The 57,671-nt window shown below is 63.9% G+C and carries 44 protein-coding genes and 1 other RNA gene (1 of these 45 running past the window's edge); 27 read left to right on the top strand and 18 right to left on the bottom strand.

The window, feature by feature from the left end; all coding sequences use genetic code 11:
- From VIN30_RS11055 to aspS, 5 genes are all read left to right on the top strand, one after another.
- On the top strand, window positions 1–1,854 hold the 3' portion of the coding sequence (locus tag VIN30_RS11055; RefSeq protein ID WP_338211552.1) for an acyltransferase family protein. The gene continues 87 nt to the left of window position 1, outside the view; 1,854 of the gene's 1,941 nt are visible here — the last part of the coding sequence; its start codon lies beyond the left edge, outside the window; the stop codon is at window positions 1,852–1,854.
- A gap of 37 nt (window positions 1,855–1,891) precedes the next feature.
- Window positions 1,892–2,980, top strand: a complete 1,089-nt coding sequence (locus tag VIN30_RS11050) for a coiled-coil domain-containing protein (RefSeq protein ID WP_338211550.1) — start codon at window positions 1,892–1,894, stop codon at window positions 2,978–2,980.
- A gap of 139 nt (window positions 2,981–3,119) precedes the next feature.
- A complete protein-coding gene (locus VIN30_RS11045) occupies window positions 3,120–3,725 on the top strand; it encodes a HEAT repeat domain-containing protein (protein WP_338211548.1) in 606 nt (201 codons plus the stop codon).
- Window positions 3,726–3,745: 20 nt separating this feature from the next.
- A complete protein-coding gene (acnA, locus tag VIN30_RS11040) occupies window positions 3,746–6,403 on the top strand; it encodes an aconitate hydratase AcnA (protein WP_338211547.1) in 2,658 nt (885 codons plus the stop codon).
- A 181-nt stretch (window positions 6,404–6,584) separates the two neighbouring features.
- Window positions 6,585–8,366: an aspartate--tRNA ligase gene (gene aspS, locus VIN30_RS11035; RefSeq protein ID WP_338211546.1), complete on the top strand. Its 1,782-nt coding sequence runs from the start codon at window positions 6,585–6,587 to the stop codon at window positions 8,364–8,366.
- Window positions 8,367–8,426: 60 nt separating this feature from the next.
- Here aspS and VIN30_RS11030 read toward each other — a convergent pair whose 3' ends face one another.
- A complete protein-coding gene (locus VIN30_RS11030) occupies window positions 8,427–9,791 on the bottom strand; it encodes a CapA family protein (protein WP_338211545.1) in 1,365 nt (454 codons plus the stop codon).
- 214 nt (window positions 9,792–10,005) lie between these two features.
- Here VIN30_RS11030 and cimA point away from each other — a divergent pair, with 214 nt between their 5' ends.
- Window positions 10,006–11,607, top strand: coding sequence for a citramalate synthase (gene cimA / locus VIN30_RS11025; RefSeq protein WP_338211544.1), 1,602 nt, complete (start codon window positions 10,006–10,008; stop codon window positions 11,605–11,607).
- Window positions 11,608–11,613: 6 nt separating this feature from the next.
- Here cimA and VIN30_RS11020 read toward each other — a convergent pair whose 3' ends face one another.
- On the bottom strand, window positions 11,614–13,278 hold the full coding sequence (locus VIN30_RS11020) for a hypothetical protein (protein WP_338211543.1): 1,665 nt from the start codon (window positions 13,276–13,278) through the stop codon (window positions 11,614–11,616).
- A gap of 245 nt (window positions 13,279–13,523) precedes the next feature.
- Here VIN30_RS11020 and ffs point away from each other — a divergent pair.
- The 5 genes from ffs (at window position 13,524) to recR (ending at window position 17,932) form a co-directional block, all read left to right on the top strand.
- Window positions 13,524–13,617: signal recognition particle sRNA small type (ffs, locus tag VIN30_RS11015), an RNA gene on the top strand.
- A 65-nt stretch (window positions 13,618–13,682) separates the two neighbouring features.
- Window positions 13,683–14,540 carry a VTT domain-containing protein gene (locus tag VIN30_RS11010; protein ID WP_338211542.1) on the top strand — a complete coding sequence of 286 codons (858 nt, stop codon included), beginning with the start codon at window positions 13,683–13,685 and terminating at the stop codon, window positions 14,538–14,540.
- A gap of 3 nt (window positions 14,541–14,543) precedes the next feature.
- Complete coding sequence (gene dnaX, locus VIN30_RS11005; RefSeq protein ID WP_338211541.1) at window positions 14,544–16,946, top strand: DNA polymerase III subunit gamma/tau; 2,403 nt, start codon at window positions 14,544–14,546, stop codon at window positions 16,944–16,946.
- 57 nt (window positions 16,947–17,003) lie between these two features.
- A complete protein-coding gene (locus VIN30_RS11000; RefSeq protein ID WP_326426423.1) occupies window positions 17,004–17,312 on the top strand; it encodes a YbaB/EbfC family nucleoid-associated protein in 309 nt (102 codons plus the stop codon).
- A gap of 23 nt (window positions 17,313–17,335) precedes the next feature.
- Window positions 17,336–17,932 carry a recombination mediator RecR gene (recR, locus tag VIN30_RS10995; RefSeq protein ID WP_326426421.1) on the top strand — a complete coding sequence of 199 codons (597 nt, stop codon included), beginning with the start codon at window positions 17,336–17,338 and terminating at the stop codon, window positions 17,930–17,932.
- Window positions 17,933–18,026: 94 nt separating this feature from the next.
- On the opposite strand, the gene nrdD is transcribed toward recR, so the two are convergent.
- The gene (gene nrdD, locus VIN30_RS11575; RefSeq protein ID WP_326426420.1) at window positions 18,027–18,347 is read right to left on the bottom strand and encodes an anaerobic ribonucleoside-triphosphate reductase; all 321 of its coding nucleotides are present in this window, start codon (window positions 18,345–18,347) and stop codon (window positions 18,027–18,029) included.
- 388 nt (window positions 18,348–18,735) lie between these two features.
- Window positions 18,736–19,692: a helix-turn-helix transcriptional regulator gene (locus VIN30_RS10985; RefSeq protein WP_326426419.1), complete on the bottom strand. Its 957-nt coding sequence runs from the start codon at window positions 19,690–19,692 to the stop codon at window positions 18,736–18,738.
- A 363-nt stretch (window positions 19,693–20,055) separates the two neighbouring features.
- Between VIN30_RS10985 and VIN30_RS10980 the strand changes: the two genes are divergently transcribed.
- Window positions 20,056–21,645 carry a YfcC family protein gene (locus VIN30_RS10980; RefSeq protein ID WP_338211539.1) on the top strand — a complete coding sequence of 530 codons (1,590 nt, stop codon included), beginning with the start codon at window positions 20,056–20,058 and terminating at the stop codon, window positions 21,643–21,645.
- 736 nt (window positions 21,646–22,381) lie between these two features.
- On the opposite strand, the gene VIN30_RS10975 is transcribed toward VIN30_RS10980, so the two are convergent.
- The 4 genes from VIN30_RS10975 to VIN30_RS10960 form a co-directional block, all read right to left on the bottom strand.
- Window positions 22,382–23,191 (bottom strand): hypothetical protein, encoded by an 810-nt coding sequence (locus tag VIN30_RS10975; protein WP_338211537.1) that lies wholly within the window; start codon window positions 23,189–23,191, stop codon window positions 22,382–22,384.
- Between the two features lie 196 nt (window positions 23,192–23,387).
- Window positions 23,388–24,503 (bottom strand): helix-turn-helix transcriptional regulator, encoded by a 1,116-nt coding sequence (locus VIN30_RS10970; protein WP_338211535.1) that lies wholly within the window; start codon window positions 24,501–24,503, stop codon window positions 23,388–23,390.
- 148 nt (window positions 24,504–24,651) lie between these two features.
- Window positions 24,652–25,536 (bottom strand): type I methionyl aminopeptidase, encoded by an 885-nt coding sequence (gene map / locus VIN30_RS10965; protein WP_338211534.1) that lies wholly within the window; start codon window positions 25,534–25,536, stop codon window positions 24,652–24,654.
- A 249-nt stretch (window positions 25,537–25,785) separates the two neighbouring features.
- The gene (locus VIN30_RS10960) at window positions 25,786–27,408 is read right to left on the bottom strand and encodes an FAD-dependent oxidoreductase (RefSeq protein ID WP_338211533.1); all 1,623 of its coding nucleotides are present in this window, start codon (window positions 27,406–27,408) and stop codon (window positions 25,786–25,788) included.
- 211 nt (window positions 27,409–27,619) lie between these two features.
- On the opposite strand from VIN30_RS10960, the gene VIN30_RS10955 reads away from it, so the two are divergent.
- From VIN30_RS10955 to VIN30_RS10945, 3 genes are all read left to right on the top strand, one after another.
- Window positions 27,620–29,065, top strand: coding sequence for a helix-turn-helix transcriptional regulator (locus VIN30_RS10955; protein WP_338211532.1), 1,446 nt, complete (start codon window positions 27,620–27,622; stop codon window positions 29,063–29,065).
- A gap of 174 nt (window positions 29,066–29,239) precedes the next feature.
- A complete protein-coding gene (locus VIN30_RS10950) occupies window positions 29,240–30,568 on the top strand; it encodes an MFS transporter (RefSeq protein WP_338211530.1) in 1,329 nt (442 codons plus the stop codon).
- 202 nt (window positions 30,569–30,770) lie between these two features.
- Window positions 30,771–31,652 (top strand): DUF4013 domain-containing protein, encoded by an 882-nt coding sequence (locus VIN30_RS10945; RefSeq protein ID WP_326426403.1) that lies wholly within the window; start codon window positions 30,771–30,773, stop codon window positions 31,650–31,652.
- Window positions 31,653–31,742: 90 nt separating this feature from the next.
- On the opposite strand, the gene VIN30_RS10940 is transcribed toward VIN30_RS10945, so the two are convergent.
- Together VIN30_RS10940 and VIN30_RS10935 are read right to left on the bottom strand one after the other, a co-directional pair.
- Entirely contained in the window at window positions 31,743–33,065 is a 1,323-nt protein-coding gene (locus VIN30_RS10940) for a hypothetical protein (RefSeq protein ID WP_338211528.1), read from the bottom strand.
- Between the two features lie 103 nt (window positions 33,066–33,168).
- Complete coding sequence (locus VIN30_RS10935; protein WP_338211527.1) at window positions 33,169–33,585, bottom strand: hypothetical protein; 417 nt, start codon at window positions 33,583–33,585, stop codon at window positions 33,169–33,171.
- Between the two features lie 141 nt (window positions 33,586–33,726).
- On the opposite strand from VIN30_RS10935, the gene VIN30_RS10930 reads away from it, so the two are divergent.
- From VIN30_RS10930 to VIN30_RS10910, 5 genes are all read left to right on the top strand, one after another.
- Window positions 33,727–34,905 (top strand): putative ABC transporter permease, encoded by a 1,179-nt coding sequence (locus tag VIN30_RS10930; protein WP_326426398.1) that lies wholly within the window; start codon window positions 33,727–33,729, stop codon window positions 34,903–34,905.
- 9 nt (window positions 34,906–34,914) lie between these two features.
- Window positions 34,915–35,667, top strand: a complete 753-nt coding sequence (locus VIN30_RS10925) for a DnaJ domain-containing protein (protein ID WP_338211526.1) — start codon at window positions 34,915–34,917, stop codon at window positions 35,665–35,667.
- 96 nt (window positions 35,668–35,763) lie between these two features.
- On the top strand, window positions 35,764–36,771 hold the full coding sequence (locus tag VIN30_RS10920) for an acyl-CoA dehydratase activase-related protein (RefSeq protein ID WP_326426394.1): 1,008 nt from the start codon (window positions 35,764–35,766) through the stop codon (window positions 36,769–36,771).
- Window positions 36,764–37,963 (top strand): hypothetical protein, encoded by a 1,200-nt coding sequence (locus VIN30_RS10915; RefSeq protein ID WP_338211525.1) that lies wholly within the window; start codon window positions 36,764–36,766, stop codon window positions 37,961–37,963. Before VIN30_RS10920 ends, VIN30_RS10915 begins: the two co-directional genes overlap by 8 nt.
- Window positions 37,960–38,955 carry an acyl-CoA dehydratase activase gene (locus VIN30_RS10910; protein WP_338211523.1) on the top strand — a complete coding sequence of 332 codons (996 nt, stop codon included), beginning with the start codon at window positions 37,960–37,962 and terminating at the stop codon, window positions 38,953–38,955. Before VIN30_RS10915 ends, VIN30_RS10910 begins: the two co-directional genes overlap by 4 nt.
- Window positions 38,956–39,405: 450 nt before the next feature.
- Here the strand turns inward: VIN30_RS10910 and VIN30_RS10905 are convergent, their stop codons facing one another.
- The 4 genes from VIN30_RS10905 to VIN30_RS10890 all read right to left on the bottom strand — a co-directional run bounded on the left by VIN30_RS10905 (window position 39,406) and on the right by VIN30_RS10890 (window position 44,064).
- Window positions 39,406–40,260 carry a dimethyl sulfoxide reductase anchor subunit family protein gene (locus VIN30_RS10905; protein ID WP_338211520.1) on the bottom strand — a complete coding sequence of 285 codons (855 nt, stop codon included), beginning with the start codon at window positions 40,258–40,260 and terminating at the stop codon, window positions 39,406–39,408.
- Window positions 40,257–40,886: a 4Fe-4S dicluster domain-containing protein gene (locus VIN30_RS10900; RefSeq protein ID WP_326426386.1), complete on the bottom strand. Its 630-nt coding sequence runs from the start codon at window positions 40,884–40,886 to the stop codon at window positions 40,257–40,259. The genes VIN30_RS10905 and VIN30_RS10900 overlap by 4 nt, the downstream gene beginning before the upstream one ends.
- Before the next feature lie 114 nt (window positions 40,887–41,000).
- Complete coding sequence (locus tag VIN30_RS10895; RefSeq protein ID WP_326426384.1) at window positions 41,001–41,633, bottom strand: DMSO/selenate family reductase complex B subunit; 633 nt, start codon at window positions 41,631–41,633, stop codon at window positions 41,001–41,003.
- A gap of 13 nt (window positions 41,634–41,646) precedes the next feature.
- Entirely contained in the window at window positions 41,647–44,064 is a 2,418-nt protein-coding gene (locus VIN30_RS10890) for a DMSO/selenate family reductase complex A subunit (protein WP_326426382.1), read from the bottom strand.
- A 202-nt stretch (window positions 44,065–44,266) separates the two neighbouring features.
- On the opposite strand from VIN30_RS10890, the gene VIN30_RS10885 reads away from it, so the two are divergent.
- The 5 genes from VIN30_RS10885 to htpG all read left to right on the top strand — a co-directional run bounded on the left by VIN30_RS10885 (window position 44,267) and on the right by htpG (window position 51,413).
- A complete protein-coding gene (locus tag VIN30_RS10885; protein WP_326426380.1) occupies window positions 44,267–45,889 on the top strand; it encodes a helix-turn-helix transcriptional regulator in 1,623 nt (540 codons plus the stop codon).
- Window positions 45,890–46,108: 219 nt separating this feature from the next.
- Window positions 46,109–48,049 carry an MDR family MFS transporter gene (locus tag VIN30_RS10880; RefSeq protein WP_326426378.1) on the top strand — a complete coding sequence of 647 codons (1,941 nt, stop codon included), beginning with the start codon at window positions 46,109–46,111 and terminating at the stop codon, window positions 48,047–48,049.
- Window positions 48,050–48,278: 229 nt separating this feature from the next.
- Window positions 48,279–48,578 (top strand): hypothetical protein, encoded by a 300-nt coding sequence (locus VIN30_RS10875; RefSeq protein ID WP_338211516.1) that lies wholly within the window; start codon window positions 48,279–48,281, stop codon window positions 48,576–48,578.
- The gene (locus tag VIN30_RS10870) at window positions 48,562–49,008 is read left to right on the top strand and encodes a type II toxin-antitoxin system VapC family toxin (RefSeq protein WP_338211515.1); all 447 of its coding nucleotides are present in this window, start codon (window positions 48,562–48,564) and stop codon (window positions 49,006–49,008) included. Before VIN30_RS10875 ends, VIN30_RS10870 begins: the two co-directional genes overlap by 17 nt.
- 416 nt (window positions 49,009–49,424) lie before the next feature.
- Window positions 49,425–51,413, top strand: a complete 1,989-nt coding sequence (htpG, locus tag VIN30_RS10865) for a molecular chaperone HtpG (RefSeq protein WP_338211513.1) — start codon at window positions 49,425–49,427, stop codon at window positions 51,411–51,413.
- A 274-nt stretch (window positions 51,414–51,687) separates the two neighbouring features.
- Here the strand turns inward: htpG and VIN30_RS10860 are convergent, their stop codons facing one another.
- The 3 genes from VIN30_RS10860 to mihF all read right to left on the bottom strand — a co-directional run bounded on the left by VIN30_RS10860 (window position 51,688) and on the right by mihF (window position 53,736).
- Complete coding sequence (locus tag VIN30_RS10860; protein WP_338211512.1) at window positions 51,688–52,266, bottom strand: hypothetical protein; 579 nt, start codon at window positions 52,264–52,266, stop codon at window positions 51,688–51,690.
- Complete coding sequence (locus VIN30_RS10855; RefSeq protein ID WP_338211511.1) at window positions 52,263–53,183, bottom strand: TrmH family RNA methyltransferase; 921 nt, start codon at window positions 53,181–53,183, stop codon at window positions 52,263–52,265. Before VIN30_RS10855 ends, VIN30_RS10860 begins: the two co-directional genes overlap by 4 nt.
- Window positions 53,184–53,427: 244 nt before the next feature.
- The gene (gene mihF, locus VIN30_RS10850; RefSeq protein WP_326426365.1) at window positions 53,428–53,736 is read right to left on the bottom strand and encodes an integration host factor, actinobacterial type; all 309 of its coding nucleotides are present in this window, start codon (window positions 53,734–53,736) and stop codon (window positions 53,428–53,430) included.
- Between the two features lie 367 nt (window positions 53,737–54,103).
- Between mihF and mazG the strand changes: the two genes are divergently transcribed.
- Entirely contained in the window at window positions 54,104–54,991 is an 888-nt protein-coding gene (gene mazG, locus VIN30_RS10845; RefSeq protein ID WP_338211510.1) for a nucleoside triphosphate pyrophosphohydrolase, read from the top strand.
- Here mazG and VIN30_RS10840 read toward each other — a convergent pair.
- Window positions 54,988–56,667: an amidohydrolase gene (locus VIN30_RS10840; RefSeq protein WP_338211509.1), complete on the bottom strand. Its 1,680-nt coding sequence runs from the start codon at window positions 56,665–56,667 to the stop codon at window positions 54,988–54,990. The two genes, mazG and VIN30_RS10840, sit on opposite strands and share 4 nt — an antisense overlap.
- A 697-nt stretch (window positions 56,668–57,364) precedes the next feature.
- Between VIN30_RS10840 and VIN30_RS10835 the strand changes: the two genes are divergently transcribed.
- The coding region (locus VIN30_RS10835) for an arginine deiminase family protein (protein ID WP_338211508.1) at window positions 57,365–57,671 on the top strand (307 nt) is incomplete at its 3' end.

Here is a 57,671-nt window from a genome sequence, read left to right as displayed (position 1 = left end):
ATGGGCGTGACCATTTTCTTTGTGCTGTCGGGCTATCTGATCACGGGCATTCTCGTTAAGGAATGGAATCGGAGCGGCACGATCGATCTGCCCCACTTCTGGATGAACCGGGTGCGACGACTTGTGCCTGCAGTGGTGTTTCTTATATTGGTGGTCGCTGTCGTCACGGCGTTCTTGGCGCCTGATTTGTTGACGCGTCTGCGCCAGGACGTCGTAGCAGCCCTGTTCTTCTTCAGCAATTGGTGGTTCATTTTCCAAGATCTCAGCTACTTCGAGGCAATGGGTGCGCCATCGCCGGTAAACCATTTCTGGTCGTTGGCCATCGAGGAGCAGTTCTATTTGATTCTGCCGCCTCTGTTGTTGCTGCTCTTCCGCACTCGGGTAAAGCGGCGCACCATCCAGCGGGGGCTCGTGGTGCTCATTGCGGTGTCGGCCCTGTTGATGTTTCTGCTCTACGATCCTGCGGGCGATCCGTCGCGCGTGTACTACGGTACCGATACGCGCGTATTCTCGTTGCTGATTGGCGCGCTGTTTGCGTTCATATTCCCCGAAGCGCGCGTGTTGGGCCGCGGGCCGCGGGGCCTCACGCCGCGGCAGCGCCATCTGGTGGATTGGTGCGGTACGGCCGCTTTTGTAGCCATCATCGCCTTCATGGTGTTCGTGAACGGCTATTCGCCCTTCTTGTATGAGGGCGGCATTCTTCTGGTGTCGGTGCTGACGGCTGTTGTCATCGTGGCGCTGGTGTTCCCGCCCGCGTTGATGGCCCGCCTGCTGTCGTGGGCTCCTCTCGTGTGGGTCGGCAAGCGCTCTTACAGCATATATTTGTGGCATTATCCGCTGCTGCTGCTTATGAATCCGCGCAATTTCACCGGCGAAGTGCCCTGGTACGGTTACGTCGTCCAGGTGGCGGTGATTGTGGCCGTGGCATCGTTTTCCTATCAGTTTGTCGAGAATCCCATCCGCCATGGTGCCATCGGACGGTTCCTGAAGGCCTGGGCCACGCGCGAGGCGTCGTTAGGGCGGTTGGTGCAGCAGCGCCTGATGCCGCTGGGGGGCACTGCGGCCTTGGTGGTGGCCGCTGTGGCGGTGATGGTGGTTGTACCGCCGGTGGCCACGCAGCAGAGCTTGGCCCAAACCGGGGGCGAGGCGTATCAGCCCGCTGTGGTGGAGCGCTCGTGGGAGCGAGACTCAGTTGTGTGCATCGATCCGTCCCAAAACCCTGATGCCACGCCGCGCGAGCGGGCACGCTATGCCGATTTCCTGCTTATTGGCGACTCGGTGACGGCGGCCATGCGCGACGAGAACGACAACGGGGGCTATGGTACCTTCCATCGCTACTTCCCCCATGCCGTTCTGAATTCGGCGGTATCGCGGCAGCTTTCCAAAGCCGCTGAATTTTACGATGCCGAGGTGGCCGCCGGTTGGGACGGAGATATTGTTGTCTTTGAGCTGGGAAGCAACGGTGTGGCGACCGAGCCCCAAGTGAATGCTATGATTGAACTGGTTCCGCCGGAGAAAACGGTGTTCGTGGTGAACGTGCGCACGCCGTTTCCCCTGCAGGATATTAACAACGATCTGCTGGCGCGGGCTGCTGAGGCCCATGACAATGTGACGCTGATCGACTGGTATTCCTACAGCGCGGGACATGACGAGTGGTTCGATGGTGACGGTACGCATCTGAAGCCGTCGGGCTGCGAGAAGTACATGGAGATGATTCAGGCGTCGCTGGAGGCGCATTACGAAAAAGAAGCTGCTGCGCAGGCGGCCGAGGAGCAGGCCGCGCCGGTCGGGATTACCTGGGGGCCGCTGAGCGATGCGGGGCAGTTGGGAAAGGACGACACTGTTGCGGGATAAAAGGCCTTTGGGGCGGAAAACCCCCGCACTGCGTGCGATGACATGGCTGCTGGCAATGCTGCTAGCGGTACCGTGCCTGGTGTCTGCGCCGCCTTCGGCCTGGGGTATTACCGAGGAGACCGAGGCGAAGATCAGCGATGCCCAGCGCCAGATTGAGGAATCGGCGGCGGCCTACGACGCGGCGGTGGCGCGCCTTGCCGAGCTGGAGCAACAGACGGCTGATAACGAACAGCGTATCGCCGAGCTTGAAGAGGAGCTGCCCGAGCAGCAAGAGCGAAGCGACGAGGCCGTTACGGTGCTGTACAAGATGAACCGCGAGGGGCGCTCGCTCATCAACATGGTGCTGGCATCGGAGAGCATTACGGACTTCCTCGTACGGGTCGACTATCTGACGCGTTATCAAGATAGGAATTTGGAGGCCATTCGCGCCCTCGCCGCGATGCGGGAAGAGCTTGAGGCCACGCGGGCATCGCTGGATGCGGCCCGCGCCGAGGCCGAGCAGCAGCAGGCGGCGGCCGAGTCGTCGCTGGCCGCGGCGCAGCAGGCGCGCGAGGAAGCCCAACGCCAGGCCCAGGAAGAGGCGCGCCGCGAGCGGGAAGCCCAGGAGGCGGCTCGGAAGGCGGCCGAGGAGGCCGCTGCGAAGAAGGCTGCCGAGGAGGCCGCTGCTCAAGAGGCCGAGCAGGAGGCGCCCGACGAGGAGGCAGAGGCTCCCGAGGAGGTACCTTCTACGAGCGCCTCGGACGACGGGGCCGATTGGTCGAGTGACAAAGCTTCGTTCGTGGAGCAGTGGGCTCCTCGCATCAACCGGTACCTGTCAGGCTCGCCGCTGGCGGGTACGGGTGAGACCTTCGCCTCGGCTGCCTGGGACTACGGGGTCGATCCGCGCTGGTCGCCGGCTATTTCGGCTGTGGAAAGCTCGAAGGGCGCTGCGTGCTTCAGGCCCCACAACGCCTGGGGTTGGGGCAATGCGAGCTGGGGCAGCTGGGAAGAGGCCATCAACGCTCACGTAAGCGGCTTGGCCCGCGGCTATGGCTACACGCTGTCGGAGAGCGCGGCTAAGAAGTACTGCCCGCCCAACTGGCAGCATTGGTACGACCGCTGCGCCGAGGAGATGAACTCCATCTAGGACGTGTCCGCTCGAGGCGGCGCCTTCGGCCGTATTAATCGTCTTCGTGCGCATAGACGCCCGTGTGCGGCGCGTATAATGCTGCGTGGAAACATACGGCCTGGTCAAGGTATCGGCAATCGAGAGAGGACGGTGCCCCTTGAGTTCGGAGAATCCCGAAGACAAGCAGCAAATCGCAGACGCGCAGAAGAACCCCGAGGTTATCGCTGCGCTGACGGAAACCCTTGCGGCGGGCAGTCGGCGCGATCGCCAGCAGGCGGCTCGCATTATCGCCGGCGTAGCGCGAGAGAACGCCGAGTTGCTCGTGCCGTTTGCGCCGTCGCTCGTAGACGCCTTGGAACGCCCCGAGGCGCAGACGCGCTGGGAGTGCCTCGATGCGCTGGCCCAGCTGGTTCCCGCGGATGCCCGTGGGTGCGAGAAGGCCATCCCCGGAGCAGAAGCGGCCCTGTTCGACGAGGACAGCGGTCCTTTGCGCCTGGCCGCCATGCGCTTTCTGTGCCGCTTGGGCGCCACGACCGAGAAGCGCTCCGAGAAGGTGTGGTCGCTTATCGACGAGGGCATCCAGTGCTATCACGGTGATTTGGAATTCCAGGATATGCTGGTGGCCGTCATCGACTTTTCCCAGGGCAAGTTGGCCCCTGAGGTGAAAACCGGTCTGGCTGATCGCATGCGGTTCGATGCGACGAACGGCCGCGGCATGCTGAAGAAACGCGCAGCCCAGATTGTGGAGCATTGCGAAAAATAGGGAAAACAGAGAGGGAATCCATGAGCTTTGAATCTTCGCTGAAGGTGGGGGATGCCGCCTATACCTACTATCCCGTGGCGGCTGTTCGGGGATCGGAGCGCCTGCCGTTCTCGTTGACGGTACTGCTGGAAAACGCGCTGCGTTGCGCCCGTACGCCCGAGGAGGCGACGGCCATGGCCGACCGCATCGTGACCGCCGGCCTGGCGGGCGAGACGGGCGAGGAGGTGGAGTTCTCTCCGGCCCGCGTGCTGTTCCAGGACTTCACCGGCGTACCGGTGTTCGTTGACTTCGCCGTGATGCGCGAGGCTTGTGCCGATTTGGGCGGCGATCCTAAGAAGATCAACCCCCAGGTGCCGTGCGATTTGGTCATCGATCATTCGGTCATCGCCGATGAGGCCGGCTGTGCCGGCTGCATGGACGAGAACATGAAGCTGGAGTTCGCGCGTAACGCCGAGCGCTACGACTTTTTGAAGTGGGCCCAGGAGTCCTTCGAGAACGTGCGCATCGTGCCGCCGGGGCAGGGCATTTGCCATCAGCTGAATATCGAGAAGTTCGCCAGCGTGGTTATGGAGTCGCCGGCGGGCCTCGTGGGCGCCGATGGCACGCCGGTGGTGTACTTCGACACGCTGGTGGGCACCGACTCCCACACGCCCACGGCCAACGGCATCGGCGTGCTCGGCTGGGGCGTCGGCGGCATCGAGGCCGAGGCTGCGGCGCTTGGCCAGCCCATTACCACGCTCGTGCCCCGCGTTATCGGCGTGAGGCTCACTGGTGAGCTGGGCGAGGGCGTGTCGGCTATGGATGTGTCGCTTACCTTTGCGGCTATGCTGCGCGAGCGCGGCGTGGTGGGCTGCTTTGTGGAGTGCTTCGGCCCGGGCGTGTCGGCCCTTTCCGCCACGCAACGCGCCTGCATTTCGAATATGACTCCGGAATACGGCAGCACCTGCACGCTGTTCCCCGTGGATGAGAAGACGCTGGACTACCTGCGTTTGACGGGCCGGTCCGACGGCCAGGTGGCGCTCGTGGAGGCCTACGCGAAGGCCCAGGGCTATTGGAACGACCCTGCGGCCGAGCCGCGGGCCTACGCCGAGGTGATCGAGCTCGATCTGGGCAGCGTGCGGCCTTCTATCGCCGGCCCCTCGCGTCCCCACGACCGTATCGACCTTGACGCGGCGGGCGAGCGCTTCCGCGCCATCTGCGCCGAGCGCGGGCTCGATGACGCCACGGTGCATGTGGAGATTAACGGCGTAGACCACGAGCTGACCCACGGCGCCATTGCCATCGCCGCCGTGACGAGCTGCACCACGGCTACCGATCAGGCTATGATGATTGCCACGGGCCTTATGGCCCGCAACGCCGCTGAGCGCGGCCTGGCGCCCGCGCCTTGGGTGAAGACCATCCTGGCTCCGGGCAGCCGTGCGACCGAGCTTCTGCTGGAGCGCGCGGGGCTGACCGAACCGCTGCGCCAGCTGGGTTTCTACACCTGCGGCTTCGGCTGCATGAGTTGCATCGGCAACTCCGGTCCGCTTATGGAGCAGATGCACGCCGTGGCCGACGATATCGAGCTGGCGAGCGTGCTTTCCGGCAACCGCAACTTCGAAGGGCGCATCTCGCCGGACGTGTCGCAGAACTACCTGATGCAGCCGGCCAACGTGATCGCCTACGCCATTGCCGGCACCATGGACATCGACCTGGCGCACGACGCGCTCGGCGCCGATGAGCAGGGCAATCCGGTGTACTTTGCCGATATCGTGCCCGACAAGGCCGAAGTGGCCGCGCTGGTGGACCAGTTCGTGACCGCTGACTTGTACGAGCAGGGGGCTGCGGGCATGTTCGAGGGCGATGCCGCCTGGCAGGCCTTAGGGGCTGAGCCGAGCGACACCTTTGCCTGGGACGAGGAATCCACTTACGTGCGCCGTCCCCCGTACTTCGACGGCATGGGTCGCGAGGTGCGCGGCCAAGACGCCATCGAGGGCGCGCGGGTGCTGGGCAACTTCGGAGACTTCATCACCACCGACCATATCTCGCCGGCCGGCGCCATTGCGCCGGATATGCCCGCTGCGGAGTATCTGGAGGCTCACGGTGTGGCCCCGACCGACTTCAACACCTATGGCAGCCGCCGCGGCAACCACGAGGTGATGATGCGCGGCACCTTCGCCAACGTGAAGCTGGCGAACAAGCTGGCCTGTGGACGCAAGGGCGGCTGGACCCGCGACTTCACCACCGGTGAGATTTCGCCTTTGTACTACGCGGCCGAGAACTACAAGGCCGCCGGCGCCCCGGCGGCGGTGCTCGCGGGCAAGATGTACGGCTCGGGAAGCTCCCGCGACTGGGCGGCGAAGGGCCCCATGTTGCTCGGCGTGCGCGTGGCCATCGCCGAGAGCTTCGAGCGCATCCATCGCTCCAACCTCATCGGCATGGGCATTCTGCCGCTGCAGTTCTTGGAGGGCCAGAATGCCGAGACGCTGGGGCTTGACGGCTCCGAGACCATCACCGTGGCCCCCATCGACTTCTCGGCGGGCCTGCCGAACCCGGCGGTCGTGAAAGTGGCGGCCGAGCGTGCCGATGGAAGCACTGCGGAGTTTGACGCCACCGTGCGTATCGATACCCCCACGGAAGGCCGCTACTACGAGAACGGCGGCATCCTGCAGTACGTGCTGCGCGATCTGATCGACTAGATGCGTGCTGGATAATTTGATCTAGAGAATTGTCGCGGGCGGCGGAAAGGGGGCTTTCCGCCGCCCGCTGTGTTTTCGGCGCTCTCCGTAGAACGTGCGGAAAAGCTGGCGTAAGCGGGTGGTTTGGGGTACGATTACGGGCACGTGATTTTAGAAGACCCCTAGGAGATACGAAACAATCATGGAAGACTTCCGCAACGAATATTGCATGCACACGGCCACCTGCGGACAGCTGCGGGCAACCGACGTGAACCAAGAGGTGACTTTGTGCGGCTGGGCGTGGCATACGCGCGACCACGGCGGCCTTATCTTCATCGACCTGCGCGACCGCGAGGGTTACACTCAGGTGGTCGTGGATCCGGATTGCGTGAGCGCGGAGGATTTCCAGAAGGCCGAGCATCTGGGCCGCGAATACGTGCTGAAGGTGTCGGGTCGCGTGCGCGAGCGCGCTCCCGAGGCCGTGAACCCGAACATGGTCACCGGCGAGATTGAGGTTTTGGCCAGCGCGCTGGAGGTGCTGAACACCTCGGTGACGCCGCCCTTCTCCATCGAGGACGGTATCGAGACCGATGAGACCACGCGTATGAAGTGGCGCTACCTGGACATCCGCCGTCCGGAGATGCTCGCTAACCTGAAGCTGCGCCACACGGTGACCCAGGCCATGCGCCGGGCGCTGGACGAGCGCGGCTTCCTGGAGATCGAGACGCCCATTTTGGCGAACTCCACGCCCGAGGGTGCCCGCGACTACATCGTGCCGAGCCGTCCGAACCCCGGCAAGTTCTACGCTCTGCCCCAGAGCCCTCAGCAGTTCAAGCAGATGCTGATGTGCGCCGGCGTGGAGCGCTACTACCAGATCGCCCGCTGCTTCCGCGACGAGGACCTGCGCGCCGACCGTCAGCCTGAGTTCACCCAGGTGGACATCGAGATGTCCTTCGTCGAGGGCGATGACGTGACCGATATGATGGAAGGCGTCATGGCCGAGACCTTGAAGGCCGTGGGTGTGACTGACGTGACCTTCCCGCTGCAGAAGATGCAGTACGCCGACGCCATGCGCGACTACGGTTGCGACCGTCCCGACGTGCGCTTCGGCATGCTTTTGCACGACATCACCGACATTGTGAAGGACACCGGCTTCAAAGTGTTCGCTTCGGTGGCCCAATCGGGCGGTGTGGTGAAGGCCATCAACGCCAAGGGTGCCGGCGACTGGTCCCGCGGCGAGGTGGAGAAGCTCGCTTCCATCGCCGAGGCCAACGGTGCCAAGGGCATGGCCTGGGTGGCGTTCACCACCGACGGCCAGGAGAAGAGCCCCATCAAGAAGTTCTTCACCGACGAGGAGTGGGCGGCGCTGAAGGCCGAGATGGAGGTGGAGCCCGGCGACCTGCTGCTGTTCGCGGCGGATACGCCCGAGGTTGCCAACGCCGTGCTTTCCGCCCTGCGCCTGCACATGGCCGACGCGCTGGACGTCCCCTGCGAGGGCCATGCGCTGCTGTGGGTGGTGAACTTCCCCATGTTCCGCTACGACGAGGACGAGAAGAAGTACGCCGCCGAGCACCATCCCTTCACCCATGTGCTGAAGGAGGATCTGGATAAGATCGAGAGCGATCCCTTGTCCTGCGGCAGCTATTCCTACGACCTGGTCATGGACGGCTTCGAGGTGGGCGGCGGCACTATCCGTATCCATAATGCCGAGGAGCAGCGCCGCATCCTGCGCGTCGTGGGCCTTACCGACGAGCAGATCGACGAGAAGTTCGGCCACCTCATCCACGCGCTGGAGCTGGGCGCCCCGCCGCATGGCGGCATCGCGCTGGGCTTGGATCGCCTGGTGATGCTTCTGGCCCGCAAGGACTCCATCCGCGACGTCATCGCCTTCCCGAAGACTTCCTCGGCGAGCGACCCCATGACGGGCGCTCCCTCCGCGGTGACCGGTCGCCAGCTGAAGGACGTGAACCTGCGCATTCTGTAACGCGAAGACCGCAAGGCGTCTTGAACATGAGCCCGCCCCCGGCGAACCGGGGGCGGGTTTTTAATGTGCGGACTCTTCTGAGCGCGCGGCTATATTGGCGCTGCTGTCGGCGATTTTCTGCTCGATGCGCTCCTTGTCGGAGCCCTCGGCGAGGGTGGGCTGGTAGTTGTTGCGGTCGCTGCTCGACGAGATGAGGCACGGTATGATCTCGACGGCATCATCGGCCTCGACGCCGTTTTCGCTCACCGTGAATGTCTGCCGGAAGAGGTAGCAGTCGGGATCGCGCAGAGTGAGGCTGCCGCCGTAGCAGAAGTTGCCCAGACCGTACGCAATGTAGCGGCCGTTATACTTCTCGTAGCCCTGCACGACATGCTGGTGCGCACCCACCACCGTTGTGGCCCCGGCGTCGATGGCGGCGTGGGCGAGGGTGATCATGTCGTCGGTGGGGGTGTACTCGCGCATAATGCCCCAGTGCATGAACACCACGATGATCTGCGCCCCGGCGTTCTGGGCCTCGTGAACGGCGGCTTCCACCTTGGGCTGCATCTCCTCCAAAGGCGCGCTGATCATCTTCGCGCCAATGAGGGCGACCTTCACGCCTTTGACTTCCTCGTAGACGATAAGGTCGTCGCCGAACGCGTCCACGCCTGCTTCCGCAAGGGCCGCGATGGTGTCGTCGTAGCTTTCGGCGCCGTAGTCGCGGTTGTGGTTGTTCGACACCGACACGGCATCGATGCTTGCTTCGGCGAACAAGCTGGCGTAGGCGGGGTCGCCCTTGTAGGCGTACTCTTTGTCTTCGCGTGTGTTCGCCTGGGTGAGCACACATTCGCAGTTGGCCACGGTGAGGTCGTCGGCCGAAAGGATGTCCTTCACGTTGGCGAAGAAGTAGTCGGGTCCCTTCTTCTCGTACACCGCGGGGAAAGCCGCGCTTTGGCCGAAGCGCTCCTCGGTACCGAGTGTGCAGTCGCCGGCGAACGTAATGGTGACGGTGACCGGTTCGGCGGGGGCTGTCGCGTCATTCGCGGCGAGGGTGTCGTCGGGTGTACTGGCGGCAGGAGCGCTTGCGGTGCTGTCAGGGGAACTTGCAGAACCGTTGTGGGCGAGCGCCCAGAGGCCGCCGGCGCCGGCAATAAGGACGATGGCGGCGAAGATAACGACCAGCGAGCGGGACGGGGATGGCGCGTTGTGCTCCTGGTGGCGGCTCGTGCCGCGAGGGGTGCGAGCCGGAGCGGAGGCGGCGCCTCGTCGGGTGACCCTGCGCGAAGCGCCTTCCGGTCCGGCAGGACGAGGCCTGGGGTGATGGCCGGTGCGGGAGGGGGTGCGATGCTCGTGCGAGTGGCGGCCGTCAGCGCGGGCGGAGTCGTGAACGCGGCGCGCATTCGGACGGTTGGCGGGACGCCTTGCGGGGCGGTGCTGGTCGGTCATGGAAAACCTCGAAACGTTCTCACCGGGTGGCTTTCCCGAAGTTCTCGGGAAAGGTGCGCATTTCGCCATTCCATCATAGCCCAAGACGGCTCCGCGCGGTTGCCTTCTTTGGGAGTCGGAGATGAGGCGCGAGGTTTCATGGGCAAAATCTGCTCGCAATACGCGGTACAATAAGCGTTCTGGTAAGGAATGCGAGCGGATGGAGAGCGGTTTCATGGCGGAGAAGCGTATCGTCACCTACGACACCACGTTGCGGGACGGGGAGCAGTGCGAGGGCATCACGCTGTCGCTGGAGGACAAGCTGGCGATAGTGCGACGCTTGGACGAGTTCGGCATCGACATCATCGAGGGTGGCTACCCCGCGTCGAATCCGAAGGATCTCGCCTTCTTCCGCGAAGTGGACGCTATGGATCTGCACCATGCCCGCATCGCCGCGTTCGGCTCCACGTGCCGCAAGGAGGTGGCTGCCGCCGATGACGAAGGGCTGGCCGACTTGCTGGCCTCGGGCGCGCCGGTGGTGACCATCGTGGGGAAGACGTGGGATGCCCAGGTGGAGCGCGCGTTGCGCACGACGCTCGATGAGAATCTGCGCATGATCGCCGAGTCGGTGGCCTATCTGGTGGCGGCGGGGCGCGAGGTGGTGTTCGATGCCGAGCATTTCTTCGACGGCTACAAGGCGAATGCCTCCTATGCCCTGGCGTGCGTGGCGGCGGCGGTGAAGGCCGGGGCGGCTTCCGTTGATCTGTGCGAGACCAATGGCGGGGCGCTGCCGTTCGAGGTAGAGGAGATCGTGGGCGCGGTGCGTGCGGCGTATCCCGCGGCCCGCTTCGGCATCCACTGCCACAACGACTCCGGCTGCGCGGTGGCCAACACGCTGGCCGCGGTGCGCGCCGGTGCCACCCAGGTGCAGGGTACGGTGAACGGCATCGGAGAGCGCGTGGGCAATGCCGACTTGCTGACGGTGATCGCCGATTTGGAGCTGAAGATGGGATGCGTCACCGTGGGCACGGACCGCCTCACCCAGCTGACGAGCTTGTCCCAGTACGTGGCCGAGTTGTGCAATGTGTCGGTATCGTCCCACCATCCCTACAGCGGGGCCAGCGCCTTCGCCCATAAGGGCGGCTTGCACGCCAGCGCCATCGCCCGCTTCCCCGAGGCTTACGAGCATGTGAGCCCGGCGGCGGTGGGCAACGGCGCCCGCATGCTGGTGAGCGAGCTGGCGGGCAAGGCATCGCTTCTGCAGAAGGCCTTAAGCCTGGGGTTCGATTTGACGGCGGCGGGCGTTGACGCCCAGGCGGTGCTCGACGACATTAAGAATCGGGAGGCTCGGGGCTTCACCTACGAGGTGGCGGACGGGTCGCTGGGGCTGCTGCTGATGCGTCATGTGGGCACCTATCAGCCGGCCTTCACCCTGGAGAGTTTCCGCGTGATCGTTGACGATCGGGAGGACACGGGCGCCCTGGCCAAAGACGCGCTTTCCGAGGCTACCGTGAAGATTCATGTGGGCGAAGCGCGCTTTGTGGCTACCGGCGAGAGCGCTGGCCCCGTGGGCGCCCTCGACAATGCGCTGCGCATGGCCATTGTGGAGTCGTATCCGCAGGTGGCGGCCATGGAGCTGACCGACTACAAAGTGCGCTTGCTCGACGAGAGCCAGGGAACCGACGCCATTACCCGCGTGACCATCACAGCCACCGACGGGGTGGATACCTGGGGCACGGTGGGCGTATCCGAGAACGTTATCGAGGCATCGTGGAACGCGCTGGTGGATTCCCTGGAATACGGGCTGCATTGCGCCCGGGTGCGCGCGGGGCAGTAGGCGCCGCTACACGAGGTCGCCGCGGATTTCCAGCAGGGTGCGGGCCAAGTGGGCGAAGGCGCGCTCGCCCTCGGCGGAATCGGGCGCGCCGGTCATGATGACCATCAGGTAGTCGCGGTCGTTGATGGTGACGATGCCCGAATCGCACACTGCGTCGTCTTCCTTGCCGTTGATCCAGCCGGCTTTGTTGCGCACGGTGATGTTCGTGCCGATGGAGGTGACCGTGGCATCGTGCCCCTCGGCAGCATCCTCGGCAATGGCTGCCGCCACGGCCTCCATGCCGTCGTCCGCTGCTTCGCCGGTGCCGTCCTCTTGCTGGTCGCCGTCGGCCTGGAGCTCGTCTCCTTCGTCGATGGCCTGCTCCTCGGCGGCTTCCTGCTCGCCGGAGTCTTCGCTGGGGAGGTAGTCGGTGCTGCCGGCGCTGGTGGTTCCCAGGGCGCCGTTGCGCAGGAAGGACACCTCGGTCTTTCCGAAGGTGTCGGAGAGCCACTGGGCCGTGGAGTTATCGGTCTCGTTCAAGAAAGCGTAGATCTTCAGCCACATAAGGGCCGACTGGCGGGCGGTGTAATGGGGGAACGAGGTGTCGTCCACCAGCGAGGTGTTCACCCCGGCCTCGGCCAACCAGTCTTCCATGCCATCGGTGCCGAAGGTGCGCCGCAGCTTGCTGTAGGACTTGTTGTCCGACCAGATGATGATGTTCTCGATCTGCTCGCGGCGGGACGACTTCACCTTGTCGATGTTGCTGGACAGTTCCTTTTCCGCCACGTAAGTGCAGAACGGACCCTTGAAGGAACTGGCGCCGTAGATAGTCTCGTCCAGATTGCCGGCAATACCGCGGCCCGTGCCCAGGTCCATCAGCAGGTAGCCCACGTTGTAGTCGTTCGTCTCGTAGTAAGCCAGGGCGTTGCTCAGTTGCACCAGCGACTGGTCGCTCAGCACCGGGGCGCCGACGTTTTCGCCCTCGGTGGGGCCGAGTGAGAACACGAAGGGCGTTTCCTGGCCGGAAAGCGAGCTGATATCCTCGCGGGTGACGTCGTGGGCCGGCAGCGCGGCCAGGTCGGGCTCCACGGGTCGCGCGAGGCTGATCTGGGTGGCTACGCCTTGGGCGATGTATCCGCCGTTGCCGACGGCCGCCGCGGCGCCGAGGGCTCCCACGTGCGTCGAACGATCTTCGATGTGCGCCGGCGCGAAGGGTCCCACGTGGGCCACGGCCATGACGAGCACCACGGCCAGGGCGATGGCAACCAGGCCGAGTCCCATGGTGCGCAGGTCGAATCCGCGGTGGAACGAGCCGCCGTGACCGCTGGCCTTGCGGAACGACGGCACGAGCGTAATGAGGGAGTCGGCCAGCGAGCTGCCGACGCGCGCGCCGCCGCGGGGCGCGTCGTCGTAGGAGGTGTCGTAGCGGTCGTCGACGTAGATGTCGCGCTGGGAGCTGCGGCCGCGCCCCGAGTGACGGGTGGACGCAGGCGCGTGGCGCGACGGCCGATCCCGTTCGGGACGGCGCTCTGATCGGTAGGGTTCCTGGTCGCGCAGGGGATTGTGGCGCGTGCGGCGCGGCTGGGAAGATGAACGGGAGCGACCTTCGAAGCGTCCCGTGGACAGCGTCAGCCCCGCGGGGGGACGCCGGCGATGCGCGTCGTCGGAGCGACTGTAGTCGGAACGGGTCATGGTCTTCCTCGGAGGTGCGTCGTTTCAGGATGGTTTCTCGTAGGAAGAATAGTATCAATTCACGGCCCTGTAAGGGGAAGTTCTTACAAATTCCTTAACGCGAACGGCAGGAAACCACGCGATAGGGGCGGCGCATGCTCTTCTCTGGGGGCGTTTCCCTGTGGAAGTTTGGTTTGCGCAGGCCCGCGGCATCCGCGCGTTGCCGCGGATGCCCTATACTAGGGCCTTACGAGTTCGAGTGCCTCGAATGGGTATGGGCGGCGACAAGTTCCGAACCTGGTCAGGTCCGGGAGGAAGCAGCCATAAGGGACCGCTGACGAGCGCCCATACCTATTCGGGGCACTTTTTCATGACGTCGTTGCGCGCCCGCGAATCGGGCGCTGTTTGAAAGGTTCGCACGTCCCATGGGCATTATCGACTTCTTCATCAACCTGCTGAAAGACCCGCGCGGCTTCATCGCCGGCTGGATTATCGCGCTGGGGCCGGTGTGGGTGTACACGCCGCTGTTCCTCATCGTATTCGTGGAGACGGGGCTGGTGTTCTTCCCGTTTCTGCCGGGCGACTCGCTCCTGTTCGCGGCCGGTGTGTTCTCCGCCGACGGCGGCGGCCTGAACATCTGGGCCACGCTTGTCGTGTTCTGGGCGGCGGCTATTCTGGGCAACACCTCGAACTACTGGATCGCGCGCTTGTTCGGCAGCCGCATCATCGATTCGGGGAAAGTGAAGGCCCTCACGCCCGAGCGTATGGCCAAGCTCGACCACTTCTTCGAGCGCTACGGCGGCCTGACCATCGTCATCACGCGCTTCATGCCGTTTTTCCGCACCTTTGCGCCGTTCATTGCGGGTACGGGGCATATGAACTTCGGGAAGTTCACGTTCTTCAACGTTATCGGCGGCGTGAGCTGGGTGAGCTTGTTCGTGCTGGTGGGATATTTTTTCGGCGGCGTGCCCTTCGTACAGGAGCACTTCGAGGTGATCGTGCTGGGCATTGTGGCGGTGTCGGTGGCCCCGGCGTTTATCGGGGTTATCAAGGCCGCCATGACGGGGCGCCGCGCCAAGGCGGGCGACCCGGTGGCCCAGGCCGAGGAGCGCGTGAGCGAGGCCGAGTACCAGCGCGAGCTGACCGAGGAGAAGGTGCTGCGTGCCGAGGCCGCCGCCAAGGCCGAGGCCCGCGCGCGGGTGGCTGCCGAGCAGGCCGCGGACGGGCAGGAGCTTTCCGCACCGGCGACGCCTTCCGCATCTGAGGAGAAAGACGGGGAATAGGCTATGGCAGAGGCTCTCTACCGCAAGTACCGACCGCAGATCTTCGAGGATGTGGTCGGGCAGGAGCATATCGAGCGCACTATCAAGAACGCCATCGCCCAGGACAAGGTGAGCCATGCCTACCTGTTCACGGGCCCGCGTGGCACGGGCAAGACCACCACGGCGCGTCTGCTCGCCAAGGCGCTTTTGTGCGAGACGGGGCCCACGGCCGAGCCCGACGGCACCTGCGAGGACTGCGAGCTGATCGCCGCCGGCGAGCATCCGGATGTGTACGAACTGGATGCTGCGAGCCGTACCGGCGTGGAGAATGTGCGCGAGGAGATTATCGGGCGCGTGCAGTTCGCGCCGACGCGGGGCCGCTACAAGGTGTACATCATCGACGAGGTGCACATGCTCTCGACGGCTGCCTTCAACGCGCTGCTGAAGACATTGGAGGAGCCGCCGAGTCATGTGGTGTTCATTTTGGCCACTACTGACCCGCAGAAGGTGCCCGAGACCATCCACTCGCGCTGTCAGCGCTTCGACTTCCGCCGCATTTCCACCGAGGCCATGGTGTCGCGCTTGGGCGCTATCTGCGTAGCCGAGGGCGTGGAATTCGAGGGCGAGGCTCTGGATTTGATTGCACACCGGGCCGAAGGCGGCATGCGCAACGCGCTGACGTCGCTGGAGCAGTTGATTGCCTTCGGCGACGGCGCGGTGACCATGGAGGTGGCCGAGCGCATGCTGGGTACCGTGGATTCCACCGACCTGGCCGACATCGTGCAGGCCATTGGCGCGCGTGACGCCGCGGCGTGCTTTACCTGGGTGGCCGAATATGTGGAAACCGGCGCCGATCTGGCCCAGTTCGTGGGCGATCTGGCGACTCATCTGCGGAACATGTACGTGATGGCCGTGGCCGGCGCCGATGTGGTGCTGGAGGTGAGCGAGGGCACGCGGCGCGAGTTGGCCGCTGAGCTGCCGCTGTTCGGGGTGGATCGCTTGGCTTATTTGCTGGATGTGCTGGGCGATGTGGCGTCGGATTTGAAAACGTCCACGAACGCCCGGCTCTCCTTCGAGATCGCGTTGACGCGCATGGTGCGCCCCTCCGCCGACCTGACCTTGCAGGCCCTGGCTGCCCGCGTGGAGGAACTGGAGCGCCAGATAGCTGCCGGGGCGACCGCTTCGGCTCCGGGCATTGCGGCGGTTCCCGCGATGGTCGCCCCTGCGCCGATGCCGACGCCTCCGGCTCCCGCTCCGGCCCCGGTGCCTCCGGCTGCTGTGCCGACGACGGTGCCCGAAGAGCGCGAGGGCGCGGCTGTCTCGGCTTCCTCGGTGCCCGATCCCTCTCCGGCTTCTGCCTCGGTTTCCGCAGTGCCCGACCCCTCTCCGGCTTCTGCCTCGGTTTCCGCAGTGCCCGAGCCCAGCGCCCCCGTGGCCCCCGAGCCCGCTCCGGCTCCGGTTTCCGCTCCCGCATCGAACGCCCCCGCGCCAATCGCCCCCGCATCGGACGCCTCCGTAGGGGCGGCCTTCAGGCCGCCCGCACCCGCTCCGTCGGTGCCTGATCCGGCTGTTGCTCCGGCCGCCTCGGCAACCCCTGCAGCCTCCGGGGCGCTATCGCCCCAACTGGCCGAGATGCTGGGCAACCCGGCGGCGCTTCAGCGTCTGTGGGCTGGAGTTCTGGCCACATTGAAGCGGGTGAAGATCACCTATGGCGTGCTCTTTATCAACACGCGCGTGACCTTCAATGGCAAGGCGCTCGTCATCGAGTTCTCCGGCGACAACGATTTCGCGTTCCAGATGGTGCAGAAGCCCGATGCCCAGGAAGAGTTGGCCCGTGCTCTGCGCCAAGAGGCCCGCGCCGAGGTACCCTTCGAGCTGCGTCGCGCCGCGGGCGGTGCGGCGCCGTCGGCGGCGGTGCCGGCAGCAGGCGGCGTGGCTGCCCCCAATCCCGTGGCAGCTGCGGCGGCCCGGGCGGCGGCCGGCGTTGCGGCGGTGGCTCCGTCCGCGCCCGCGCCGACGGTTCCGGTTGTGCCCGCATCGGAACTCGGCGCGCCGACGGCCCCTGCTGCTCCGGCCGCCCCGCCTGCTCCCGCACCCGTCGCCCAGGCTTCGCCGGCTTCCGCCCCTACGCCGTCGACGGTGGAGGAGGTGCCGCCCTGGGAGGACGATCGGCCCCCCTATGACGACTATGTCCCCTCCGATGCGAGCGACGAGCGCCCCGGCGAAGTGCCGCCTTGGGAGGACGCTCTGGCTGCGGAGCCTCAGGCACCCGCGCCCGCCATGGCGCCGGCCACGGGCTTACCGCCCGAGCCGGACAGCGTGTCCGGTCCGTCGCCCAATCCGGTGATGGAACCCGATGGCGCCGACCTGAACGCATCGCTTGCCTTCGGTTTCGGCGACGGCATCAGTTTCGAGGAAGTGTCCTAACGGCCGATGGCCTACAATAGGCTCGGCTTCACTGCGAGATCAAAGGAGAATTGCCCTATGGATATGAAGAAGATGATGAAGCAGGCCCAGAAGATGCAGCGCGATGCGGCTGCGGCCCAGCAGGAAATCGCCGCCATGACCTTCGAGGCCTCGGCGGGTGGCGGCATGGTGAAGGCCACGGCCACTGGCGAGATGGCCATTACCGACATCACCATCGACCCGGCCGCGGTGGATCCCGAGGACGTGGAGATGCTGCAGGATATGGTGACGGCCGCCGTGAACGAGGCTCTGCGTGCGGCGAGCGAGGCCGCTAACGCCCGCATGAACGCCGTCATGGGCGGTATGAAGATTCCAGGCCTGATGTAGGCATCTGGCGGGAAGCGATACTTGTGCAAGCGGCGCCTTCCATTCAGAAGCTTCTCGACGAGCTTGAGCGTTTGCCCGGCGTGGGCCCGAAGTCGGCCCAGCGTATGGCCTATTGGATTTTGAACACCGATGCCGCCGAGGCTTTGCGGCTGGCCGATGCCATCCGCGAGGTGAAGGCGGGCGTGCATTTCTGCGCCCGCTGCTTCAACTACGCCGAGGGCGACCTGTGCGAAATTTGCGCCAGCGCCAAGCGCGATAGCTCGATCATCTGCGTGGTCAGCGAGCCGCGCGACATTCCTCCCATCGAGCGCACGGCCGTATTCAACGGTGTCTACCATGTGCTCGGGGGTGTGCTGGCCCCCATGGAGGGCGTGGGCCCGGGCGACTTGCGCATTGCCGAGTTGATGGCGCGTCTTGGTCGTGAAGAGGTGTCGGAGGTACTTCTGGCCATGAACCCCAACATCGAGGGCGAGACCACGGCCGCCTATCTGGCGCGTCTTATCAAGCCTCTGGGCGTGAAGGTGACGCGCCCCGCCAGCGGGCTTCCCGTGGGCGGCGACTTGGAGTTCGCCGACGAGGTGACCCTCGGTCGCGCCCTGGAGGCTCGTCTGGCGCTGTAGGGCGCAGACCCCTTCCGTTTTCGCGACGGCAAAGCAAAAGGCCGCTGCCGGAGCACCCCGGCAGCGGCCTTCCTCGTTTCAAGGAAGCGCGAAGCTACTTGATGCAGCAGGTGGGAACCTCGTGCTTCACGCGGTCGTGCTCTTCGGAGCGCTTGGCGTCGTTGAAGCGGTCCAGCGTGCCCACCAGGTATCCGGTGATGCGGCGGATGCGATCGAACTTCACGGGGGCCAAGCCGTAGTGGATGCCCACGTCCTCGCCGTCCACATCCAGCGTGAGCGACTCCAGCTGGCCGTGGGGGTACTTCTCGTAGGCGCGCTTGAGGTAGGCCTGAATCTCGGCATCGGACACCGGCGCGTCGTCGCTGTGGGCGTAGTTTACGGCAACCTTCACGCCGTCGATCGTCTTGTTCTCCATAAGTGGCTCCTTATCGCTCGTAACCGAGTTCTTTTGCGGTGCATTTACTACATCTAGTTAGTGAGACGGAATTCTAGCACAATATGTGGTTTCGAATTGCTATGTTCTGAAGATGTAGGAAAAACCTTGCGAATGAGGAGGGAAGTGTCAATTTCGGGCCTGCTCGGCCGCCGACGCGTACTCGCGCGCCAAAAGCCTCGGTCCCAATGCTTCTTCGGTTGGCGAAGGGCGTGCTTTTTGCAGCAAATCGACAGTTATGAGCGTCTGAGAGAGCATCAATTAATGTTTAGCATTAATATCGACTTCATAAAGCAGGCTATTTGGCGAAACAGACGCTCATAATCGTCGATCTGCTGCAGTTTGAAAGTAGTTCGATGACGAAGCGTGCTCAGCGCTCCCAGAAATCGGCGGCCAGGGCAGCGCGGTTGGCATGTCCCGTCTTCTTCAGGATATTGTGCACGTGCACCTTCACCGTTCCGGCGGTCAGGGAAAGCTCGCTTGCGATGTTCTGGTTGTCCTTACCCATAAGGGCCAGGCGCAGCACTTCTTCCTCGCGCTTGGAGAGGTCGTAGCTGTGGCTGTACAGGGGCAGCAGCCGGTCGATGGATTCCACCAGCAGCGGGTCTTCGCCCTCGGGCAGGCTGCGGGCGCGCAGGTGCAGCGATATGGAGGCACCGCGCAGCACCGCCAGGCCGAAGCAGACGAACAGTGCGTTCTCGAAGGGATTGCGCTCGGCCATGATCCACATGTCGTGGGGCAGGTTCGTGGGATCGTAGATCAGCTGGAAGTACACGTTCTCGATGATGATGCCGCAGGTAAGACCCACGGCCCAGAAGTAGGCCACGCGGTGCGATCTCATGATGGAACGTCGTTGCGGGTCGGAGGAGTGGCGGTACCACAGGGCCAGCACGGCGTAGCAGAACAGTTGCAGGGCCGTGCGCATGGAATAGTAGACGAACTCGCGCCACTGGGCGTCGCCGATCAGCTGGTAGGCGGCCAGGCTGGCTGTGGCCCATACGGCCACGGGCACGAAGCGGATGGCCCAGTGGCCCTCGCGGCAATAGCGGCAAGCGGCCAGCCACAGGAACAGGAAGGCGCCCCCGCCCGTGATAATGGACGCGTAGGGGTTTCCCACGTCGTAGAACGAGGGGGCGGCGAGCACGGCGTCGGGCGTGATGAAGTTATCCATGAACACGAGCGACACGTCGAAGAAGTAGAACGTGAAGCCGAGGGTAGCGTATAGGAACGTCTTGCGCCGCGACACATAGAAGGCCGAGAGGCTCGTGGCCGCCACGATGGTGTAGAAGAACATGATGATAAGCGTGTAATAAAACAGCAGAGCCATGGCGTTCCTCGGATGGCGGTCGGTCAAGACGCGCGATTGTGCCCTTGTGCGGGCGTCAAATCGGTTGGGATTAGTGTAGCGAAACGAGATTAAAAGTGGACATCTTGTTGTCAATGTGTGAATTGGTCAGCATTTGAGAAGGTTCTGACCTGCGGTTTATTCATCGTTTAGAAAAATTGCTTCACAGTATCCCCAACTTATATCCGTTACAGCTTGATGCCATCACCGCATTATGCCTAGCAGACCCATGTTCACAGAATCTACACTTAGCTCATCGCGATACCCCGCGGGCTCCTTCGGCTGGCGAAGAGGAGCCCGCGGGGATTATCAACACCCTCTTCCCGATCCAGATAGGAGACCAACATGGCTGAGACAACCATGGAGGGCGTTCCCCTCAACGCCGAAGAACCCAAGAAAGAGAAGAAGAAGCGCAAGTTCTCCTTCCCCTCGGCGTTCACGATTCTGTTCATCGTGACCATCATCGCCGTGCTGTGCACGTGGTTCGTGCCCGCCGGTCAGTACTCCAAGCTGATGTACGACGCCGATAGCGGCAAGCTGGAGATGACATCGCCCACCGGCGAGGTGTCTGAGCTGGATGCTAATCAGGAGACCCTGGACGAGCTGGGTGTGAAGATCAGCATCGATCAGTTCACCAGCGGCGCCATCACCCAGTCGGTGTCCATTCCGGGCACCTACGAGGGGCTCGACCAGCATCCCGTATCCATCGCCGACATTCCCTACTCCATGGTATGGGGCGTCATCGACGGCATCGACGTCATGGTGTTCATCCTGTGCTTGGGCGGCCTTATCGGCGTGGTGAAAGTGACCGGCGCCTTTGAGAGCGGCCTGTCGGCCCTGACGAAGAAGACCAAGGGGCGCGAGTTTTTGCTGGTGTTCGGCGTGTCGGTGTTCATGATCTTCGGCGGTACCATGTGCGGCCTGGAGGAGGAGGCCGTGGCCTTCTATCCGATTCTGGCGCCGATATTCATCGCCCTCGGCTACGACTCCATTGTGGTCGTTGGCTCCATCTTCCTGGCCGGCTCCATTGGTACCACCTTCTCTACGGTGAACCCCTTCTCGGCCGTTATTGCCTCCAATGCCGCCGGTACGGTGTTCACCGAGGGCATCGCCGTGCGCGCCTTTGCCCTGGTGGTTGGCGCTATTGTGTTCCTGCTGTACCTGCATTGGTACGCCAAGAAGGTGCAGAACAATCCCGAGTTCAGCTATTCCTACGAAGACCGCGAGAAGTTCAACGCCCAGTGGGAGCTGAACGACAACACGGCGGCCGCCCGTGAGTTCGGTATCCGCAAGAAGATCGTGCTGTGCATCTTCGTGGCCGCCTTCGTGATCATGATCATCGGCGTCATGAACCTTGGCTGGTGGTTCCCCCAGATGGCCGCCGAGTTCGTGACGTTGTCTATCCTGGTGATGTTCATCGGCGGTACCGGCAAGGATGGCGTGGGCGAGTCGAAGATGGTGGACGCTTTCGGCACCGGCGCTTCCAGCCTGGTGCCCGTGGCTCTGATCATCGGTCTGGCCCGTGGCGTGAACCACGTGCTGACCGAGGGCATGATCAGCGATACCATGCTGAACGCCGCTTCGAACTTGGTGACCGGCATGAGCGGCCCGCTGTTCGTGATCTGCCTGCTGCTGATCTTCTTCGTGCTGGGCTTCGTGGTGCCCTCCTCCAGCGGTTTGGCCGTGCTGTCGATGCCCATCTTCGCGCCCCTAGCCGACACTGTGGGCATCCCGCGCTGGATCATCGTGGCGGCCTACCAGTTCGGCCAGTATGCCATGCTGTATATCGCGCCGACGGGTTTGGTAATGGCCACCTTGCAGATGCTGGACATGAAGATGTCCCACTGGTTCAAGTTCGTGTGGCCCATGATGGTGTTCACGCTGGTGTTCGGCGCCATCCTGCTGAGCATCTGCTCGGTCGTGTTCGCCGTGTAGCAGCTGTGTTCGGGCTCGCGTTTCTCGCGGGCCCGGATTTCAAGACGCTTTCTGCCATGAGGCCCCTCTCCCGTGCGGGTGAGAGGGGCCTGTTTTTGTGCTGGGGAGGACAACGGTCTCTGCAGGACATAACGGGGTGGCGCGGCGATTCCGCAGGGTCTTTCTGTCCGTAAGGGCACTCGGGGGGGGGCTTAGGGCTTCTTCGGTTAATCGTATTCCATGATCGCGGCGTTTGGGCAAAGCATGGGGCGGCGTTTCTTCGGTTAATGAAACGACCTGTTTCTGCATCAAATCTTGATTTATGAGCGTCTGGAAACGTTGATTTTAATATTTATCGTTAGTTTTAATCCTATAAAACAAGGTTTCCGGCACAATAGACGCTCATAAATAGCGATCTGCTGCAATTCGGCGATGGTTCGCCGACGAAGGTGCGAAAAGCCCGCCACGGATGCAGGGCCTTGGTGGGCCGGTGGCTTTGGAGTGGGTTCCAGAAAAGACAAAGGGTTCTGTCCCCTCCAAAAACAGAACCCTCATCTATGCGAAGCCTGTGAGCTTCCTCGTAAGTTGCAAACCATTATAGCAGCATCATAGAAAAAGCAAAACAAAAACTTCAGCCGTTACTTCCCCCTTGCGCCGAGGGGGGGGGCGCAGTTCGGGCTTCCGTCGCGCGCTCTGCGGCTTGCGGGCATGAAAAGGCCCCTTCGAGGAAGGGGCCGATCGGAAAGGGCGGGAAGGATTAGCGCTCGTCGCGCTTGCAGCCGTGGTGCTTGAAGAGTTTCGAGCCGAAGGCGCAGATGTCGGTGGCTCCCAAGCCGATGAGCAGCATGGCGAAGCCCGCTTTCAGAACTTGGGCGGCCGTGGCGCCGCTGCTGGCAAAGGCCTGATGGGAAGAGCTGTAGAACTCGTTAACCTCGGCCGGTGTGTAGAAGGCCAGCATGCACAGGCCGAAGACGATCATGATGGCACCGACAACCATGCCGCAGATGAGGAAGACGCGTCGGGGGTCGATGGTTTTGCGGGTCTGCTGCAGAGCGGCTGCAGTGACGGCGGCTTGGGGATTGTAGCTGGGCGCGGCGGGAGCGGCTGCGGGAGTTGTGCCGACGGCGGGGGCGCCGTAGGCGGCTTGGTAGGCTGCTTGGGATGCGGCAACGCCAGGTTGGGGCGCGGGCTGGGGCTCGGGGGCGATGTAATACGGTGCCGCTGACCGGGCGGCCGCGGGTTGGCCCGGATAGGTTTGGGCCACGGCTTCCTGCTCCAGGGCGCGACCCTGGGCTGCATAGCCTGCGCCCGTGGGCGTGCAGGAGGCGCCGGCGGCCTGCATCGGAACGGGGTCGTTGGTCACGGCAGGCTCGCTGGGGTTCAGCTCTTGGGATTGCAGCACCTCGCCGAGCATCTCGCTCGCATCGCCGGCCGCCGCTGCTTGCACGGTGCCGTCGACGCGCGCCGGCTCGCCATTGCCGAGGGCTTGGGCCTCCAGGGCGAAACCGGCCGCTTCGTCGTCGGACGGGGTGGGAACCTGGGGCACCGCGTTGGTGTTCTCAGCCATAAGGGCTCCTCTCAGGGGAAGGTGTCAATAAGCACTTCCCAGCATAGAGGCAGAATGACACTCTACGCGAAGGAGGTCGGTAAGCGTATGGTGACCGTAGGATTTCCGCCATCGTTTCGCCAGAACGGCGCCGCGCCGCATCGGGCAGGCGATACGGCGCGGCGGGCTTCGGTGCGGCGCGGAACGGGGCGACGGGCTACTGGGCGGGATCGTCCTTCACGAAGGTGCTCACGAAGATGCCGGCCACGGCGCACAGGAGACCGCCGAACACCCAGGCCAGCCAGAAGAAGGGCGTGTGCCACTGGGGCACGAGCAGAAGCGCCACGCCGGCCACCGTGGCCAGGATCATGATGATGCTGCACAGACCGCTTGTGATCTGGCTCTTGCGGTGGCGCCGCTCCAGGCGCGCCCGCGCCCGGGCGATTTCCGCATCCGATGCGTCGGCGATGCCGAGCAAATCGCAGATCTGCTCGTCGGTGTACAGGCCTCGCAGCTGCGCCGCATCGGCCTCGCGCGCCCACTTCCAGGCATCGCTTTCGGCCATGGCCTGCTCGCGCGCCTCGTTGTAGTTGGCCACGTTCACGCGGGCCAGCAGCATGGAGCCGCGCACGATGAGCCATGCTCCTGCGGCCAAGAGCGCTATCAGCACGCCCGCGGCCACGCCCTCGGCCAGATCGCCGCGCCCGTCGGCGAATCCTGAGCCCACCACGCCGGCGAACAGGAGGAGCAGGCCCGCAACGAGGCTCACGGCGAAGGAGCGCTGGGCCTCGCGGCGGTCGTCGGCGGTGTAAAAGTCCTGGATGTAGGGGTGGCTGCGCTGGAACTCCAGGTGCTGGAACGACGCGGTGACGAACAGCGCCACCCCGATGCCGATGCCGGCGAACAGCGGGATGAGCCCCAAAGACTCCAGGTTCGGCTCGAAGCACTCGGTGGCGGTGCCGACGAAGATGAGCAGCGAGATGCCCGCAAGAACGGCGAACACGCCTGTGGCAATCTTCAGGGCGAAGGCGCGCATGTGCTCGTCGTAGCCGCACACATCCTGAGGCGGCGCGCCGGCCACATCGCGCAGGGCGCTGGCGCGGGCCTGGGCGGCGGGGGAGGGGGTGGCGGCGGTCAGGTCGCCCTGCACCAGGTCGTCCAAGGTGCAGTCGAAGATCTGGCACAGCTTCAGCAGCTTGTCCATCTCGGGGTAGGCGCGTTCGGCCTCCCATTTGGTGACGGACTGGCGGCTGACGCCCACCATCATGGCCAGCTGCTCCTGGGTCATGGAATGGGTGGCGCGCAAATGCTGCAGGTTGTCGCGGAAACTCATGGTGCGTCCTTTCGGTGCGAAATGGTGATCGTCAAGGGGTGTCGACGTTTCTCACTTTACGGTAGCAAGAGCGGCGACGCCACCAACTTGCGGCATCATTTTCCGGCACCTGAAAGTTGCTTTTCCCAGTTGAGAGCCATATGAGGTGCTACCAGCTGAGCAGTTCGTAGCCATCCTCGGTGATGACGATCTGCACTTCCCACTGGGCCGTGAGCGACTTGTCCGCCGTGCGCACCGTCCAGCCGTTGGGGTCGGTCATGTCAATCTCCTGGGCACCGGCGTTGATCATGGGCTCGATGGTGAACATCATGCCCGGCACCATGATGGGGCCTGCACCCGGCTCGGTGACGAAGCTCACGAAGGGGTCCTCGTGGAATTCCAGCCCGATGCCGTGACCGCCGAACTCGCGCACCACGGTGTAACCGTGCTTTTTGGCGTACGCGTTCACGGCCGCCCCCACGTCGCCCAAATGCCCCCAGGGCTTCACGGCCTTAAGGCCTTCCTCCACGGCCTCCTTCGTCACACGCACCAAGTCGGCCGCCTCGGGAGACACCTCGCCGATGCAGAACATGCGGGAGGAGTCGGAGAAATAGCCGTCCAGGATGGTGGAACAGTCAACGTTCACGATGTCGCCCTCGGCGAGCGCCTCGTCGGTCGACGGAATGCCGTGGCACACCACCTCGTTCACCGAGGTGCACACGCTGTTGGGGAAGCCCTCGTAGTTCAAAGGCGCGGGGATGGCACCGTGCTGCACGGTGTAGTCGTGCACCCACTCGTCGATCTGCGCGGTGGTCACGCCGGGTGCGATGCGCTCGGCCACGTAGTCCAGCACGCCCACGTTCACGGCGGCGCTCTTTTTTACGCCCTCGATGTCGGCGGCGGTTTTCAAGAGGTCGCGCGCGGGCACGTCCTCGCCGGCTTCAAAGAGCGCTTCCAGGCGTTCGTCGAAGGCGAGGTGGCATTTTTTGTACTTCTTGCCGCTGCCGCACCAGCATTCGTCGTTGCGGCCGGGGCTTGTGAATCCGTCGTACATGAGGCGCTCCTTGGGTGGTAGTCCGCGAAAAGTTCGCCGCCTATGGTACTACAAGTTTCCTGGGGCGAATCTGTTTGTTGGATTGCCCGGTGCCGGGACGCTGCACCCGGATGCCAGCTCACGGAGCACGGCTCACGGGGCAGCGGTCTCGCTTGAAGCGAGGGCTTTATACAGCGAGACGCCCCGGTGGGGCGTCTCGAAGGGGAGGGTGGAGAAACGGCGAGGGAGGATCGCCGCTGGCCGTCGCGTCTACGAGAGGACGTTGGCGGCTATTTCCTCGGCGGCCAGTACGCCGGAGGTGTGGGCCCAGCCGACGGTCTGGCCGAGAGCCCAGTAGTAGTCGTTGTGCATGGTGCCCACGGTTTCGGTGCCCACGGCGTACAGGCCCTTCACGGTAGATCCGGGTTCGACGCCCCGCACCTCCATGCGCGGCGTGACGTTCAGATCGCCGCAGGTGCCGAAGGGAGTGGGGGCCATGCGCACCGCGTAGTACGGGCCGGCGCCGTAGGGCACCAGATGTTGGGCGGTCTTGAAGAAGACGGGGTCTTCGCCCTGCGCGCACAGCTCGTTGTAATGGGAGAACTCCTCCGAGAATACGGCCGGATCCCAGCCTACGGCCTCGGCCAGGGCTTCGGGGGTGTCGCCCGCGAACAGAACGCCCAGGGCGGTCATGGACTCCAAGTAGGCGTCATCCACGGTCTCATCGGAATCCTTCAGCGCATCGAGGGCCGCCTGATCGGCGATAACGAAGAGGTACGGCTCATCGCACGCCACGGCGTTGGTGCCGCCGTAGGTGGGCACCCAGCAGAAGGCGTCCTCGGAATGGAAGCGGCGCCCCAGCTGGTTCACATGCATACGCGCCTTGCCGGCATCCTGCATTACATTGCCGAGGGCCTGCACACCGCCCGGGTAGGACACGTGGTCGGCGTCGATGGGATACAGGGTGTCTACGCACAGGGCGCCCAGGTTCCACGGCTGCTTCGCACCGGCGGCCCACGCCATGCGGGCGCCTTCGCCGTTGTTCAGCACGGGGTCGCGGCCGAGCAGGGGGTTCTTGGCGTACTGGTCGATCATCTCGCGGTTCGCGCCGTAGCCGCCCGACGCGATGACCACGGCCTTGGCCATGAAGTCCACCGTCTCGCCGTTGCGATCGGCGCGCAGGCCCACCACGGTGCCCTCATCGTCCACGATCAGCTCGGTGCCGGTGCACTCGCCGTGGAAGGCACCCCCGGCCTGGGCGACGAGATCCATCATCTTGCCGTACACTTCCTGGCGGTTGCCGCTGTCCTTGGCCGGCTGGGAAATGCGGTAGGCGAATCCGGTCAGCCCGTTGGTGGCCGGCGTTTCCTTCATGTGGAAACCGAAGCCGTAGCCCAGCAGCCAGTCGACAACGCGGCCGCAGTTGCGCAGGTAGGTGCTCAGCACCTCATGGTCGCAGTGGTAGTGCACAGCCTCGAGCCATTCCTTGTAGAAGGCGGGGATGTCGGCTTCCAGCCCCTGATCTTGCTGGTACTGGCTGTTGAGGGAAATGTAGCAGTTGCCCGAGCAGACGAGTCCGGTGCCTCCCACCGTGGTGGTTTTTTCCACCACCAGCACGCGGGCGCCCTCCTCGGCCAGGCGCGTGGCGCAGGCGATGCCACCCGGACCACAGCCCAGAACGACTACGTCGCCTTCGAAGGTCTCGGCGGCCTCATCCATGGCACCCAGCACCTGCACCGGGTAATCGCTGGACGTCGATGCGCCGGTTTCGGCCAAATCGGCTTCGGTCGGCGTCTGGGGCGCGCAGCCGGTCAGGAACGCGGCTGAGGCAGCGCCCAGGCCTGCGGTGCCGAATGCCGCGCCCTTGAGAAAGTTCCTTCTGGAAAGATTCATGGTATCATCCCCTTCGCATGTGCATTGCATCTTGCTGATTGCGTTACGCAAGGCGCGTTCGGTTCAAGGCCGACTGTCGCATCAACCCACCGTGCGCCTTGCTTGGCCAGCAGTATGCAGGGAAACTGGTGGCGAAAAACCGTCCCAATGGGCTGGTTTTCGCTTGTTGCGCCATCGGCCAAAAAGGGTGGGGAGGGTCATGAAGTCGTATATGAGCAGGGAAAACGTTCTTCCGCTGCTTTTCTGCTGCCAAATCGGCACGTTGGGTCTGTTGCGCCAGGCATCGTCGTACTCCCTTTGGAGCGCCGCCATCGAGGGCTATCCGACGGCGACGCTGTGGCTTGCTCGTCTCTGCTCGGTGCTTACCTTGGCTGCGCTTGTCGTGCTGGTAGGGCGTTTTCGCGACCGCTTGTTCGGTCGCGGGGCGGCTGCAGGTTTCGGGGCGATGCTGCTAGCGGGAAGTGCCCTTATGCTGTACGGGGCAGCAAACGTGGCGGCTTATGCGGTGTCGCAGGTGCTGGTGGGCGTGGGCCACGCGTGGATTCTCGCTTGTTGGGCTGCCCGGCTGGCGGCCATGGATGCCGCCCGTCGCAATCGGACCATCGCTGTGGCGGCTCTTGCCGCGGTGTTGCTGTTCGCTTTGGTCGGGGCGGCTCCCGCCGCTGCCCGGGCGCCGCTTTTCCTCGCGATTGCCGTGGGGAGTGTGGCGCCCCTCGTCGGTGCTCCTTGGGACAAGGTTGCTTTCCCAAGCCCGGTGGAACATGCGGTCGATCGCGCGAGCTGGCTGCGTTATGGAGGCGAGACGCTGCGTCTGCTTCCCACCGAGCTGGTGGTGCTTATGGCCAGCTATTCCCTGCTGTTTCGCGTGTTGGTGTTCTTCGAGTTTCCCGCCGCCGATCCAGCTTTGCTCACGTGGTGCGAGGCGTTGCTGCGCGGCGGCGGCATGGCCCTGCTGATCGCGTACCTTGCCCGAAGGAAGTTTGTGCCCAGCGTGCGGCAGATATTCATGCCCCTGCTGTTCCTGACGGTGGCCGGGTTGGCCATCTTGCCGGCATCGGGGCGCTTGCTGGCCACGCTGTCGGTGGCCATGGTGGAGTCCAGCTGGACGTTCTTCTACGTCATCATGTGGATCGCGCTGTTCGAGATAGGACGGTCGGCGCGCGGCGATGAGCTGATGCTGTTCCTAGGTGGCTGGACTATTATGAACGCCATTTTGCTGGCGGCGGCTCCGGTCGCATGGCTGTTGGAGACGCAGGTGAGCCAGGGCGCGCTGTCGATGACGGCTCTGGTTTTGGTTCTCGCGTACATGTTCTCGGTGGCTCTTCTGCTGCTGCGCCGCCGCTCGGCGACCTCGGCCTTGCATGTCGACGGTAGCCGCGAGGACGCCTCCTCGGGCGATGGCGCCGCCGATTGGCAGGAGGAGCGCACGCAGTTCTACCAGCGTCTTGCCGAGGAGAAGCGCCTGACGCGGCGTGAGGCCGAGGTGTTCGCGTGGCTTGCCCAGGGCTACAGCCTGCCCGCCATCGAGGAGCAGTTGGTGCTCTCCCACAGCACGGTGAAGGGCCACGCTCGCAGCATCTATCGCAAGTTCGGCGTAGCGGGCAAGCAGGAGCTTATCGCGATGATCGATGGCGAGCGCGGGCGCTCGAAGCCCTAAAGGCCGCCCTCTGGCCTTCCCTGCGGTGTTTGTGAACCTGTCCAAGGAGGGCGGCGGGTTGTTGGTGGTTTCTCCCTTTCGCTGGGGGCGCGGGCGTGCTACTCTAGGCGATGGACGCTCGGCTGGTTGGTCGGGCGTGTCTTGTAAGGAGTCGGGCGGAGGCGAGGTGAGACGATGGCGGCGGTAAGCCCGGGAGTGTACAAGAAGATACTGCGCGTGCGGGCGGCTTACCCCTTCGATATCGCCTGCCTGCTCATGCGCTTCTTCGGCAGCATGCTGAACATCGGCGTGGTCACCATGATCACGCTGTCGGGCTATTCGTTTCTTACGGCCGGGTTGGCATCGTCGCTCATCGCGCTTTCGATCTTCGTGGTGACGCCGCGGGTGTCCAAGCGCATCGACGAACGGGGCCAGTCGGCAGTGGTGCCGAAGGCGGCTGCGGTGTCGCTTGCGGGCTTGGTAGTGCTGGTGGCGAACGTGGCGCTGCACGGACCGGTGTGGCCGCTGTTCGTGGGCGCGCTGCTGGTGGGTTTCTATCCCAGTCCCCAGGCCATGGCCCGCGCTCGGTGGACCTATCTTATTCGCTCGGGGCGGCTGGGGAAGGAAGCGCCCGATTTGCGCACCATGTTCTCCTACGAGAGCGTGCTGGACGATATGGCCTTCATCTTCAGTCCCTCCATCTCCATCGCCCTGGCTGCGGCCATCGCGCCGACGGCGGGCATGATCGCGGGCGGTGCGGCCTTTGCCGTGGGGGTGCTGCTGCTGTGCGCGTCGAAATCCACCGAGCCCGTGCCGGGTTGGTCGGCGCCCGCGGGGGATGCTGCTGTGGCAGGCGAGGCAGCCGCCGAGATGGAAGGAGAGCCGGGCGCGATGCCCGAGGACGGGGCCCCGAAGCGAAGCCTGCTGGCCACCTCGGCGGCCGTGCGCGTGCTGTTCGTCATCTACGCCTTCGCGGGGGCCTTTCTGGGCCTGTTCGACACGGCCACAGTGTCGCTGTCGGAAGACCTGCACAGTCCCGATTTCGCCGGTGCGGTGCTGATGGCCTCAGGTGCGGTGTCGATGATCGTGGGCTTCCTGTTCGGTATGGTGCGCCTGCGGGCCCCCTTGCCCAAGCAGCTGGTGGTGGCGGCCTGTGCCGTGGGACTTGCGTTCGGCACCATGTTCTTCATCGATTCGGCGCCGTCGCTGATGGCAGTGGCGCTTCTGGGTGCGGCCACCTATTCCCCGCTGCTTATCGTGGCCAACGGCGTCTGCGAGCGGGCAGTGCCCGACGCGCGCCTGACCGAGGCCATTACTTGGTTGAATGCCGGCTATACCTGTGGGGCGGCCTTCGGGCCCACGGCGGCGGGCGCCATAATCGATCTGCTCGGCACCATGGCGTCCTTCAAGCTGGGCAGCCTGCTGTGCCTGGGCATGCCTATTACGGCGCTGCTGTGCTATCGCATTGTGAAGCGCAACATCCTGCCCGCCTACACGGTGGTGGAGAAGCGCGATTTGGAGTAGCGGGCCACCCAGTTTCCGGTTCCTATGGAAAAGATGACGATTTCCCTACTGATTCAACGTCAGTAAGCCCCTGCTGTCACAATGGGCCCAGCGTTGCGGCAGCCGTTTGGCGCGCATGCGCGACGAATCGCGCTTCCACGCGAAACGAGCTGGCGGGTCGCCAGAGGAAGCGGGCCGTTGCCCCGAGAGAAAGGAAACGTCTATGGATCAGATGAACTATTCGCCCCAGACGCCGATGCCGACCCCCGCGCCGGCCCCGGTGCAGCCGGTGTACGCCAAGGGCTGCATCGGTGCGGCTTGGGAGGACATTAAGACGACGCCGGGCTATGTGGGCAAGCTGCTCGTGCTCGGCCTCATTATGTGCGTGCCCATTTTGAACTTCGTGGTGGCGGGCTATTTGCTGCATTGGTCGCGTGAGGTGCCCTTCGGCGGCAAGACTCCCATGCCTGCCAAGTACGTGACGGGCAAGAACTTCGAGTTCGGCTTCTACGCCTTCGTCATCGCGCTTGCGGTGGGCATCGTCACGGGTGTTATCGGCATGGTGCTTGGGTTTATTCCGCTGCTGGGCGGCTTGGCCTACCTGGCTGTTATGGTTGCCGGCACGGTGGCTATCAACGTCATGCAGATGCGCATGATCATGGGCTACACCATCGGCGATGGGTTCAACGTGAAGGACGTGTGGAACATGGCCAAGCGCAACTGGGGTCAGCTTCTGCTGGTGACGTTGGTGCCGAATATCGTGGCCGGCCTCATTGTGGGCGTGGTCACCATGGTAATCACCCTCTTCGCCGTGCTGGTGGCTGTGGGCGGCGCGGCGCCGTCGATGGTGGTCGCCTCGGCAAGCGACCCGTCGTTCGCCGAGGTGATGGCCATTGTCGGGGCCATTGCCGTTCCCACGTTGATCGCCGTGCTCATTGTGTACGTGCTGGCGTGCTTCGTCGAGGCGGCCGCCCAGGCCGTTACGGTGCGCGGTCTGGGCCACTGGGTGGCGCGCTATGCCCCCGAATGGACGGCCCTGTCGGTTCCCGTGCCGCCCGCGACACCGACCTATCCTCAGACGCCGTTCCCGCCCCAGGCCTCGTAGGCGCGGCCTTCGGTCGTCTTTGACGAGCATCTAAAAGCCCCCGCGACGGTCGCGCGTCGCGGGGGCTTTCTCGTGCGGGGAAGATGGGGCCTATTCCACGTGAATCTCCATGGCCTTGATGCCAGCGGGGCACCAGTTGGTGACGAAGTTCTCGTCAAGCGGACCCTTCACGTCGGCCTTGCGGCCGATGAGGCTGTTCTTCTCGTCCTCGGTAACATTCGGGCCCAGGGCCACGCCGATGCTGGTGAGATGGTAGGCGGTGCCGTTCAGGGTCATGTCCACGGGCCGCGTCAGGCGCAGCACCAGCTGCACCGAGCCGCCCGCATCCAGGTTGGCCGCGCCATTGCTATAGTTGTTCGCCTTGGCCAGCTCGCCGGTGTTCGCCACGGCCTCCAGGGTGCCGGCCACGGTGACGGTGTCGCCGAAGTTCACGGAGCCCAGGTTCTGGGGCGAGGTGTCCACGGGTGCCACGGCGGCATCGGCGGCGCTGGGGTCGGGAATCTCGCTCTTCTGGGTGTCGATGGTGCCCGCGTCGGTGACGGTGACCAGCCAGCCCTTATCGTTGGACCACGCCACCGTGAGGCCCACGGTGCAGGTGCGCAGCTCGTTGATGGTGAGGGCTTCCTGCTCCTCGGTGATCGTCTTGGAAAGGTCCACCGAAATGGGGCCGCCGTCGATGGTGAGGTCGGCGGTGGTCTTCACCACGGTGGCATCGGCCATGGCCTCGCCATAGGTGGGGTCGTAGTCGTTCAGAATGGCGTTCAGGTTGCCGATGATCTCGCTGGCGCTGGCCGAGGCGAGCGGCGTGGCGGTGGGGGCACCCTGGGTGATGTCGCCGGGCACCCAGGTCTCGCCTTCGGGGGAATACTCGAAGGGCAGCGTGACGGGCACGGCGATCTCGATGCCCTTGTTCTTGAACACGGCGGTGGCCGTGGCGGTGCACTCCACAATCTGGTGGGTGGAGGCGCCCAGGTCCACGGGCTCGTTCACCACGATGTCGCTGAACTTGGGGCCGATGAGAGCGTCTTGGGACACGTAGGCGTACTGAGAGATGTCGGGGGTCTCCACCGTCACCTCGTCGAAGGCCGCGATAACGCGGGCGTCGGAAAGCGGCACACGCTGGGTTTCCTGCACCGGCGTGTTCTTGTTGAAGACGCCTTGGGTGAACAGGAACGCCCCAATGCCGGCCAGCACGAGCAGGGCGATGATAAGCCCCACCACGATGGCGACCCCATGGCCCTTCTTGGTGTTCTGGGCCTCGGCGGGATCGGTGGCGCCGTAGGCCTCCTTGGCGGCGATGGCGGCCTCGGCCGGGGTTTGGGGGGCGGTGCCGGCGGCGTCGGCGGGTGCCGCGCTTTGGATGAAGGCAGCGGCGGCGTCGCGCGCGGCCTGCTGCGAATCGTTCTCGGTCATGAATCCTCCTGAGTGTAGCGGGGCCGCGTCCCCACGCAGCCCAATGCCGTTAAGGTGCATTGTACAAGATCAGAGGCGTTATGGGCGAGAATTTAGGCGAAGCCTACGAGGGGTTTCTCCGCAGGCTGTTCGTCACAACGATGCAAATGCCCATTAGAAGCAGGTTGAAGATGAGGGACGTGGGCAAATCGCCGCTGGTGGCATAGCACAGCCCCAGGCCAACGATGGTGGTCACTACGCCGGCGACGGCCACGGTGTACAGCGATTGCAGCCGCTCGGGCTTGCGCGAGGCGATGCGGCCCACGATGCCCGTGGCCAGGGTAACGCCGTTGGCGGCGATGGCGGCCAGCCCCAGCACCACCATGGCTAGCGAAAGCGACGTCTCCGCCGGTGCGCTGTCGGCCACGGCCTGGTAGATGACCACCGCGCCCGTGGCGCAGCCGAAGGCTCCGCACAGCATGAGCAGATAGGAGAACATGCGCAGGTACCAGGTGGCGGTATCGGTCTGCTGGGTGGTCACCGCTGCTCCTTTCGCCGTGGGGCCCGCGCGCAAGCATGTCAAATTGGTGCCATCTTGCGGGTATGTTGTGGGGCCGAGGCCTGAATTCGGGGGTCATGATACCATAGCGCCATGGATTCCGCGCTTCTTCAACAAACCCCCTTGCAACCCGATCCCGGCATTGGCAGCGGGCATTCCCGCACGCCGATGGTTCTGAAGGTGTTCGGCGTGCTGCTGATGGTGGGCGGCGCTGTGCTTATTCCCGAAGTGGTGCTGGTGTGGGTGGCCGTGGCCCAGGAGTTCGTGACCGGTGCTTATTCCGATGAATCGGTGATCACCATCATCCTGTCGCTCGTGCTGATCGCGGCGGCATGTTTCGCTATCGTGTCCTCTGTCATCTTGGGGGTGCGCCTGGTGCGCGGCAAGCGCCGCCGCGCGCGGCTTCTGGCCGAATCGATGGCCATAGCCCTGGGCGTGGCCTTCGCCTGCGATCTGATGCTGTACGGCATCAACGAGGGGCTGTGGTTTCTGGGGGCGGCCGCCCTGGTGCTGGTAGTGGCCCACGTGTTCGTGGACCCGTCGCTGTCCGACGAGCGCGAGCTGCAGCGGCGGCTGCGCCTCATGGAAACGCGCGAGGAAGCCGAGGAGGGCACGCTCGGCCTGGACAAATCGGGCGCGGGCTTCATCGAACTCGACTTCTTCAACCTGTTCTGGATCTTCGTCATCGCCAGCGTAGCCGGTGTGGTGATCGAATCTATCTACCATGTGCTGGTGGTCGACTTCGGCCACTACGAGGATCGCGCGGGGCTTTTGTGGGGGCCGTTCTCGCCCATCTACGGCTTCGGCGCCCTGCTGATGACCTTGGCCCTGAACCGCTTCCATCATGCTCCCGTTATCGTGGTGTTCCTGGTAAGCGCCGTTATCGGAGGCGCCTTCGAGTATTTCGTCAGCTGGTTCATGGAATACGCCTTCGGCGCCGTGGCCTGGGATTACACCGGTACGTTTTTGAACATCAACGGGCGCACCAACTTCATGTTCATGTGCATGTGGGGCGTGCTGGGCGTGGTGTGGGTGCGCCTGGCGCTGCCGGCGCTGCTGCACACGGTGAACCTCATTCCGTGGCGGTGGCGCTATTCCATCACCGCCGTGTGCGCGGCGTTGATGATCCTCGACGGCGTGATGACGTTGGTGGCGCTCGACTGCTGGTACGCGCGCCTGGCGGGGCTTGCGCCCGACAACGCGCTGGAGCAGTTCTGCGCCGATCATTTCGACAACCAATGGATGGAGAACCGCTTCGAGTCGATGAGCATCAACCCCGACGCGGCCCATCGTTCCTCCTAGGAGTCCCTTATGATGGATGATCCCTACCAGGTGCTGGGCGTGTCGCACGATGCGTCGCCCGACGAGATAAAGAAGGCCTACCGCAAGAAGGCCCGCGAGAACCACCCCGATCTGAATCCGGACGACCCGGCGGCTGAGGAGCGCCTGAAGAAGATCAACGAGGCCTACGACCGCATCACCAACCCCGAGAAGTACGCCCGCGAGGATGCGCGGCGCCGCTACCGTGCGCCGTACAACCCGGGCTATACGGGCTACGGCACGCCCGGGGGCAACCCCTTCGGCGGAGGCGCGACGGGTCCGGGCGGCTATCAGTACCAGTGGGTGGAAGTGGATTGGGACGAGATATTCAACAGCTGGGCGCGGGCGAGCGCCGTGCCGCGCCCCGAGATATCGGCCACCGACTCGGCCGAGCTGCGCCAGGCGGTGCTGTTCATCGATGCGGGCAACTACCAGGCGGCGCTGTCGGTGCTGGCGGCCCTTCCGATGGGCGACCGCAACGGACGCTGGTACTACCTGGCCGCTCTGGCCAACTACGGCGCCGGCAATGCCGTGGCCGCGGTGGACCAGATTCGGGCCGCTCGCAAGGCCGACCCCACCAACGGCGACTACCGTCAGGCCGAGGCGGTCATCGGGGCCCGGGCGCGCGCTTACCAGCAGGAAAGCGAGAGCCGCGGCTTCTCGGGCGGGTGCGATCCCTCCGCATGGTGCTGCTGCGCCGTGTGCGGACCGGCCCTCTGCCAGCCGCTTCTGTGCTGCCTGTAGGAAGGCCCGCTTGCGGGTCGCGCCCCTGTGCTAAGATGGGCGATTGACTGAAAGACGCGCCGCATCCTGCGGCGCTTCCCGTGCAAGGAGGTATTCGTGCCCCAAGCGACAGATTGGGCCGACGTGCGCGTGGTGGGCATCCCGCGCGCCCTGCTGTTCTACCGGTTCGGCGTGCTGTGGACCACGTTCTTCGAGGGTATCGGCCGCACCGTAGTGGTGAGCGAGCCCACCGACAAGGCCATCGCCGATGCGGGCGAGCACCGTTCGGTGGACGAGTGCTGCCTGGCTTCCAAGGTGTTCATCGGACACGTGGAAAGCCTCGTGGGCCGCTGCGACGCGGTGTTCGTGCCGTGCTATCCCACCGACGACCACCGCGCCGGCTTCTGCACCAAGTTCCAATCGGTGACCGACATGGTGAAGAGCACGTTCCGCGACCAGCACCTGCGGGTCATCTCCTGCGAGGTGCGCAACGCCCGCAAGATGAAGGACGTGCGGCGCCCCTTCGAGGAGATGGCGGCCCGCATGGGCGTGTCGCCCCGCGACGCGCGGGCGGCGTTCAAGTCGGCTTGGGAGGCCCAGGAGGCCCACGACAAGGCCCAGGCCGATGCCCAGATCCGCCGCATGCGCGCGCTGGACGAGCGCCGGCGGGCGGCGGCCGGCGGCGACGGCGCGGCCGATGAGCCCCTGGGCATCTTGGTGGTGGCCCATCCCTACATCACCCACGACCCCTACATGTCGAGCGCGGTCACCGACGCCTTGGCCGACATGGGCGCCACGGTGCTGTACGCCGATGCGGTGGACCACGAGCGCGCCTACAAGAAGAGCTTCGAGTTCTCCGACACCATGCCGTGGCTTATCAACCGCGAGCTCATTGGCGCCATTCTCATGTTCGAGGACCACATCGACGGCATCGTGCTCATCAGCGCGTTCCCCTGCGGTCCCGACTCCATGACCGACGACGCCATCATGCGCTGCATCCAGGGCAAGCCCATTCTGAACCTCATGATCGACGCGCAGTCGGGCACCGCCGGCGTGGAGACGCGCGTGGAGAGCTTCGTGGACATCCTGCGGTTCCAGCAGAAGGGAGGCTACGTCCATGCCTAAGCCCCAGGCCCTCATCGAGCAGGTGCGCTCGACGGTGTCGGTCGAACGCGAGCGGCTGCGCCCGCCCAGCCTGCATGCCGACCGCAAGGCGGCCAAGCGCGCGAAGCACAAGGCCAAGCACCACAAGTACACCAAGGCGGCCTTCTTCCGCTACTGCTACTACGATCCGGCGTTCAAGTTCTTCTGCGAGCAGGTGCTCGACGTGGATTACCTGCCGCTGCCCGAGGCCACCCGCACCGCCAGCGACGTGGGCGTGCAGAACTCGAGCGACTACGTGTGCACGCCCTTCAAGCACATCCTGGGCGACTTCGCCGAGGCGCTCGATCTGGGCGCCGACATCCTCGTCCAGTTCGGCGGCCCGTGCCGTCTGGGCTACTACGGCGAGCTGCAGGACTCCATCCTGCGCGACATGGGCTACGACTTCATCATGCTGAACTTCGCCCACGGCATCGAGAAGGGGTATCTCGGCTGGGCCAAGGAAGTGCTGAAGACGGTGAACCCGGACGTGGACATCCCCCACGGCGTAGTGCAGCTGAAGGCGCTGGCGAAGATGATCGCGCATCTGGACGCGCTGCGCGACTTCTACCTGGCCAACGCCGGCTTCGAACGCGAGCGCGGGGCCTTCGACGCCGCCTGGAGCCGCGCCATGGACGCCATGCGCGCCTGCTCCGACGAGCGCGACGTGAACGAGGCCTTCCGCGACGCCATGACCGCCATGCGCGCCATCCCGCTGGACAAGCCGGCCGACCCCATCCGCATCGGCATCGTGGGCGAGATGTTCACCGCCATCGACGAGCGGTCCAACCTGGAGCTCGACCACAAGCTCACCGCCATGGGCGTGGAGGTGCACCGTATGCTGAACTTCACGAACCGGTATCTGCGCTACAACGAGCCGAACCTGCGCGTGGGCGCCAAGGACTACCTCACCTATGACATGGGCCCCACCTCCACCCTCACGGTGGCGGCGGCGAAGAAGTACGCCAGCGAGGGCTTCGACGGCATCATCCACGCGAAGTCGGCCGGCTGCACGCCCGAGATCGACTGCATTCCCGTGTTGCAGAAGGTGAGCGAGGACTTCGCCGTGCCCATTTTGTACCTCACCTACGACTCCCAGACCTCCGACACTGGCCTGGACACGCGCCTCGAGGCGTTCTACGACATGCTCGCCATGAAGAAGGAGAAGAGAAAATGAAGAAGGCCTACTTAGGCATCGACATCGGGTCCATTTCCACCAAGGGCGTCGTGATCGGCGAGGATCGCGGTATCATTGCGCGGTCGTACCTGTGGACCGAGGGCAACCCCACCGAGGCATCGAAGAACGTCGTGCGCGAGCTGGAAAGCCAGCTGGCCGACAGCGGCGAGGACGTGGCCATCGTGGGCGCCGGCACCACCGGCAGCGCCCGGCGGCTCGTGGGCGCGATGCTGGGGGCCTCCGTCATCAAGAACGAGATTACGGCCCACGCCGTGGGCACCACCTTTTTGCACCCGGACGTGCGCACCATTCTGGAAATCGGCGGCCAGGACTCCAAGATCATCTGCGTGTCCGATGGCATCGCTGTGGACTACGCCATGAACACGCTGTGTGCCGCGGGCACGGGCTCGTTCCTCTCCAGCCAGGCCCACCGTTTGGGCGTGGAGGTGGAGGAGTTCGGGGAAGTGGCCCTCACCTCGAAGAAGCCGGCGAACATTGCCGCCCGCTGCACCGTGTTCGCCGAGAGCGACTTGGTGCACAAAATTCAGGTGGGCTACGCGCGTGAGGACATCATCGCGGGTTTGTGCAACGCGGTGGCGAGCAACTACCTGAACAACGTGGGCAAGGGCAAGAAGATCGCCGCTCCCGTGGTGTTCCAGGGCGGCGTGTCCAAGAACGCCGGCGTGGTGCATGCCTTCGAGGAGCAGCTGGGCATGCCCGTGGCGGTGGACCCGGACGGCCACCTCATGGGCGCCTTCGGCGCGGCCTTGCTCGCGGCCGACGCGGGCCCCATCGAGGGTGCGGAATCGGGTCCGTTCGCCAGCGGCACCTTCGACTTCGAGGCCATGCTCGACTTCGACTTCAAGACCCGCGAGGTGGAATGCAACAAGTGCGCCAACCACTGCGAGATCATCTGCGTGTATCGCGACAAGGACATCATCGACAGCTGGGGCAACCGCTGCGACCGCGGTGCCGTGAAGACGACGGCGTAACGGGTTTGTCCTCGTAGGGGCGGGCTTCAGCCCGCCCAAACGTGGGAAGCGCCCTCGGCTTAGTGGACGGCCTGAAGGCCGCCCCTACGGAGTTATCCGACATGCCCGGCTCCCGGCGGGCGCTTGCGAGTCGATGCTCGTAGGGGCGGGCTTCAGCCCGCCCAAACGTGGGAGATGCTCGCGGCTTGACGGACGGCCTGAAGGCCGTCCCTACGAGGTCTCTGCGTCCGGCTTTCCGGCGGTGGGCGCTTGCGAGTCGATGCCGTAGGGGGGGGCTTCAGCCCGCCCAAACGTGGGAGGTGCTCGCGGCTTGACGGACGGCCTGAAGGCCGTCCCTACGAGGTCGCTGCGTCCGGCTTTCCGGCGGTGGGCGCTTGCGAGTCGATGCCGGAGGGGCGGGCTTCAGCCCGCCCACCAAGCCGCCTGAAGGCTTCGCGCAACTCTGTTTTGCTAGAAGCCGACGGTCATGTGCAGGTTGTAGAAGACGATGCGCCCGGCAAAGACGGCAGCGAAAGCAAGAGCACCGGCGATAACGCGCATGACGAAACGTGCTCGCTCGTTGGTTGCTGTGCGGAGCGCCCATCCGTCGAGGGCGACCGCGGCAAGACCCGCTAGCGCATAAAACGCAATGATGAGCGCATAGTGAGGCGCCAGTGTCGCCGCCGTAAACTCGTTGTTGGCGATAGTGCCGAGGGCGGTGTTCTGGGCGACCATGACGGCGATGTTGGCGACAAGCCCTCCTGCGGCAAGCCCTGTGAGGCCAGCTCCGGATCGCCGCAGCGGGACCTTTGCGGCAGTCAGGAATATCTGGCTCAGAACGGCGCCTTCAAACAAGCCGGCAAGCAGAAGGTTCGCCGGTGTATAAGGCGTGTTCCACGTGGGAACGGTGCGCACGGCGTAGGCTTGGGAGGTGCAGCCCAAAAGAGCGATGCCGGCAAGGCAAGCGACGATCAGCCAGGGTTTTGCAAGCGCGTCGGGGAAGTTCACCTTGAAAGCGGCCATCCAATAGGAACCGGTGAGGACCAGAAACACCACTGCGGCCAGCACCTCGTTGGAAAGCGGCGACGTGCCGACGCCGGCGAACACGTGCAGCGCGTTGGCCGGGGTGCCCAAGTGGGTGGCCGAGGCGATGAAGCCGAGCAGCGCCACGGCGAAGGGCAGCGCTATGATGCGATCGATGCGTACGGCGCGGTCGTGGTCTGCGGCGAAGATGCGTGCCAGGGCAAGCACGATGAATGCCACGACGCCGGCGGGCGCCAGGGCTGTGAAAAGCGCCAAAGAGAGATTGTCCAAGCCGCTCGTCATAGGTTCAGCTCCTTGTGATTGGCGATGCTGCCAGAGCGGTTCTCGGCGGCAGCCGGAGAGGGGAGGACGAAGAGGTGGGGCCCGGTGGCCGATTCTTCGGGAAGGGGCAGGATGTCTCCGCGTACCTCGTCCCAACGGTTCTCGTGGCGCTCGTGCAATTCGCCCTTCTCACCAAAATCGAGGGCGCGCAGAGGACATGCCTCCACGCAGATGGGGGCCAGGCCCGCCGCCGTGCGCTCGCGGCACCCGTCGCATTTGCTCGAGCGTTTCAGGGTTTTGTCGATGGCCGGCGCATGGTACGGGCAAGCCATGGTGCAATAACCGCACCCGATGCATTTGCCGTGGTCGGGCCAGATGAGTCCCAGCTCGTCGCGGTGCATCGCCTCGGTGGGGCACACCTGCACGCAGGCGGGGTTGGCGCAGTGGTTGCAGGCAAGCGAGATATGGTAGGCGAAGGCGCTTTGGGACAGCGTACCGTCACGGGCGATGCTCCAGGTGCCGCCTTCGTAATCGAGCACGCGGCGAAAGCCCTCGTCGGTTCCGTGGTCGTGATAATCCTTGCAGGCCATGACGCAGGTACGGCAGCCGGTGCAGCGCGTGTTATCGAAGTAAAATCCCCTCGGCATGGTCTCAAGTCCCTTCAAGCGGCATAGCGCGGAGGCATCCGCGCTATGCTTCAAATAATATCGGAAGTGGGCCGCCGCTTGCGAGGGAGGGGCGCGGCGGCCCTGAATGGGCCCTTAGGCGTTCTCCACTTCCTTCGGGTTGGCGACGGCGCCCGAAGTGTCACCGGGCTCCTTCGCCGCCGGGCACGGCAGGATGGCCGTGGAGGGCTTCGTCTGGTCGGGCGATGCCATGGGAGCAATGGCGTCCACGGCGTCGGGGTGCGCGCTGCGCAACTCGTCGATGGGGCCGAACTCCAAGGCGCGCAGGGGGCAGGCCTCAACGCAGATGGGTGCGCCGCCTTCCGCCACGCGGCTTGCGCAGCCGTCGCACTTGCGGCTCTTCATCAGCTCCGTATCCACCACGGGCACCTCGAAGGGGCAGCTGTTCACGCAGGTGGCGCAGCCGATGCACTTCTCGTCGTCATGTAGCACCAGACCGGTGTCGGGGTCTTTGTCCAGAGCGCCCTGGGGGCAGTTGGCCATGCAGGCCGGCATCTCGCAGTGGTTGCAGGCCATGGACAGATGGTAAGCGAAGCTGTCGGGCACGAAGGTGCCGTCGCCGTTATCGGTCCAGGTGCCGCCTTCGTAGTCGAAGACGCGGCGGAAGGCATAGCTGGCGGGCAGGTCGTTGTAGTCTTTGCAGGCCATCTCGCAGGTGCGGCAGCCGGTGCAGCGGGTGCTGTCGAAATAGAATCCGTACTGAGTCATCTCTTCTCCTCCCTTAGGCCTTCGTCACTTCAACGATGAGTGAGTGCACGCCGTTCCCCTTGGCAAGCGGCGAGGGGTGATACGGAGTGATGGTGTTGATGCAGCCTCCCTTGTCCACGCGATCGCCGTTCATATCGGCGCTATGCCAGGATCCCTGGGGGATGGCGATGGTGCCGGGGATGATGCGCGGGGTAACCAAGGCCTCGATCTCCAGCTCGCCCACGGCGCTCTTCACGCGGCACAGATCGCCGTTCTCGATGGCGCGTGTCTCAGCATCCAGCGGATTGATCCACATCTGCTGGCGCGCAACCTGCTTCAGCTCCTCGACTCCGCCATAGGAGGAATGGGTACGACTCTTGTGGTGGAAGCCCGAGCAGTACAAGGGGAATTCCTCGCTTACGCTGCCGTAGCCGTTGAAGCCGGGATCGAACACGGGGATGGGGAAGACGTTGTCGCCCTCGGGCAGGTCCAGGTCGGCGATCATCTGATCCAGGCGTTCGGAGTAGATCTCGATCTTGCCCGAGGGGGTTTCGAGTGGATTGGTTGCCGGATCGGCCACAAAGTCGGCGAAGCCGATGGCCGCGGGGGCTTCCATCTTGAAGTGATGCTGCTCAAGGATTTCCTCCCAGCTGGGCATGCCCTCAATGGCGTCGGCAGACTGACGGTACAGGTCCTCGATCCACTGTTCCTGGGTCTTACCTTCGGTGAAGGCGTCCTTCAGGCCCAACTTGTCGGCTATGCCCGACATAAATTCATATTCGGGAAGAGCCTCGCCCGGAGCGTCCTGAGCCTTCTCGCCCACGAGCACGCCCAGGTAATATTCAGCGTAGCCGTTGTTCGCCATGTGGAACTGCTCGGCGCGCATGGCGTCGGGCAGCAGGATGTCAGCGTACTTGGCGGAGTCGGTCATGACGGTGTCGACGACCACGAGGAACTCCAGCTTGTCCTCATCCTGCAGGATGTCGTGGACGAGGTTGATGTCGGAATGCTGGTTGGTGATGCAGTTGCCGCCGTAGTTCCACATGAACTTGATGCCGCCGGGCAGAACGTCTACACCGCGTACGCCGTCTTTGGCGGCGGTCATGGTCGCGCCGTGGTCTACGGCGTTCAGCCACTGGTAGCAGTTGATGGCCGCCTCGACGGGGTTCTCGCCTGCGGGGATGGAGCCCACCAGGCCGCCGGCCTCGGCCTCGCGCATGCCGGTGTTGGTACCCGGCTTACCGATCATGCCCGTCAGGATGGGCAGCATGCAGATGGCGCGCGAGGTGCTCTCGCCGTTGCTGTGGCGCTGCGGGCCCCAGCCTTGGGCCACGAACAGTGCCTTGGCGTTCGCGATCTCGTTGGCCAGCTCGCGGATGCGGGCGGCGGGAATCTGAGTGATGGGAGCGGCCCATTCGGGGGTCTTCTCCACCATATCGTAGCCAGTGCCCATGATGTAATCTTGGTAGGACTTATGCTGGCCCTGAGCGGATTCGGGCATGGTGGCCTCGTCGAAGCCGATGCAGTAGGTGTCGAGGAACTCCTTGTTCACCTGGTTGTTCACGATCAGCTCATGGGCGATGGCGGACACCAGGGCCGCATCGGTGCCCGTGCGTATGGGCAGCCACTCGTCTGGGTGGCCGGATGCGGTCTCGTTCATGCGGTAGTCCACGTGGTAGATCTTGCCGCCCTTTTCGCGCACCTGGGCGAAGTCCCAGGCGATATTCGCGCCGCCCATGCGTGTTTCCGCAGGACTGTTGCCGAACATGATGATGAGGTCGGAGTTCTGCGCCTCGGAGATAGACGATGCGGATACGTTATCGTAGGGAGAGCAGGTGTCGCCGTACAGGAAGGGAATGCCGGCGCACATCATGTTGGTGGAGTAGTCGTTGTAGCTCTTCAGGTAACCACCCATAAGGTTCGCCAGGCGGGGGAACAAACGCGAGGTGCTGCTGCTCACGCCGCTGCCATAGTTCACGTAGATGGCCTCGTTGCCGTAGGTGTCGATAGTGCTCTTCAGCTTATCGGCGATAGTCTGGTAGGCCTCGTCCCAACTGATCTGCTCGAACTTGCCTTCGCCGCGCTTGCCCACGCGCTTCATGGGGTGCTGCAGGCGGTCGGGGCTGTTGATCCAGCGACGCAGTGAGCGGCCGCGCAGGCAGGCGCGGGCCTGCAGGCCGTTGGGGTCGCCCACGTTGTCGGTCTCGGCGTACATAATCTTGCCGTCGCGTACGTGCCATTGCAGGGCGCAGGCACCTCCGCAGTTCACCACGCACTGGCTCCAGTGGATCTCGTCGGGCGCGGCGTCGCCGGTGGCGGCCATCGGCTCGGTGTCTTGCCCGGAAGGCGCGCAGCCGTACAGGCTGCCGCCCACGGCGCCGGCCGCGGCCAGGCTTGCGAGCGAGCCTTTGACGAAGGTGCGGCGCGACACGGTGGATTGGGTTTCAGTCATAGTCCCTCCTCTGATCGAAATGTCCTCTCGCCGCTTTCAAAAGTACCGAAAATGACGATGCGTTAAATCACACGGCGCGTGTGATTTAAGAGAGAAACCCCAGGTCACGTTCTTCTGCGGTATACCGCAATTCCCCAAAGCCCCCATATTGCGGCTGTCGCTATGCTACCATGCTGCCGACGAGGGAGGGGGTGTCAGGAGGATGGAGAAGGCGAGCGCTATCGGCCATGCATCAAGTTGGGGCTATGCGTGCTTTCTAACCGTGAACGCCACTTCGGTGTGGGGCGGCATCTTCCCGTTTTTGCCGTTGGAGTTCCAGACGGCTGAGGTGACCCTGACGTTCTTCCTTGCCCAAGCCGTCGCCTTCGGCGGCGCTTTTCTGGCGAGCACGATCGGCTCCTACTACTTTCCCCATGGCGCGCGCCGCATGCTGGTGTCGCTTTCGGCGGTGCTGCTGTTCGTGGGGTCGGCCTGCCTGATAGCCGCCATGTACGTGGCTTCGGCGGCGTTGCTGCTCGTGGGCGCCGGCGGCATCTTTCTCGGCGTGGGCTGCGCGGGCATGTTCATGCTGTGGCAGCGCTACTTCGCCTCCCTTCCCCCGCGTGCGGGCAATTATCGGCTGATTGTGGGCACGGCGCTGGCGCCGTTCATCTACTTCGCCCTGTACCTGGTGCCCATAGCGCTGACCGCGTTTCTCATTCCCCTCATCTTCGTTCCGCTGTGCGGCCTGTGCGTGGCCCTTTCGGTGCGCGAGATGAACTTCGAGCAGCCGATGTTCCAAGATGTTCCCCGCCAGCATCCCCGTGTGTACCGCCAGGTTCTCTCCGACTACTGGCGCAGCGCCCTGTGCGTGGGGTCGTTGGCGTTTGCCAGCGGGGTGATTCGCGGAGTGGCGCTGCTGCACGAGGAGATAAGCGCTTTGGTGAACGGCGCATCGATGCTGGGACTGCTGCTTTCTGCGGCGGCGCTTCTGGTGCTGTGGCATCGGACGAGCTTCCGCTTCGGCCTCACCTCGGTGTTTCGCGTGGTGTATCCGGTGCTGATCACGGGGTTTCTGCTGTTGCCGTTCTGCGGGCCGGTGTATGTGAACCTGTTCACGGCGCTCGCCTATATGGTGTTCTCGCTGGTGCAGATGCTGATGATGATGCAATGCGCCCAGGTTTCCCGCGATCGCGGCATCAATCCGGTGTTCATCTACGGATTCTTCGGCGCGGTGGCCTATATTCTGCAGAGTCTGGGCTTCCTGTTCGGATGGGCGAGCGACCTGACGGCGCCGGCTGGCAGCCAGTGGCTCTTCTTCGTGGCGCTTATCGCCAGCTACGGCCTGGGTTTAACGCTGTTGGTGGCGACGGGCACGCTGTTCAAGCCCGTGGTTGCGAAGGGTACCGTGGCGGCGGACCCCATCGAGTTCTTCTCGTTGGCGGCATCGCCGGCAGCGACGCCCTCGAGTGCGGGGGAGGCGGGCGAGGGAGGCGTGTCCGAGATTGTTGCGGCTGAGGGCGGTCGTCGCCTCGAGGATGACGGCGACGCGGTGCCGGCAAAACCGGTTCGGCGCCGGCGACGCCCCTCCGCCTCGGAGGATGCCGGGGCCATTCGCGACCGGCTTTCCAAGCAGTGCCTCATTTTGCAGGAGCGCCACGGTCTTTCCATGCGCGAGGCTGAGGTGATGGAGCTGATCGCCCGCGGCAATTCCATGGCCGCCATTGCCGAGCGCTTGGTTATCAGCGAGAACACCGTGCGTACCCATGCCAAGCACATCTACACCAAGCTGGATATCCACAAACGCCAAGAGCTGCTGGACATGCTGAACGAGTTGAACGGCTGAACGGCTGAACGCGCAGCGATGAGTGCGCTTGGGCGGTTCGGCGGTCTGCCCTTTTATTTTGCCGTTGTTCCACCGATTTAGGGGAGGCCGCTTACCGAGCGCCCCCTTTCCTTTTTGGCGTGGCCTTGTAATCTCGGAACATTCGACTTTTTCACGCGAGAGATACGAGAGCGAGGTAGATGCGATATGGCATTAGGTGTGGGAAGAAAAGAACTGGTTATGGTAGGCGTGCTCTTGGTGGGCGTGCTCTTGGCGGTGCTGAACCAAACGCTACTGTCGCCGGCGCTGCCGGCTATCATGGCCGATCTGGCGGTGGACGCCACCACGGTGCAGTGGCTCACGTCGGGCTATTCGCTGGTGGAGGCCGTGGTCATTCCGCTGTCGGCCTATCTGATCGGGCGCTTCAGCACGCGTCAGCTGTTCATCACGGCCTTCGCGCTGTTTACGGCGGGCAGCTTGGCCGCGGCTGTGGCGCCTAACTTCTGGGTGCTGCTGCTGGGTCGCGTGCTGCAGGCGGCGTGCACCGGTATGTCCATGCCCATGGTGTTCACGGTGATTCTGCTGGTATTCCCGCGTGAGAAGCGCGGTACGGCCATGGGCGTCATCGGGCTCATCATCGGCTTCGCCCCGGCTGTGGGCCCCTCGGTGGCGGGCCTGCTGGTCGATTCCGTGGGCTGGCGTGCGCTGTTCGCCATCGTGACGGCTCTATCGGTGGTGGTCATCGTGCTGGCGGTGGTGGTGCTGAAGAACTACGGCGACTTCGCCCGCGCGCCCTTCGACAAGCTGTCGGTGGCGCTGTCCACGGTGGGTCTCGTGTGTCTGCTGTACGGGCTTTCCACCTTTGCCTCCACAAGCAACATGATTGCCACGGTGGCCCTTATGGCGGTGGGTCTGGTGCTGTGCCTGCTGTACGTGCGGCGCCAGCTGAAGCTGCCCGAGCCTATGCTGCAGGTGGGTATTCTGCGCACCCGCAAGTACGCCATCTCCGTTATCATCATCGTCCTCGTGCAGGCCGCGCTGATGGGCACGGGCGTCATCACGCCCCTGTACATTCAGGGCGTGCTCGGCTTCTCGGCCACCATGTCGGGTGTGGCCATGCTGCCCGGCGCGCTCATCGGCGCCTTCATGGGCCTGGTGTCCGGCCGCCTGTTCGATCGCTTCGGCGTGCGTCGCGTGGTCATTCCCGGTGTGATCGTGGCGGTGCTGGGCGCCTCGGGTCTGGCGCGCCTCGGCATCGACAGCGGTTTCATTACCTTGACGCTCACCTACACGGTGCTGGTGGTGGGCCTGCAGTTCACCATGACCCCGCTGAATACGTGGGGTGTGAACTCGCTCGACAACAGCGTCATCCAGCACGCCCAGGGTGTGTCGAACACCTTGAACCAGGTGGCCGCGTCGTTGGGCACTGCGGTGTTGGTATCCATTTCCGCTCTGGCGCCGGCCGTGGCCCCCGATGCCGCTCCGCTGGAGCAGTCCTATCTGGGCGATCACATGGCATTCACCACTACGTTCGTGCTGATGTGCGCGGCGGCGCTCGTCATCCTGTTCTTCGTGCGCGACAAAGCGAAGGCGCCCGGGGCTGCGGTGGCAACGGCGGCCCAGCGCGGCCAGGAGCCCGTCGATTACGCGGCCGGCTTCGACGGCGTGACCGTGGACGGCACGCTGGGCGAGTCGTGGGATCCGAACCGCACCTACACGGCGGCCGAGGTGATGAACCGCGAGCCGGTGTGCGCCCGCGACGACGCCACCATGGCCGAGGTCATCCGGCTCATGGACGCGAACCAGACGAGCGGACTGCCCGTGGTGAACGCCGCCGGCGACTTGGTGGGCTTCGTGTCCGACGGCGATGTGGCCAGCTACCTGGGCAAGACCGAGATCGCGCTGGTGGATTCCACGCTGCTGAACGGCTACCGCTACATCGACGACGAGACGGCCGCTGCGCGCTTGCGCGATCTCATGGCCCTGAACGTCATGGCCGTGGCCACGCGCCGCGTGGTGGCGGTGGAGGCCGCAACGCCGGTGGACGAGGTGTGCTCGCTTTTCGCCACCAAGCGCATCAAGAAGGTGCCGGTGGTGCAGAACGGCAAGCTGGTGGGCGCCCTGTCCCGCCGCAACATCATGCGCTCCCTGGTGGAGGCCATCGACCTGCTGGAGAAGTAAGGGGGCAACGCCCGCATTCTCCGACGCAAAGCCCGCAGCGCGAACACGCTGCGGGCTTTTTTGCGTGCCGACGTTGGCGCTGAGGCATGGCGGGAGCGGGCTCTCCGCCGCATTCTTCGATGTGTCGCTCAAAGTTCAACGCCTCTGGTCGCTCTCTGGGCTTCGGGTGCTTCCTTGACTGCTCCTATCGGGTATGTTATACGTATAACATACCCGATAGGAGGTTGTTATGGCTGAGAATGTGCTTGTCAGCGCCCGGGTGCCGCAAGTGAAGAAAGATGCCTCGAAGAGCGTGCTCGCCTCTTTGGGGGCGAACACGTCCGATCTTATCAACAGCGCTTTCGACTACCTGCTTGAGCGACGAGAGCTGCCGACGGCTGTGGCCGCCCCTCGGCCGAGTCGGGAGGAGCTGGGTGCCTTCCTGGCCGCGTCAACGCTCGATGTCGACTGGGGGGGAGAGGCGTCTGATGGCGATTATCGAGCGCTCGTGAGGGGCGGAAAGCGGGAGCGCTATGAATCTCTTGCTTGATACCAACGTGCTCATCGACTACCTGGGCCGCAAGGAGCCGTTCTTCCCCTCTGCGCAGAAAGTGGTCATCGCCGGGTTCTTCGGCGATGCTCAGCTGTGGACTCCCGCGCAGTCCGTCGTCGATGCTTTCTACGTGCTGGGTCGCTATGTCGACGCGGCACGGTTGCAAGCGGCTATTCTGAAGGCGCTGGCGGTGATCACGCCCGTTGACCTTACGGGCGCTTCCCTTGAGAGGGCGGCACGTCTCGGCTGGGATGATCTCGAGGATTGCTTGATTGCCCTTGCCGCCGAGAGGGTGGGGGCCGACTACCTCATCACTCGCGACACCAAGGGGTTCGCACGGTCAACGGTTCCGGCGGTGTCCCCAGATGCCTGGCTTAACATCATGCGCGAAGAGTGCGGCCTCGACTACGACGAGGTCCAGCTTTAGGGTGGGGGGAGTTATGCTGGCAAACACGCGCGAGTATCCAACATGGTGGCGGAGTATTCTCTCCGGGCAACGAATGCCCCCATTGGCGTGAGCGAGTACCGTCTAGGCGATGAACTGCCTGCGGCTTATGCTGACATACTCCCGTCGCCCGAGGCCTTGGTGGCCCGGCTGTAGGGGAAGACGCAGTTTCGCGTTGCTCTCGGCCAACCATAGGGAAAACTTGATAGGTATTGACTTAGGTTTCCTTCTGCGTACAATGTGCTGTTAGCACTCGATAAGGAAGACTGCTAACGCCTCTGTCGCCGCAGGTCAACGACTGCCGTACAGCCCGATTGCATCCGCGAGATACTGCCTGCGTGCGGCCTACACTGAGGCGGTATGCGTCTTCCGACCGTATGAAAGAAGGAACAGAGCCTATGAGAAAGTTCAAGACTGAGAGCAAAAAGCTGCTCGACCTCATGATCAACTCCATCTACACCAATCGTGAGATCTTCCTGCGCGAGCTCATCTCCAACGCGTCGGATGCGGTGGACAAGCTGTATTTCCGCAGCCTCACCGATCCCGAGGTGGCTGTGGCGCGCGACGACTTGGCCATCACGGTCAGCTTCGATGCCGAAGCGCGCACGGTTACGGTGTCCGACAACGGCATCGGCATGACCAAAGACGAGATGGATAAGAACCTGGGCACCATCGCCCATTCCGATTCCTACGAGTTCAAGGCTGCTCAGGCTGCTGCGGCCGCCGACAGCGAGCCCGGCGAGGAAAAGGGCCTGAACGACCTGACCGATGTGGACATTATCGGGCAGTTCGGCGTGGGCTTCTACTCGGCCTTCATGGTGGGCAAGAAGGTGCGCGTCATCTCGCGCGCTGTGGGCACCGATGAGGCGTGGGCCTGGGAATCCGATGGTGTCGAGGGCTACGACATGGTTATCGCCGAGCGCGCCGAACACGGTACCGATGTCATCGTATATCTGAAGGACGACACCGACGAGGAGTCGTTTGGCACCTTTGCCAGCGAGCACGGGCTTACGCAGCTTATCAAGCGCTACAGCAACTACGTGCGCTATCCCATCAAGATGGAGGTCACGAAGAGCCGCAAAGTGGAGGCGCCCGAGCCGGCCGAGGGCGAGGAAGTCGCGGCACCTCAGTGGGAGAGCTACACTGAGGTGGAGACTATCAACTCCATGATCCCCATCTGGAAGCGCAAGAAGTCCGAGGTGTCCCAGGAAGAGTACGACGAGTTCTACAAGACCGACTTCCACGACTTCGAAGATCCGGCCCGCACCATTTCGGTGCACGCCGAGGGCTCGCTCAACTACGATGCCCTCATGTTCGTGCCGAGTCGCGCGCCGTGGGACATGTACTCGAAGGACTACAAGCGCGGGCTCGCCCTGTATTCGGCCAACGTACTCATCATGGACAAGTGCGAGGAGCTTTTGCCCGACTACTTCGGCTTCGTGCGCGGTGTGGTGGACTCTTCCGACCTCACGCTGAACATTTCCCGCGAGACCCTGCAGCACAACGGCCAGCTGCGTGCCATCGCTCGGCGTTTGGAGAAGAAGATCAAGGCCGACCTGGCGAATATGCGCGATGATGATCGTGCGGCCTATGAGAAGTTCTTCGAGCAGTTCGGCCGCACGTTGAAGTTCGGCATCTACCAGAGCTACGGTATGGCGAAAGACACGCTGGCCGACCTGCTGCTGTTCTACTCTGCCAAGCAGCAGAAGATGATCACGCTCGACGAGTACCTGGCCGACGCCCCCGCCGGCGCCGACTCCATCTTCTACGCGGCCGGCGATTCGCTGGAGCGCCTGGCGGCCATGCCGCTCGTGACCACGGTGCTGGCCAAGGGCTACGACGTGCTGCTGTGCGATCAGGATGTGGACGAGTTCTGCATGATGGCCATGGGCACCTACGGCGAGCACGCCGTGGACGGCGACGAGGCGAACAAGCAGCCCTACTTCATCAAAAACGTGGGCGCCGAGGACTTGGGCCTCACCACCGACGAAGAGAAGAAGGAGGCCGAGGAGGCCACCGAAAGCAACGCCGAGCTGTTCGCCGTGATGCGCGAGGCCTTGGGCGAGAAGGTGGAGCGCGTGGTGGTATCCACCCGACTCACCGACGCGCCGGCCGTGGTCACGAGCGAGGGCGGCGTGTCGCTCGCTATGGTGCAGGTGCTGAAGAGCCAGCCCGGTGCCGAGGATCTGCCCGACTTGCACCTCGTGCTTGAGATGAATGCCAAGCATCCGGTGTTCGAGGCCCTGCGCGCGGCGCACGAGGCCGGCGACGACGACAAGGTGCGCGCCTACGCCGGCATCTTGTTCGACCAGGCGCTGCTGGTGGAGGGCATCATGCCCGACAACCCGCTCGCCTTCGCCCAGGCCGTAAGCGAGCTGATGAAATAGCGCAGAGGGAATACCTGGATTGTTTTGGGGCTGCCGCGGGCGGCCCCTTTTTTGCGATTGAAATTGCGTTTGTTAGCAAGAGGTGCCATGGTTATGGAGTACGTTTTGCAAAATGAAATATGATATTCGATAATATTTATCGAATATCATAAATAAGAGCTACTATGAAGATTTTTAAATTGACAACAGGGGTTGTCTGACTTTTCCGCGATGCTAACAATCGTACTTTTGAGCGCGAAAATGCGTGGCGGGTTGTGTCGGCGGGAGTTTAACGTCAGCTGCGGCCGCACAGAATAAGAGCGGTCCATGAGGCCCCCATCAGTACGAGCCCCAAGGTGTCGAAGGTGATGAACAGGTCGATGCTGCTGGCGAGCAGGCTGTGGCCGGCGGGAAGCGTGGCGCGGATGACGGACTCTCCGATGAGTCCCACGATCTGCTGGGCCAGCACGACGCCGGCCAGGGCCCGGTGGCGATCTGGCCGCCAGATGACCAGCGGGTAGGTGCAGTTCCACATAAGGAACGCGATGCCGATGCCTTGGATGCCCACGCGTCCCGGCACGCCGGAAAGCTCGTAGGCGCCCATGTAGGCCTCGGGCGTAAGCGCGAACCCTAAGGCGCACTGCACGTTAACGACGAACACGAAGGCGAAGCAGGCGCGTACGGCCCAGGTCGCGATCTTGACGCTTCGAGGGGTCTTCCGCTGGCTCATTATGCCCGCGCGGCTGCCTGCCTCTGCCTCGTTCTGGACGGTGGGCTTACCCTTCTCCTGCGTGTCACTCTGAGCGGCAAGATCGCCCATCTTCCCGGTGCCATCCTGAGCGGAGGCCGTAAGGCCGGAGTCGAAGAATCTCATCGTACCTTCCTTCCCAATTGTGACAGTTGCCGGAAGGCATAAAAGGCCACGGCGCTGGAGGCAGCCACATTCAGGGAATCGACGCCGTGGGCCATGGGGATGCGCACGGTGTAGTCGCAGCGGGCGATGGTCGCGGGGGCCAGGCCGTCGCCCTCGGTGCCGAACAGCAGCGCGAGTTTTTCGGGTGCGCCGTCAGTCGCCGCGCGCTCGGCCAGGAGCGCGTTCAGATCGTCGGGGGTCACCGAATCGTCGGAAAGCGCCATGGCGGCGCAGGTGAAGCCGTGCTCGCGCAGCGCGGCGATGCCCTGCTCGCTCCAGGTGCCGCAACCGGGGCGGTTCGGCACGTCTTCGTCGCCGATGCGGGTCCACGGCACCTGGAACACCGTGCCCATGGACACGCGCACGGCTCGGCGGTACAGCGGATCGTAGCAGGCGGGACTCACAAGCACCGCATCCACGCCGAGGGCCGCTGCGCTGCGGAAGATAGCCCCTACGTTGGTGTGGTTGGTGATGTCCTCCAATACCGCCACGAGCCGTGCCTCGCGCAGCACATCATCCAGGGCGGGCAGCGTCGGACGGCGAAAGGCCCCCAGGGCTCCGCGGGTCAGCTCGAAACCCGTTAGGCGCTTGAGCTCGTCGTGAGGCGCTACGAATACCGGAAGTTCCCCGCCGGGTCTCTGGGCCGCCCGCTCTTCCATGCGCGCGATGAGCGGCAGCATGGCATCAAGCCACTTCTCTTCCATAAGCAGGGAAAAAGGTTCCATACCGCCCTCAAAGGCTCGCTCGATCACCTTCTCCGACTCGGCAATGAAGATCGCCCGCTCTGGTTCCAGCTTGCTGCGCAGCTGCGCTTCGGTCAGTCGCGCGTAGGCGTCAAGGCGCGGATCGTCCAGTGCGTCTACATATATAAGGGGCATGGGATCCTCCTGTTGGATGATCGGGCTGTTTTGCGACATTTCTCACGTTTCTCAGAAGCCGGCTCGGGCCATTGCTCGGTGAAAGTTCTGAGAAACGTGAGAAATGTGCTGGTTCCGGCGGAACGGGGCTCTATTCTTCCGGAGCTGGTTCTGAGAATCGTAAAAATTGTCGCCAGGGGAGGGCAAACAAAAGCCCCAGCCACTCGGTGAGGGACTGGGGCTTGAAGATGCGAGGGGCGGTGGCTTAGGCCAGAGCGTCCTTCAGGGCCTGCATCTGATTGGAGCCGAGGCCCTGCAGACGGCGCTCGGCCGGAATACCCAGCTCCTCCATGAGCTTCTCGGTCTTCACCTTGCCGAAGCCGGGCAGGGCGTTCACGAAGGCCTTCACCTTCATGCGGCCGATCACCGGGTTGTCGGTCTGGTCAAGAACCTCAGCAGGGGTGAGCAGGCCCATGGAGAGCTTCTGGGTGAGCTCGGAACGCTCGGCACGGACAATGCGGGCCTTCTCGAGGGCCGCGGCGCGCTGCTCGGGGGTCATGGTAGGTGCGGGCATATCACTTCTCTTTCTTCTCGTCGCCCTGTTACCAGGGCATTCACTCGAGGAACGCTGGCATCATTCAAGATCGATGCCAGCGTTCCTCGCTTTTAGCAGAGATGATGATAATGGAAATGTTGCGCTTGTACACCCTATTTCCGCCGATTGGGGCAGTATTTGTTGAAATTCTCACTTTTCCACCCCCGAAATGGGGATTTAATGATGAAAAAGGGCCGATTTGCTCCCCCGTTCTGCGTTCCAGGTGTGCTGCAAGCGCCCTTCCGGTGCCCAGTTGCAGGGTGGTTTCAGGGAAATGCGGCTCGGGCAGCGACTCTTCAGCGGCGCTATAATGCTTGCGAAACGGCAAAGAAGGGAAGCGAATACTATGGCAGAAACATGCGTTGCCGACGTGCAGGTGCGTCCGCATCCGGCCTTCGACGAGTTCATCGCCACGATCGAGGCTCTGCGGGCACCGGACGGATGCCCGTGGGATAAGGTGCAGACCCATCAGAGCATCGCGAGCAACATGGTGGAAGAGGCCTACGAGGCCGTGGATGCCATCGAGGCCGACGATGTTCCCCATATGGTGGAAGAGTTGGGCGATGTGCTGCTGCAGGTAGTGCTACAGTCGCAGATTGCCGCTGATGCGGGCGAGTTCACCATCAACGACGTGTGCCGGGCGGTGAACGAGAAAATCGTCCGTCGCCATCCGCATGTGTTCGGCGATGTGCAGGCGGGCGATGCCAACGAAGTGCTAGACGTGTGGGACCAGATCAAGATGGCCGAGAAGGAGGCTGCCGATGCGGCAGCTGATGGTGCGGGCGCGGTGCCCGAAGGGCTGCTCGATGGCGTGCCGCGCAGCTTCCCTGCCCTGATGCAGGCCCAGAAGATATCGCGGAAGGCGGCTTCGGCCGGATTCGACTGGCCCGACGTGGAGGCGGTGTGGGCCAAGGTGGATGAAGAGGTGGCCGAGCTGCGGGAGGCCTATGCGGCTGCGCCCAAATCGTCCAACGGCAAGGTGGACGCGGAGGCCTCGCCGGCGGCGAAGGCGGCCGTGGAACTGGAGTTGGGCGACGTGTTGTTTAGCCTGGTGAACGTGGCGCGCAAGATGGGCGTGAATGCCGAGGAGGCCCTGCGCGGAACCTGCGGCAAGTTCCGCGAGCGTTGGGCCTTCATGGAGGGGGCCGCTGCGGGCCAGGGTCGCCGCATCGAGGACATGACCGCCGACGAGCGCGAGGCGCTCTGGCAGATGGCGAAGATGCTGGAGGCTTAAGGCTCCAAGCGTTCGTACGCCTTGCGGCCGCCCACATAGGTGGCCTGCACCTGGGTGCGTTGAAGGTCGTCGTCGGTCAGGGTGAAGGGGTTCGGCTCCAAAACGACGATGTCGGCGAATTTGCCGGGTTCCAGATAGCCCAGCTCGTGGGCGCGCTGGGCCGCTATGGCGGTGCCGGCGGTGTAGGCGCCCAAGGCCTCGGCCAGGGTGATGCGCTCGTCGGGCAGCCAGCCGCCTGCGGGCTCGTGGCTGTCGGCGTCGCGTCGGGTGACGGCCGTGTACACGGCGTTTATCGGGTCGATGTCGGTGACGGGCGAGTCGGTGCCGAAGGCCAGCACGGCTCCGGCGTCCAACAAGCTGCGGAAGGGCCACATGTAGGGCACGCGCTGGGGGCCCAGATCGCGCTCGGGGCCGCCCGGGTCGAGCGTGATATGACGCGGCTGCACACTAGCCACGATGCCGGCCGCCGCCAAGCGCTCAATGTCGTCGGGCTGGAAGTTCTCAAGATGCTCGATGGTATGGCGGGGGCGAGACCCCTCGGCTTGCTCCGCTTGCTCGGTATGACACGAGGCGGCAACGGGGTGGCGCTCGAAAATATCAATGCACTGGTGAATGGCCTCGTCTCCGATGGCATGGATGCGCACGGGTGCACCCTCGGCGGCGGCAGGTGCCACCAGGGCCTCCATCGCATCGGCCGGCACTGTGGGGCGCCCGCAGTCGTTCTCGAAGCGGGCGTTGCTGTAGGGGTCGTGAATCCACGCCGTGTGCTGGCTTGAAACCCCATCGAAGAACTGCTTGAATCCCTGGGCGCGCAGCAGGGGCCCCTGATGGGCAGCTTTCAGGGCGGCCAAGCGGCTGCGATCTTCCAGCAGGGTGGGGAACATGGAGACGCGCACGGTGAGCTCGTCGGCCTTCTCCAGCGCAGCGAACAGATCGTCGCGCACGAAGTCGAGCCCGGGCATGGCCATCAGCGACACGTCGCACACGCCGGTGATGCCGTGCTCGTTGCAATAGGCCGCGAAGGAGCGGTAGGCGTCCAGCAGTTCCTCGCGCGAGAACTCGTCCACGATGCGCGGCATCAGCGCCATGGCGGCCGCCTCGCGCACGATACCCGTCAGATGCCCCTCCTCGTCGCGATCGTAGCTGCCGCCGGCGGGAGGCTCCGACGTATCGTCGATGCCCAGTCGTTCCAGAGCGCACGTGTTGAGCCAAAGCGTGTGGGCATCGCCCGAATACATGGCAACGGGGCGATCGGGGTAGGCCTCGTCCAGCGATGCTCGGCTGGGCATGCCGGCCGGGTTCCACAGGTAGTCGCGCCAGCCCTGGGTGAGCAGCCATGAACCGGCGGGGCGCCGTGCGGCCAGGGGTGCCAGGCGCGCTACGGCGTCGGCTTCGTTCTCGCCGCAGAACCGCTCGGCCAGGGGCGAAAGATACAGGGCCGAATGGAAGAAGTGCAGGTGGGCGTCGTGAAATCCGGGCATGATGAGGGCGTCGCCATAGTCTGCCATCACGGTGCGGGGCCCGTGCAGGTGCTCGGGCAGCTCGCCGCCGGGGCCGACCCATACGATGCGATCGTCGGCTACGGCCACGGCCCCGGCCTGCGGTGTGGCGTCCCTGCCGGTGAAGACGGCAGAACTGGTCATGATGAGATCTGCGGGAACGAGGGCGGCGTCCATAATCGGCTCCTTGATCGGCGGGGTATGTTTTCTCGGAGTATACGCCCTGGAAAAAAATTGTTCACGTGCATTAGTTATTTTTTCACTCAGGAAGAGAAAAAGAGCACGTCACCAGCCTTTACTGAGAACGGCTCAACTTTGTTGACAGAAGAAACACCAGAGTCAACAAGCAAGGAGTTTTTAACTTATATTTGAGATTTCATGGCTTTGAACAGGCATTATTTTATAAAGAAGCGTAAAAGACCTCGACAAAATCGAAAGAGATCTCGCAGCTTTATATAAGTGCTAGGCAAGCAGAAAATTTAAGAAGAAGCTGAATCTATCAGAATTTTTTTATTGCAAGTGAACAAAAATGATGATATTTTGAATTCGTCGATAGATCGAAGAGCCGTGAATGCGACGGCGGCCGAAAGTCGTGAAATCGAATTGCAGGGGTGTTGCCCGGCCGGGTTTTCGTCACCGACGAGGAAAACCCGAGGACAACGGCGCGTTTCGCTCAGCGTTTATGAAGGGTGTAGGAAGTAAGCACGAGGCGTAAGCACCAGTTATACCTAAGCCTAGGCCTCTTTTAGCCCTTCCCACTCCGAGCGTTTCTGCGGCATTGTGGGCATCGCACCGACCGCGGTGGCTGCAGCTGAAGGGGCTGCAGTTTCTCGGCAATGTTGGCGCGCGAGGGTGCGCCGGATTGGAGAGCTTTATGCAAGGAGTAAACGTCAAGAGCGAGATCGGCAACCTGAAGAAGGTCATTCTCCACCGTCCTGGCGATGAGCTTTTGAACCTCACCCCCAACACGCTGGAAGAGCTGCTGTTCGACGACATCCCCTTCTTGGAGGTGGCCCAGGCCGAGCACGACGCGTTCGCCGACATCCTGCGTGGCGAGGGCACCGAGGTCGTGTACCTGGAAGACCTGATGACCGAGGTCATCGACGCGAACCCCGAGCTGCGCGAGCAGTTCCTCGACCAGTGGATCTTCGAGGCGGGCATTCGCACCGACATCTATAAGA

The sequence above is a fragment of the Adlercreutzia wanghongyangiae genome (assembly GCF_035989245.1).
GTDB lineage: Bacteria > Actinomycetota > Coriobacteriia > Coriobacteriales > Eggerthellaceae > Adlercreutzia > Adlercreutzia wanghongyangiae.
This window is presented reverse-complemented; position numbering and strand designations above follow the sequence as displayed.

Coding starts and splice junctions, on each gene's coding strand:
- map (WP_338211534.1), bottom strand. CDS start 25,536: ATGTACGACGGATTCACAAGCCCCGGCCGCAACGACGAATGCTGGTGC.
- VIN30_RS10960 (WP_338211533.1), bottom strand. CDS start 27,408: ATGAATCTTTCCAGAAGGAACTTTCTCAAGGGCGCGGCATTCGGCACC.
- VIN30_RS11020 (WP_338211543.1), bottom strand. CDS start 13,278: ATGACCCGTTCCGACTACAGTCGCTCCGACGACGCGCATCGCCGGCGT.
- VIN30_RS10880 (WP_326426378.1), top strand. CDS start 46,109: ATGGTAGGCGTGCTCTTGGTGGGCGTGCTCTTGGCGGTGCTGAACCAA.
- VIN30_RS10870 (WP_338211515.1), top strand. CDS start 48,562: ATGAATCTCTTGCTTGATACCAACGTGCTCATCGACTACCTGGGCCGC.
- acnA (WP_338211547.1), top strand. CDS start 3,746: ATGAGCTTTGAATCTTCGCTGAAGGTGGGGGATGCCGCCTATACCTAC.
- VIN30_RS10890 (WP_326426382.1), bottom strand. CDS start 44,064: ATGACTGAAACCCAATCCACCGTGTCGCGCCGCACCTTCGTCAAAGGC.
- VIN30_RS11050 (WP_338211550.1), top strand. CDS start 1,892: ATGACATGGCTGCTGGCAATGCTGCTAGCGGTACCGTGCCTGGTGTCT.
- VIN30_RS10945 (WP_326426403.1), top strand. CDS start 30,771: ATGGATCAGATGAACTATTCGCCCCAGACGCCGATGCCGACCCCCGCG.
- VIN30_RS10970 (WP_338211535.1), bottom strand. CDS start 24,503: ATGAGTTTCCGCGACAACCTGCAGCATTTGCGCGCCACCCATTCCATG.
- VIN30_RS11000 (WP_326426423.1), top strand. CDS start 17,004: ATGGATATGAAGAAGATGATGAAGCAGGCCCAGAAGATGCAGCGCGAT.
- VIN30_RS10915 (WP_338211525.1), top strand. CDS start 36,764: ATGCCTAAGCCCCAGGCCCTCATCGAGCAGGTGCGCTCGACGGTGTCG.
- nrdD (WP_326426420.1), bottom strand. CDS start 18,347: ATGGAGAACAAGACGATCGACGGCGTGAAGGTTGCCGTAAACTACGCC.
- VIN30_RS10875 (WP_338211516.1), top strand. CDS start 48,279: ATGGCTGAGAATGTGCTTGTCAGCGCCCGGGTGCCGCAAGTGAAGAAA.
- mazG (WP_338211510.1), top strand. CDS start 54,104: ATGGCAGAAACATGCGTTGCCGACGTGCAGGTGCGTCCGCATCCGGCC.
- VIN30_RS10905 (WP_338211520.1), bottom strand. CDS start 40,260: ATGACGAGCGGCTTGGACAATCTCTCTTTGGCGCTTTTCACAGCCCTG.
- cimA (WP_338211544.1), top strand. CDS start 10,006: ATGGCGGAGAAGCGTATCGTCACCTACGACACCACGTTGCGGGACGGG.
- VIN30_RS10895 (WP_326426384.1), bottom strand. CDS start 41,633: ATGACTCAGTACGGATTCTATTTCGACAGCACCCGCTGCACCGGCTGC.
- VIN30_RS10860 (WP_338211512.1), bottom strand. CDS start 52,266: ATGAGATTCTTCGACTCCGGCCTTACGGCCTCCGCTCAGGATGGCACC.
- VIN30_RS10985 (WP_326426419.1), bottom strand. CDS start 19,692: ATGGCTCTGCTGTTTTATTACACGCTTATCATCATGTTCTTCTACACC.
- VIN30_RS10840 (WP_338211509.1), bottom strand. CDS start 56,667: ATGGACGCCGCCCTCGTTCCCGCAGATCTCATCATGACCAGTTCTGCC.
- VIN30_RS10855 (WP_338211511.1), bottom strand. CDS start 53,183: ATGCCCCTTATATATGTAGACGCACTGGACGATCCGCGCCTTGACGCC.
- VIN30_RS10925 (WP_338211526.1), top strand. CDS start 34,915: ATGATGGATGATCCCTACCAGGTGCTGGGCGTGTCGCACGATGCGTCG.
- dnaX (WP_338211541.1), top strand. CDS start 14,544: ATGGCAGAGGCTCTCTACCGCAAGTACCGACCGCAGATCTTCGAGGAT.
- VIN30_RS11010 (WP_338211542.1), top strand. CDS start 13,683: ATGGGCATTATCGACTTCTTCATCAACCTGCTGAAAGACCCGCGCGGC.
- VIN30_RS10885 (WP_326426380.1), top strand. CDS start 44,267: ATGGAGAAGGCGAGCGCTATCGGCCATGCATCAAGTTGGGGCTATGCG.
- VIN30_RS10900 (WP_326426386.1), bottom strand. CDS start 40,886: ATGCCGAGGGGATTTTACTTCGATAACACGCGCTGCACCGGCTGCCGT.
- htpG (WP_338211513.1), top strand. CDS start 49,425: ATGAGAAAGTTCAAGACTGAGAGCAAAAAGCTGCTCGACCTCATGATC.
- VIN30_RS10980 (WP_338211539.1), top strand. CDS start 20,056: ATGGCTGAGACAACCATGGAGGGCGTTCCCCTCAACGCCGAAGAACCC.
- VIN30_RS11030 (WP_338211545.1), bottom strand. CDS start 9,791: ATGACCGACCAGCACCGCCCCGCAAGGCGTCCCGCCAACCGTCCGAAT.
- mihF (WP_326426365.1), bottom strand. CDS start 53,736: ATGCCCGCACCTACCATGACCCCCGAGCAGCGCGCCGCGGCCCTCGAG.
- VIN30_RS10940 (WP_338211528.1), bottom strand. CDS start 33,065: ATGACCGAGAACGATTCGCAGCAGGCCGCGCGCGACGCCGCCGCTGCC.
- aspS (WP_338211546.1), top strand. CDS start 6,585: ATGGAAGACTTCCGCAACGAATATTGCATGCACACGGCCACCTGCGGA.
- VIN30_RS10910 (WP_338211523.1), top strand. CDS start 37,960: ATGAAGAAGGCCTACTTAGGCATCGACATCGGGTCCATTTCCACCAAG.
- VIN30_RS10950 (WP_338211530.1), top strand. CDS start 29,240: ATGGCGGCGGTAAGCCCGGGAGTGTACAAGAAGATACTGCGCGTGCGG.
- VIN30_RS10975 (WP_338211537.1), bottom strand. CDS start 23,191: ATGGCTGAGAACACCAACGCGGTGCCCCAGGTTCCCACCCCGTCCGAC.
- VIN30_RS10955 (WP_338211532.1), top strand. CDS start 27,620: ATGAGCAGGGAAAACGTTCTTCCGCTGCTTTTCTGCTGCCAAATCGGC.